The organism is Pseudomonas sp. Mb7, assembly GCF_054790525.1.
The window spans coordinates 740,694-795,747 of sequence record NZ_CP186501.1; the positions used below are offsets into that span (position 1 = coordinate 740,694).

The following is a 55,054-nucleotide window of genomic DNA, read 5'->3' on the forward strand; positions in this document are numbered from 1 at the left end:
ATTCACCAAAACTTTCCGGGCCAGTTCCGTCATGTGGTGCTGGCGGCGATTGACAGGCGTTATGAAGTTTTAGCGATAGGTCGGGATACGGCGCCGGGTATCGCAGGGGTGAAAATATATCGATACCGCGCTGCCAGCCGAGCACCGGGCGGTATTCACCCCTACCTGACCCGTTACGAACAAGCGGTGACTGATGGACAGAAGGTTTTTGAAATTCTGAGCCGGCTGAAACATTCGGGTTATCGGCCGGACGTAATTCTCGCTCATCCCGGATGGGGGGAAACGCTCTTCGTCAAGGATGTCTATCCTGACGCGCCGCTTATTCACTATTGCGAATATTACTATCGGGCGCAGGGCGCAGATTCCGGGTTCGACCCTGAATTCCCGCGAGCAACAAGAGAGTCATCAAGGCTGCGAGTGCTCAATTCGCTGCATCTTTTGAATCTTGAGCAATGTGACATTGCCATTGCGCCCACGCGGTGGCAGCGCAGTCTGTTTCCTGCAGCTTATCAGTCGGCCATTCGGGTTATTCACGAGGGCGTCATTCAAAGTTCTTGCTTGGCGAAAGCGGGGGCCGTCAGGTTGCCCAATGGCGTCGAACTGAGAACCGGGCAGCCGATCGTTACTTATGTCGCGAGGAATCTTGAGCCTTATCGCGGGTTTCACAGTTTTATGCGAGCGATCCCGCATATTCAGGCTGAGTGTCCCGATGCACAGATAATCATAGTAGGCGGTGATGACGTCAGTTACGGGTGTAAGCCGGTTGGCTTTGCAAATTGGCGCAGCAGGATGGAGGCAGAGGTAAGTTTCGATGACTCCAGGGTGCATTTCACAGGGAAGCTTCCTTACCAGACTTACCGGGCAGTTCTGGAATGTTCGAAAGTCCATGTTTATTTGACGTATCCGTTTGTTTTGTCGTGGTCGTTACTGGAGGCGATGGCGTCTGAGTGTGTGGTAGTAGCGTCGGATACGGCTCCGGTAAGGGAGGTGATCGTTGATGGTCACAATGGGTTGCTGGTGGACTTCTTCGATCATCACGCTATTGCCAAACGTATTGCCAGGGTTCTTGAATCCGCTGGTGAGTACGACCGCCTTCGCAGCGCTGCGAAGTTGACGGCGAGCAGATTTAATGTGGAGTACGGCACGAAACAATACTTTGAGGTGTTTGAGAACGCGACATCCGGGTATCTCAAGAAACAGCCTGCTCCTCAGTTTGGCAGGGAGGTTTGAAATGCTCCGGATGTCGTATAAGCAATTGATTAAATGGTTTAAGAAGTTGTTGAAGTACGGCTTGTTTATTTATGCCTGTTATTGCGTGGTGGATTTTTATATCCGTGAAGAAGAAGTCGCCGCGGCGATGGCAATCTATTACGCGGATCAGGAGGCCTGCCAAAAGAAGCTGGCGAGCATGAAGCAGGTGCCCATACTGGGCGGTAGCTATGTGGATAAGACTCTGGTCCCGGAGTTTTATGTGGGCATGCCTGAACTGGCGAATAAGAAAGCCTGCCTTGCCAATACGCTCAAGGGACATTTCTGGTGGACCGGGACGGAGATACGGTCGTACCACGATCAGAGTGTAAAGCCGATTCCTGAAAGTTGGCGTCTTTATAAACTGAACGCTGGGCTTTATACAAAAAAAGAAAACAATGAACCCCATGAGCGGGGCTATCGGCACGTCAACTGGCCGGATGAGTTGATTGTAAAGCTAAAAAATTATCCGGGACTGGAGCTTTGGCTTAATGCACCTCCGCCGCATTTCAAGAATGAGGCTTCCGTTCGAAAGTTTGTCATTGCTGACTGGCCGCGGCGTGATGGCACTCCTCGATTGATAAGCTGTAACGGCTTGATTCGCCCCGCTGCTGAGGAAGAACTGACTGACGAGAAATTGGCAAAGCTCAGCAGGGCCGAATTGGAAAACCTGGATTTTGGAAGTTTGAATTTTTTTTGCACCGTGGAATTACACAGCTTTGACTTTACCGGAGGGCACGGTCGGGTAAGTCTCGGTCTATCGTCATTACGCGAATCACCTGAAATGCTTAAGTTTCTCAGTAGCTATCTTTCACGCTCTGTTATTACAAGGAAGTAACGATGAGTTATGTTTTTAATGATCTGGAAAAGTCAGAAATTTTAAATGCAGCAAATATTTGTAAGGGGCTGATGTTCGATTCTGAAGATATCGAATATCTTGCGCTGAAATTAACAGGGGCTAGCTGCGCTCCCCTGTATCAAAAACTATTCGATATTATTGGCGGAAGAGTTTCTGAGGTTATCGTTGTCGATAATGAAGCGGGAGAAATTCTGAAAAGCGCCAGGCTCTGGCTTGCCGTGGCCATTGATGCCAACGGTGGAAACGGTGGAAACGGTGCCTACTCCGCCCTGATTCGCGGCTACACCTCGCGGCAAGGTGAACTGAGATTGAATAAAATTTTCAGTGAAAACCTGATGCAGCTGTCATCGAATCAGGTCGCCGCCAATTTCATCAATACCTTGATCGACGGATCCCTCGCGGGTCGGCTGGCACCCTGGACGGTTCCATCCATCAGCCAGATTGCAGAGATTGATGCCAGTGCGATCGGCAAGGCACTGTTTAGTGAGGCTTGCGGAGAGAAGGATACAGCCGTGAGCCATAACGCCGGTTGGTCCGGGACCGTCGGATTCAGCCTGTTGGGTGGAGCGCCGCCCTATGAAACCTGGAGATTGATCTCTGCTGGTGATTCGCAAGGGGAAGATGGCGGCCCGCCGACTCAAACAACGAAGGAACAGCGACTCAAGACTACAGCGCGATGCAGATTGCTGAACGTCTGCACCCTCTTCCGCCATTGAGGGATGTCGAAGACATTCTGATAAAGGGCGACGAAGAAGCGCAGCGGGCGATGACGGAGATCATTCAGTTTTACGAGCTGAATGTCTGAGCCCTATGGCGACCGATTGAGCCAGCTCGCGATCGGAATCCAGTCGTCATCGCGTCAGTTCAATACTGCGTCAAATCCGCCAACGGATGCCGCCCCTCCCAGACCTTGTGAAAGTGCGCCTCGACCACCGCATCCGGCACATTGTTGATATCCGGCCAATGCCAGTGCGGCTTCTGATCCTTATCGATCAACCGCGCGCGAACCCCTTCGCTGAACTCCGGATGCCGGCAGCAATTGAGGCTCAGGGTGTATTCCATCTGAAAGACCTCGGCCAGCGACATATGGCGGGCACGGATGATCTGTTCCCAGACCAGATGCGCGGTCAGTGGCGAGCCTTCGCTCATGGTTTTCGCCGCCCGCGCGATCAACGGATCTCTGCTGTCGCGCTGCAGGCTGATGGCTTTCCACGCACAGGTAACGTCGCTGACGTCGAGCAGTTCGTCGATCTGCTGACGACGTGGCAGCCACTGCGCCTCGGGCATCTGCGCCACGGCTTCCTGCTGCAACGCCTTGAGCAGGCTGTTGAGTTGCACGTCGGTCTGTTCCTGCCAATTGAGCTGCAACAGGCCTTCGATCAGTTGCGGCTGCTGTTCGTCGAGCAGGAAGCGGTCGGCCAGGTCCAGATCGATCGCATCACGACCGTTCATGTGCGCACCGGTCAGGCCAAGAAACAAGCCGAGTTTGCCCGGCAGCCGCGCGAGAAACCAACTGGCGCCGACGTCGGGATACAGACCAATGGTGATTTCCGGCATGGCCAAACGGCTGCTCGGTGTGACGATCCGTGTACTCGCGCCTTGCAACAGGCCCATACCGCCGCCGAGCACGTAGCCATGGCCCCAGCAGATCAGCGGTTTTGGATAGGTGTGCAGGCTGTAATCCAGGCGGTATTCCGCGCCGAAAAACTGCGCGGCCAGCGGCGGGACTTCGCCGGGATGGGCGCGACAGGCCTCGACCAGGCTGCGCACCTCGCCGCCGGCGCAGAAGGCCTTGGCGCCGTTACCGCGCAGCAGCACACAGACGATTTGTGGATCCTTGGCCCAGGCGTTCAACTTGTCGCTGAGGGCATTGATCATCGGCAGGGACAGCGCATTCAGCGACTTTTCAGCATCCAGGCTGGCGATACCGATGCGGGCGCCGTCGGTGCCGGTGAGTTCTTCGAAGTGCAGATTCATCGTGACCTCGATCGGGAATTTGAACGATCAGTATGATCGTTGTGTGGGAAAGTGCCGGATCTGCATCAGATCAATTGACAAGCGTGGTCGGCTTTCCTAGGGTTCGCCCCATTGTTTTTGCCGGGTATGACCATGACTGCTGACGACCGTATCAAACTCGAACCGAGCTGGAAGGAGGCACTGCGTGCTGAGTTCGACCAGCCTTACATGGCAGAGTTGCGCCAGTTTCTGCAGCAGGAGCGGGCGGCAGGCAAGGAAATCTATCCGCCGGGACCGATGATTTTCAACGCGCTGAACTCGACGCCGCTGGATAAAGTGAAGGTGGTGATCCTCGGCCAGGACCCGTATCACGGCCCGGGCCAGGCCCACGGTTTGTGCTTCTCGGTGCAACCAGGCGTGCCGGCGCCGCCGTCGCTGGTCAACATCTATAAAGAGTTGAAGCGCGACCTGAACATCGATATTCCCAATCACGGCTACCTGCAGAGCTGGGCCGATCAGGGCGTGTTGATGATCAACACCACCATGACCGTCGAGCGCGCCAACGCCAATGCGCATAAAGACAAGGGCTGGCAGTTCTTCACTGATCGGATCATTGAGGTGGTCAGCGAGCGCCAGCCGCATCTGGTGTTCATGCTCTGGGGCGCGCACGCGCAGAGCAAGCAGAAGCTGATCGACGCGACCAAGCATCTGGTGCTGACGTCGGTGCATCCGTCGCCGCTGTCGGCTTATCGCGGGTTTTTGGGGTGTGGGCATTTCAGCCGGACCAACAAGTTTCTCGAGCAGAATGGCGAAACACCGATCGAGTGGCGGCTTCCTCCGATCTGATGACGGTCTGAAGGGCCCCATCGCTGGCAAGCCAGCTCCCACAGGTTTTTGGGGGGTGCCCATAGTCTGTGGCAGCCACAAGAACCTGTGGGAGCTGGCTTGCCAGCGATGAAGTCGACTCGGTGCTACTCGGGATTACGATTCCAGTACTTGAACAACGGCTCCGCCAGAAACAGCACAAACAACAACCGCATCACCTGCATCGCCGTCACCAACGGCACCGACAATTGCAGCGTCTCTGCCGTCAGACTCATCTCGGCAATTCCGCCGGGCATCATGCCCAGCGTCAGCGAACGCAGATCCAGATGGGTCAAAGCGCTCAACCCTAACGCCGCCAGTGTCGCAATCAACATGGTCAACGCCGTGCCGATCAATGTCCGCCCCATAAACGAAGGCGCACGGCGGAAAAACTGCCGATTGAAGTGACAACCCAGACCGCTGCCAATCAGCCATTGGCCAATCTGACTGCCGCCATTGGGCAAACCAATGTGCAAATCCCAGCCAATGCTCACCGCCGCACTCACCAGCAACGGCCCGAACAGCCACGGATTGGGTTGGCGCAAACGCTGCCAGAGCCACGCAAGCAAACCGCCCGCCGGAAACAGAATCGCCAGCCAGCGCCAATCGACGCTGCCAGCATGAGAAATCGGGTTGCCATCGCCGAGCAGATATTTGAACGCCGCCGGCACACACAAGACCACCACCAACACCCGTAAACTCTGCCCCGCCGCGACGTGGCTGAGCATCGCACCATTACGGGCGCCGAGGTTGACCATCTCCCCGGAACCGCCGGGCATGCTCGAGAAAAACGCTGTGGCGCGATCTTCACCGGTACGGCGCATCAACCACACGCCGACCACCGCCGAGACACTGGTGACCAGCGCACCGAAGAAGATCAAACCGAAATGACTGAGCACCTGCTCCATCACCACCGGAGTGAAGTGCAGGCCAATCCCGATGCCGACAATCCACTGGCCGCACTTGCGGCCGCCAGGGATTTCCGTGAGTTGCCACGGGGTCAGGCAGCGCACGAGGATGATCGCCAGCAACGAGCCGACCATCCACGGCAGTGGCCAGCCGATCTGGCTGGCGAGGTAGCCGCCAAGCAGACCGACCAGCGGGGTTCCCCACCAGGATTTCAGTGAGGCGCGATCAAACATCGGCAATGGCGCGACGCGCGACCGAACGTTTGCGCCAGATGCGCAGCAGCGGCATCAGCAGCATGATCGCGGTCAGCACCCAGACACCGAAGGTGATAGGGCTCGACCAGAGAATTTCCAGCGCGCCGTTGGAAATCGACAGCGCCCGACGCAGGTTTTGCTCCATCAGACCACCGAGGATGAAGCCCAGCAGCACTGGCGACAACGGGAAGTCGAGCTTGCGCAGGATGTAGCCGAAGATGCCGATGCCGACCATCAGGAACAGGTCGAACGTGGTGGCGTGCACCGCGTAGACGCCAATCCCGGTGATGATCGCGATCACCGGCACCAGTGCCCAGTTCGGCACGGCGAGGATGCGGGTGAAGATGCGGATCATCGGGATGTTGAGGATCACCAGCATGATGTTGGCGATGAACAACGAGGCGATCAGGCCCCAGACGATGTCCGGTTGTTGCTGGAACAGCAGTGGGCCCGGGGTGATGTTGTACAGCGACAGAGCGCCGATCATCACCGCGGTCGTGCCCGAACCTGGAACGCCGAGGGTCAGCATTGGCACCAGTGCGCCACAAGCCGAAGCACCGATGGCAGTTTCTGGCGCGGCGAGACCACGGGCATCACCCTGACCGAATTTGCCACTGGCACCGGCGATGCGTTTTTCGGTCATGTAGGCCACGGCGCTGGCCAGCGTCGCGCCGGCACCCGGCAGCACGCCCATGATGAAACCGAGCAGGCCGCAACGGATGTTCACCACGAACACCGACGACGCTTCCTTGAAGTTGAACATCATCCGCCCGGTGGCTTTCACCGCTTCCTGACCGCGATGGGTTTTCTCCAGCAGCAACAGAATCTCACTGACCGAGAACAGACCGAGCACCAGCACAACGAATTGAATGCCGTCAGTCAGGTGGATGTTGTCACCGGTGAAGCGGTAAACGCCGCTGTTGGCGTCGATGCCGACGCTCGACAGGAACAGGCCGATCAACGCCGCGATGAAGGTCTTCAACGGTCGATCACCGGCCATACCGCCGAGACAGACAATCGCAAACACCATCAACACGAAGTATTCCGCCGGGCCGAAGGCTATCGCCCATTTCGCCAGCAACGGCGCAAACAGCACCATGCCGCAGGTGGCGATAAACGCGCCGATAAACGAACTCCACGCCGACAGCGACAGCGCGACACCAGCGAGGCCTTTGCGGGCCATCGGGTAGCCGTCGAGGGTGGTCATCACGGTCGATGCTTCGCCCGGAATGTTCAGCAGGATCGAGCTGATCCGTCCGCCGTATTCACAGCCCAGGTACACCGCTGCCAACAGAATCAACGCCGACTCCGGCGGCAGGCCGAGAGCAAAAGCAATCGGAATCAGCAAGGCCACGCCATTGATCGGGCCGAGGCCTGGCAGCAAGCCTACGACAGTGCCGATCAGCGTGCCGGTCAGGGCCGTGACCAGGTTGTACGGGCTCAGCGCAACGCCGAAGCCTTGACCCAAATAACCGAGGGTATCCATATCAGTTCTCCAGCACGTCGAGCAGGCCAAGGGGCAGCGGAACGTCCATCACACGGTCGAACAGCAGGTACAGACCGATGGCCATCAGCGTGGTCACCACGATGCTCGGCATCCAGCGACCGCCATACAGGCGCGCCATTGGAATACCGATAAGGATGCTGCTGAGGATGAAACCCAGCGGTTCGAAGAGACCGGCGAACACCAGCAGCAGTGCGACGCAAATGGCGATCTTGGTCAGGGTTTCGCGATCCAGTGGCGGCTCGTCTTCACTGTGTTTGATCGGCGCCGGGCGAAATACCATGTACAGCAGCGCCGCGCCCATCAGGCCGAGCATCAACAGAGGGAAGGCGCGCGGGCCCACCGGTTCGTAGGAAAAAGCCGCTTGGTACGGCCACGCCATCAGTGCCAGGCCGGCGCAAACCAGCAACAGCACGGAGGCGAAAATGCGTTGAATAAGCATGGGAGCTCCTGTGCCGCGTCCCCGCAACCGGGAACGCAGCGGCTAGACAGAGGCGATCACTGAATCAGGCCGAACTCTTTGGCCAGCACTTTGTAGTCCGCCACCTGCTTCTTCACGTAGGTGTCGAGTTCCGGGCCGGTCATGGCGAACGGGAACAGTTCACGCTGGTCGCGCAGCTTGGCGAATTCGTCGGAGGCCAGCAGTTTGTCGAACGAGTCTTTCCACCAGGCGTAGTCTTCATCGCTGACTTTTGGCCCCAGGTAGAAGCCGCGCACCACTGGCCAGACGATGTCGTAGCCTTGTTCGCGAGCGGTCGGAATGTCTTTCATTTCCGGCTCGTCGAGACGCTTGTCGGCGAACACCGCGAGCAGGCGCATGTCACCGCTCTGGATGTGCGGCATGGAGTCGGAGATGTCGGTACTGCCGACCTGGATGTGACCACCGAGCAGGGCCGTGGCGATTTCGCCGCCACCTTCAAGCGCGACGTAACGCAGGTCGCGCGGGTTGATCCCGGCAGCCTTGGCGATCAGTGCGGTTTGCATCCAGTCCTGGCTGCCGACGGTGCCGCCGGAGCCGATCACCACTGAGCTTGGATCTTTCTTCAGAGCCTGAACGAGATCGTCGAGGGTCTTGTAGGGCGAATCGCTTTTCACCGCAATGGCACCGTAGCTGGTGCCGACCGCTGCCAGCCAACGCACGTTGGTCTCATCGAAACGACCGAACTTGCCCTGGGCCAGGTTCAACAGCGAACCGCTCGACCACGCGACCAGCGTGCCGGCATCGGCCGGACGTTGCGCGACCACGGCGTTGTAGGCCACCGCGCCGACACCGCCGGGCATGTAGGTCACACGCATCGGTTTGCTCAGCAGTTTCTGGTTGACCAGTGCGCTCTGCACCAGTTTGCAGGTCAGGTCGAAACCACCGCCGGGGGAGGCCGGGGCGATACATTCCGGACGTTTCGGTTCGGCCATCAGTTGGCCGGCAAACAGGATGCAACTGGCGGCCAGTGCAACTTTACGCAGTGACAGGTTCATTCGATTCTCCACGGGCATTGTTGTTATTCGACGTGTTTTTCACTTACGGGCATTTACCAAAGGGCAACGCTGTAGCTCACCAGCAAACGCACTTCGTCAGCATCGCGAGCCGAGTAATTGGAGCGGTAAGTGGCATTACGCAAACGCACGGCGACATCCTTCAAGGCGCCGCTTTGTACTACATATTTGATCTCGGTGTTGCGTTCCCATTCTTTGCCTTCCTCGCCGTTCTTGAGCTTGATGTTGTCACCGCTCAAGTAGCGACTCATGAAGCTAAGACCGGGGATGCCGAGTTTGGCGAAGTCGAAGTCGTAGCGCGCCTGCCAGGAGCGCTCTTCAGCGCCGGCGAAATCGTTGATCTGCACGAAGTTGACCAGGTACGGGTCGCTGCCATCGACATAAGGGAAGGCACTGTCGCCAGACATGTGCTGGTAACCGGCGCTGAACTTGTGGCCGCTCAGCGCGTAGCTGACCAGACCGTTGAGCGAGCGGTTGTCGATCTCGCCGCCACGGGCTGCGCCCTGATCATCACTGACGGCGAAACGCAGGTCGGTGGCAAACGTACCGGGTCCCATAGGTCGCGAGGCAACGAGGCCGAAGAAGTGCTGGTTGTAGACTTCGTCGAGTTGGGCGAAGTGGTAACTGCCGGTGATCTTGTCGGTGAACTTGTAGTCCACGCCGCCAAAATCGAAGTGCTTGCCAGCGGCGGTGCCGGCAAAACGGCTGTTCTTGTTGTTGAGGGCGATGTCCTCGAAATCGGTGCTGTCGCGATCCTTGGCTTTCTCCAGACGGCCGCCGGTGAAGGTCAGGTTCTTGATCTCTTTGGAGGTCAGCAAGCCGCCTTCAAAGGTCTGCGGCAGGATGCGCCCGTCGTTGGGCTTGAGGATCGGCAGTTCAGGAATCAGGCTGCCGATTTTCAGCTCGGTGGCGGAAATTTTCACTTTGCCGGTCAGGCCGACTTTGGAGTATTCATCCGCCGCGCGCCCGTCATCATGGGTCGGCAGCAGGCCGGTACCGGTGCGGTCCGGGCTTGAATCAAGTTTGACCCCGAGCATGCCCAGCGCATCGACACCGAACCCCACGGTGCCGTCGGTGTAACCCGATTGCAGATTAAGCATGAACCCTTGAGCCCATTCGTCACGCTTGGATTGCTGGGCGCTGGTGCCATCGCGAAAGTCGCGGTTGAAATACATGTTGCGGGTTTCGAAGGTGGCGCTGCTGTCTTCGATGAAGTCGGCAAAACTCAACGGCGAAAAACCGGCAAGGGCGGCGGCACTGGCGAGGGCGGTGTGGCTGAAACGGGAAGGGCGGACAGGCGTGGAGGCCTGAGGCTGCATGGACGGCATGCGGGTTTACTCCGTTTATTGTTCTTATTGGTCGAAAACGCTTCGAGGCGTTTTTCTTTACGCTGTGTGGCATCAGCGACGGCAGTCGGAACTGTCCGTGGGCCGACTGTAACGAGCTAACCTTTCGCTAACCTTTCAGCTGACTTTCAAGGTTTTCGGGCTTCACAGCGGCGGTTGCGGCTGTAAACTCCGCGGCAAAGCGTGGCGTTGGCCATTCCTGAACGAGGTAAAAATCCATGCGTGTTCTGCTCGTCGAAGACCATCTGCAATTGGCTGAAAGCGTTGCGCAGGCGCTCAAGAGCACCGGTCTGACCGTGGATGTGTTGCACGATGGTGTGGCCGCCGATCTGGCGCTGGGCAGTGAGGAATACGCCGTGGCGATCCTCGATGTCGGCCTGCCGCGCATGGACGGTTTCGAGGTGCTCGCGCGTTTGCGCGCACGCGGCAAAAATCTGCCGGTGTTGATGCTAACGGCGCGCAGCGATGTGAAGGATCGCGTCCATGGCCTCAATCTGGGCGCCGACGATTACCTCGCCAAGCCTTTCGAGCTGACTGAGCTGGAAGCACGGGTCAAAGCCTTGCTGCGCCGCAGTGTGCTCGGTGGTGAACGCCAGCAGCGCTGCGGTGTGCTGGCCTACGACCTCGACACCCGGCGCTTCACCCTCGGTGAAGAGTTGCTGACGCTGACGTCCCGCGAACAAGCGGTGCTGGAAGCGCTGATCGCCCGGCCGGGACGGGTGATGAGCAAGGAGCAACTGGCGTCCCAGGTGTTCGGTCTCGACGAAGAGGCCAGCCCCGATGCCATCGAAATCTACGTGCACCGCTTGCGCAAGAAACTCGACGGCCAACCAGTGGCGATCGTGACGTTCCGTGGTCTGGGTTATCTGCTGGAAAGCCGCGATGCATAAGCCCAGCAGCCTGCGCTGGCGCTTGCTGTGGAACCTTGCATTGCTGCTGGTGGTACTGATGCTCGCCAGCGGTTTGAGCGCATACTGGAATGGTCGCGAAGCCGCCGACACCGCGTATGACCGCACGTTGCTGGCCTCGGCGCGGACCATCGCCGCGGGCCTGTCGCAGCGTGACGGCACACTGAGCGCCGATGTGCCCTACGTCGCACTCGATACCTTCGCTTACGACAGCGCCGGGCGGATTTACTATCAGGTCAACGATATCCATCAGAAGCTGATTTCCGGCTACGAAAACCTCCCCGGCCCGCCACCAGGGACGCCGCGAACGGACAGTTATCCCGCGTTGGCGCGCTTCTACAACGCCACTTACAACGGTCAGAACGTGCGCGTGGTCAGTCTGCTGAAAGCGGTGAGCGAGCCGAACATGAACGGCATGGCGGAAATCCGCGTGGCCGAAACCGACGAAGCGCGGGTGAGCATGGCGCGTAGTCTGGCCGCCGATACCTTGCTGCGTTTGGGTATGTTGGCGATTGGCGCGTTGTTGCTGGTCTGGTTCGCGGTCAGTGCGGCACTGCGCCCATTGGAGCGCTTGCGCACGGCGGTGGAAGAGCGTCAGCCCGACGACTTGCGCCCGCTGCCATTGGTTGAAGTGCAGCATGAACTGTGGCCGCTGGTGCGCGGGCTCAATCATTTCACCGAGCGTCTGCGCGGGCAGTTTGAGCGGCAGGCGCAGTTCATTGCCGATGCCGCCCATGAGTTGCGTACGCCTTTGGCAGCGCTGAAGGCGCGGCTTGAGCTGGGCCTGCGTTCCAATGATGCCGAGGTCTGGCGTTCGACGCTGGAGTCCTCGGCACAAAGCACTGATCGCCTGACACATCTGGCCAATCAGTTGCTGTCGTTGGCGCGGGTCGAAAACGGCGCCCGGGCGATTGCCGAGGGCGGCGCGCAGTTGCTCGATCTGAGTCAGTTGGCCCGAGAGCTGGGCATGGCCATGGCGCCACTGGCGCACAAGCGCGGGGTGGCCCTGGCGCTAGAGGCGGACGAACCGGTGTGGCTGCGCGGTGAACCGACGTTGCTCAATGAGTTGCTGAGCAATCTGGTGGACAACGCCTTGGCGCACACGCCATCGGGCGGCAACGTGATTTTGCGGGTGACGGCGCCGGCGGTGCTTGAAGTGGAAGATGACGGCCCGGGGATTCCGCTGGAAGAGCGCGATCGGGTGTTCGAGCGTTTCTATCGGCGTAATCAGCAGGTGGCGGGTTCAGGATTGGGGCTGGCGATTGTTGGCGAGATCTGCCGGGCGCATCTGGCGCAGATTAGTTTGCATGACGGTGAGCAGGCGGGGTTGAAGGTGCGGGTCAGTTTTATTGCCGGCTGATTGTGGTGGTTTTGCTGGCCCCTTCGCGAGCAGGCTCGCTCCCACTCTGGAATGCATTTTCCTGTGGGAGCGAGCCTGCTCGCGAATGTGGCGGCGCGGTCTCGGATCAGTAAAACATCGTCCGCGACTCTTCCAGATCTTCACACAACGCTTTGTTCTCCGGATCAATCCCAAGCTTCCTGAACGCCGGCACGCTCAGTGGATCAATCCGCGCAAACGGGTGGTCAGTGCCCTTGTGGCAATACAGGCTCGCCACCTGCACCAGATCGACGTAATCAATGGCCGTCGAGTCGCGCTTGAAGTCCTGATAGCGCCCCGGCAACTCCACCAATCGTTCCGGAAACTCCCACACGCGCAGCAACTTGTCGCCGAGCAACGGGTGAATATGGTCGATCACATGGTTGAGGCTGACCGGATCCGACAGCAGCTCATAGTGATCTTCGGCGTAAGTCAGAATCGGCAGTACCCCGATCTGATGCACCAGCCCGCCAAGGGCTGCTTGATCGGGCTTGAGTTGCGTGTAGCGGCGGCACAACGCGTAACTGACCCCGGCAATTTCCAGGCTCTTGCGCCAGACTTCGCGCATCTTCTGCTCGACCACTTCGGAGCGGGCGTGGAAGATCTGCTCCATCACCAGGCCGATGGCCAGGTTGCTGCTGTAGTTGATGCCCAGCCGGGTGATGGCTGTGTGCAGGTCGGTGACTTCCTGCGCGGCGCGCAGCAGCGGGCTGTTGACCACTTTGATCAGGCGCGCCGACAGTGCCGTGTCACGGCCGATCACTTTGCTCAGATCGCTGACGCTGATTTCCGGGTCTTCAGCAGCCTTGCGAATCTGCAGGGCCACTTCCGGCAACGTGGGCAGAACCAGGTCATCGTTATCGATGGCCGCAACCAAATCCTGTTGGACTTTTTCCGCCAGTTCGCTCATTTAAACTCTCTAGGGTGTTGCAACAAATGCTGCGATCAGCGCTGGATTTCGCGGTCGCGATCCAGTTCGTAAGGCAGGTCGAGCAGATGCAGCGCGGGACCTTCGAGGGTGCCCAGACGCAAATCACCGGCTTCGGCAGCTTCGGCCTGCAGCACCGCCAGGAGTTCAATGTTTTGCCCGGCCTTGGCGGCCAGCACCACTTCGCCGATGGCGCTGTTGTGGCTTGGCGCGAACAGTTGTGTACCAGGCTCCGGCAAGTCAGCAGCGTCCAGGCTCAATCGATACAGACGACGCTTGAGTTTGCCCAGGTACTGCATGCGCGCAACGATTTCCTGGCCGGTGTAGCAACCTTTCTTGAAACTCACGCCGCCGACGGCTTGCAGGTTGAGCATCTGCGGGATGAACAGCTCGCGAGTGCTTGGCATGACCTGACCGATACCGGCGCGGATCTGGCCCAGCAGCCATTGATTCAGCTCGGCTTCAGGCAGGGCTTCGGACAATTTGGCTTTGATCGCGTCAGCCTGATCGACCGGTGCCCAGAGTTCGGCGCGATCCGGCGAGACGCGAATCGCGATCAGGCTTTCATTGCGCACGAGGCTGTCAGTTTCTGCCGGCAGATCCAGACCGAGGCTGGTCAAGGCGTTGTCGCCATGGGCCAGGCCGAAGCGTACCCAAGCGGCGCTTTCGTCGGTCAGTTTTGATTTGGAGAACACCGCGTACTTTTTCAGGTCCGCCAGTTGCGGCTCCAGCAGCTCGCTGGCCATCGCCAGGACCACGCCATCGCCTTCAAGCAGAATGCGGAAGCTCGACTGCATCCGGCCTTTCTGTGTGCAACGAGCACCGAGGCTGGCGCGGCTGTCGCTCAGGTAATTGAGATTGCAGGTCAACTGGCCTTGCAGGAATTTTCCGGCATCCGCGCCGCGAACCGCGAGAACGCCTTCATGAGACAGGGTGCAGAAAAAAGCAGAATCGGCCATGGGTCTTCGCAGGGTAAATAGACTGGGGCACATCATAAGGGCGCGTTGGTGAAATGGGTAGTTGATAAAGGATCGGTGGTGCCCGACCAAAGCCGACTGTGCGACCCGCCTCGGCGCTGTATACTTGCCGCCAAATTTGAGGAGGGCTCCATGGTCGAACAAGTTGAACTGAATCGCCTCTTTTGGCACAGCCGTCGCGGCATGCTTGAGCTTGACGTGTTGCTGGTGCCGTTCGTGAAAGAGGTTTATGCCGATCTGAACGAGGTGGATCGTGCGTTGTATGTTCGCCTGTTGGAGTGCGAGGATCAGGACATGTTCGGCTGGTTCATGGAGCGCAGCGAGTCTGAAGATCCGGAGCTGCAGCGTATGGTTCGCATGATCCTGGACCGTGTCCAGCCCAAGTAACACGTTCGAATGCCGCTGGCATGCCTCACGGCAGTTGCTGGCGGCGTATCTGCTGGCCCAGGCGTTCGCACTGGGTTCGGTGTTCCTGCTTTCTATTCCACTCTGGGCAAGTTTGCTCGGGGCTTTTGGCTGTCTGCTTCACGGATATTGGGTGTTGCCTCGGCAGATTCTGCTAAATCACCCTCAGGCGTTTCGCGGATTGCGCCGGGACGCCGATGGCTGGCAGTTGTGGAATCAGGCGGATGGCTGGCAAGCCGTGCAGTTGAGGCCGGACAGCCTGGCGCTGCCGTTGATCGTGGTTTTGCGTTTTCGTCTGCGCGGGGAATGGCGGGTCAGATCAATCTGTGTACCACGGGACTCGCAGGCGGCGGATCTGCACCGGCGCCTGCGAGTACGGCTCAAGTTCAGCCGGCGTAGGTGGGCGGCACCAGAATAGTGTCGAGCGCCTCAGGCAACAGGTCGGGATAGTCGAGGGTGTAATGCAGGCCGCGACTTTCCTTGCGCTCCATGGCTGAGCAAATCATCAGTTCGGCGACTTGTGCCAGGTTGCGCAGTTCGATCAGATCGCGACTGACCTTATAGTTGCTGTAGAACTCGTCGATCTCGTCCAGCAGTAGGCGCACGCGGTGTTGCGCCCGTTGCAGGCGCTTATTGGTGCGCACGATGCCGACGTAGTCCCACATGAACCGTCGCAGTTCATCCCAGTTGTGCGCGATGATCACGTCTTCGTCGGAGTCGGTGACCTGGCTGGCGTCCCAGACGGGCAGGGCGCTTGGCGCGGCGACATCGTCCAGTTGCGCGAGGATGTCCGCCGCCGCCGAACGGGCATAGACGAAACATTCCAGCAGCGAATTACTGGCCATGCGGTTGGCGCCATGCAGGCCGGTGAAGCTGGTTTCGCCGATGGCATACAGGCCCGGCACATCGGTGCGACCGTTCTGATCGACCATCACGCCGCCACAGGTGTAATGCGCGGCCGGGACGACCGGGATCGGCTGTTTGGTGATGTCGATGCCGAATCCCAGGCAGCGCTCATAAACAGTCGGGAAGTGACTTTTAATGAACGCTTCGGGTTTGTGGCTGATGTCGAGATACACGCAGTCAACGCCCAAGCGCTTCATTTCATGGTCGATGGCCCGGGCGACGATGTCACGCGGTGCCAGTTCGGCGCGCTTGTCGAAGCGGGACATGAAGCGTTCGCCATTGGGCAGCTTCAAATGGGCGCCTTCGCCGCGCAGGGCTTCGGTGATCAGAAAACTCTTGGCCTGTGGGTGATACAGGCAGGTCGGGTGGAACTGGTTGAACTCCAGGTTCGCCACCCGGCAACCCGAACGCCAGGCCATGGCGATGCCGTCACCGCAGGCGCCGTCGGGGTTACTGGTATAGAGATAGACCTTGGCGGCACCGCCCGAGGCCAGAATCACGAAGCGTGCGCCGTAGGTGTCGACTTCGCCAGTCTTGCGGTTGAGTACGTAGGCGCCGAGGCATCGTTCGCCTTGCATGCCTAAGCGTCGTTCGGTGATCAGGTCGACGGCGACCCGCTGCTCCAGCAGTTCGATATTCGAACGCTCTTTGGCCTGGGCCAGCAGGGTTTTGAAGATGGCAGCGCCGGTGGCATCGGCCGCATGGATGATGCGGCGGTGACTGTGGCCACCTTCGCGGGTCAGGTGGAATTCGAATCCGCCGTCTTCAGTGCCGGACTGATCGTCGCGGGTGAAAGGCACGCCTTGGTCGATCAGCCACTGGATGGCCTCGCGGCTGTGCTCGACGGTGAAACGCACTGCGTCTTCGTGGCATAGACCGCCGCCGGCGTTCAGGGTGTCGTCGACGTGGGATTCGACAGTGTCGGTGTCATCCAGCACAGCTGCGACGCCGCCCTGGGCCCAATAGGTGGATCCGTTGGCGAGATCGCCTTTGCTCAATACGGCAATGCGCAAATGACCCGGCAGGGTCAGCGCGAGACTTAAACCGGCAGCACCGCTGCCAATGACCAGAACATCATGTTGGAATTGTTGGCTCATTACAGGATTCCGCTCAAAGCGACCCGGGTCGGGGGTGGTGCAGGACTGCCGGATCGGCGAGTCAAGGCAGCCACACAGCCCACTAGTATATAGAGGGGGGGATCGGCACAATAGCCGGGCCGACATGGCATTGTGAAACTACTGTGACCGAAAAAACCGTGTGCTTCGTCGGAAGTTTTTCTCACCCATTTGGGGAAAAGACGACTGTATCGGTGCTGAAACAGACTTTTTCTGCACAGGGTCGCCCAATGTCAGGTGGTGACGGCTATAAATAATTGGAACTTTTGCCAAAGGCCCAAGATCAATAGTCGGTGCCAGAGATAAGGGACAGTGTCGGCTTCAGTGCGGAATCTGCGGTTGGATTCCTGCCGGCGAAACCGATGACAAGATTATTCGCGCAGCCGGTTTATCCCGAGCTGCGCTTTTCGTGCGTGCCAAATCAGAGCCCGCAGGAAACTTGCCTGGAGGGGGAGAACTTTTGCGAAAAGCCCGAGTCTATGTTTGCAAGTCTGGTCGTTTAGTTATGCAAGTCTCCTTCGGGCTTATCGAGGAGTGTTCATGCTAACCCAGGAAGAGGATCAGCAGCTGGTCGAGCGCGTTCAACGCGGCGACAAGCGAGCTTTCGATCTGTTGGTGCTGAAGTATCAGCACAAGATTCTCGGGTTGATCGTGCGTTTCGTGCACGACACCCATGAAGCCCAGGACGTGGCTCAGGAAGCCTTTATCAAGGCATATCGAGCGCTTGGAAACTTTCGCGGCGACAGTGCGTTTTATACGTGGCTGTACCGTATTGCCATTAACACGGCAAAGAATTACCTGGTTTCACGCGGCCGCCGGCCGCCGGATAGCGATGTAAGTTCCGAAGATGCAGAGTTCTACGATGGCGATCATGGCCTCAAGGATCTCGAGTCACCAGAACGTGCACTGCTGCGGGATGAGATCGAAGGCACTGTCCATCGAACCATTCAGCAACTGCCAGAGGATTTGCGTACGGCGTTAACTTTACGTGAATTCGATGGTCTGAGTTACGAGGACATTGCGAGCGTCATGCAATGTCCGGTGGGTACCGTGCGCTCCCGGATTTTCCGCGCCCGGGAGGCCATCGATAAAGCCCTGCAGCCGTTGTTGCAGGAAAACTGAGACAGCGGCGACAGCCAAGAGAGGAACGCCATGAGTCGTGAAGCCCTGCAGGAATCGCTGTCCGCAGTGATGGATAACGAAGCGGACGAACTGGAATTGCGTCGAGTGCTCAATGCACTGGATGATGTTGATACCCGTGAGACCTGGGCTCGTTACCAGATCGCTCGGGCAGCCATGCACAAGGATCTGCTGCTGCCACGTCTGGATATCGCTGCGGCAGTGTCTGCTGCACTGGAAGACGAAACGGCTCCGGCCAAAGTATCTCGCAGCCCATGGCGCAATCTCGGCCGTCTGGCTGTTGCAGCCTCGGTGACTGTTGCCGTTCTCGCCGGTGTTCGCCTGTACAACCAGGACGAAATCGCTGGTGTTGAGCTGGCTCAGCAATCCAATCAGCCAACCTTGGCCACCCCACAGGTCAAAGGTCCGGCTGTTCTGGCAGGCTATAGTGAAAGTTCGGAAGCCACTGGCCCTATGGCCAACGGCGTACTGCAAGGTCAGCCAGGCTGGCATGATCAGCGTCTGCCAGGCTACCTGCGTCAGCACGCACAACAGGCCGCACTGAAAGGCACTGAAAGCGCGTTGCCATACGCACGTGCAGCAAGTCTGGAAAACCGTTAAGGAGGATCATGCGCGCCATACCTCTACTTTCGCTTCTGCTCAGTGGCTGGTTCATAGTTCCAGCCCACGCTGATGAGGCCCAGGACTGGTTGACCCGTCTGGGCCAGGCCGAGCAGCAGCAAAGCTTTCACGGCACTTTCGTATACGAGCGTAACGGTAGCTTTTCTACCCATAACATCTGGCATCGCGTCCAGAATGGCCAGGTTCGCGAGCGTTTACTCCAGCTCGACGGTTCGGCGCAGGAAGTCGTGCGCATTGATGGACACACTCAATGCGTCAGCGGCACCCTGATTGCCGGTCTGGGGGATTCCCCCAACTCAGCCGCTCGTCCTCTCGATCCGCAAAAGCTGAAAAACTGGTATGACCTTGCCGTCATCGGCAAATCGCGCGTGGCTGGGCGAGACGCAGTGATTGTATCGCTGACGCCTCGCGATCAGCATCGTTACGGTTTTGAATTGCATCTGGACAAGAAAACGGGTTTGCCGCTGAAGTCGTTGCTGCTGAACGACAAGGGGCAGTTGCTCGAACGCTTCCAGTTCACCAGTCTCGATACTGACGAAGTCCCGTCGGACAAAGATTTGCAGGCTGATGCCGACTGTAAAGCGATAACGCTCGACAGCGACAAGGCTTCCGCGGTCAAGACCGCTCAGGTCTGGCATTCGGACTGGCTGCCGCCGGGTTTTGAACTGACCAGCAGCACCTCGCACAAGGACCCGGAAACCAAGACTCAGGTCAACAGTTTGCTGTACGACGACGGCTTGGCACGCTTTTCGGTTTTCCTTGAGCCTTTGAACGGCGCAACCGTCACTGACACCCGCACGCAACTGGGTCCAACCGTTGCCGTTTCCCGTCGCCTGACAACGCCTGAAGGCGAGATGATGGTCACTGTGGTTGGTGAGATTCCAATTGGCACTGCCGAACGAATTGCTCTGTCGATGCGAAATACCGATGGCACTGCAACCAGTAAGCAGTGAGCTGATTTCAGTCATTACCACGTCTTCATCGAGACGTAGATGAAATGTTTGCTGAGCATTTTCATTTGCAAATACCCCGAAAATTTTTTATAGGTCAGAGCCTCACGGCTCTGGCCTTGTTTGTTGTTCCCGGAACAAAAATGCCGGTCGGTGGTTTCCGGCGTTCCTTGCTCCATATCGCTTAACCCTGCTCGTCGTAACGGGAGCTGTATGTCGATACCAAGTTTGAAATCCTATCTCTCCATTTTCGCCACTGTGCTGTTGCTCGGTCAGGCGGTGCCTGCGGCGCAAGCGGCCGATCTGCCTGACTTCACCCAATTGGTCGAACAAGCTTCGCCAGCCGTGGTGAACATCAGTACCACGCAGAAACTGCCGGATCGCAAAGTGAACCAGCAGATGCCTGATCTGGAAGGCCTACCGCCGATGCTGCGCGAATTCTTCGAGCGCGGCATGCCGCCTCAGCAGCGTTCGCCGGGCGGTGGTGGTCGTCAGCGTGAAGCGCAGTCGCTGGGTTCGGGCTTCATTATCTCCCCGGATGGCTACATCCTGACCAATAACCACGTAATCGCCGATGCCGACGAGATCCTCGTCCGCCTCGCCGACCGCAGTGAAATGAAAGCCAAGCTGATCGGCACCGATCCACGCTCCGACGTGGCCTTGCTGAAAATCGAAGGCAAGGATCTGCCGGTGCTCAAACTCGGCAAATCCCAGGACTTGAAAGCCGGTCAGTGGGTCGTGGCAATCGGTTCGCCGTTTGGCTTCGACCATACCGTGACTCAAGGCATCGTCAGTGCCGTGGGTCGTAGCCTGCCGAACGAAAACTATGTGCCGTTCATTCAGACCGACGTGCCGATCAACCCAGGCAACTCCGGTGGTCCGCTGTTCAACCTGAACGGTGAAGTGGTCGGCATCAACTCGCAGATCTACACCCGTTCGGGTGGTTTCATGGGCGTGTCGTTCGCGATCCCGATCGACGTGGCGATGGATGTGTCCAATCAGCTGAAGAGCGGTGGCAAAGTCAGCCGCGGCTGGCTGGGCGTGGTCATCCAGGAAGTGAATAAGGATCTGGCCGAGTCGTTCGGCCTGGATAAACCGGCCGGCGCGCTGGTTGCCCAGATTCAGGATGACGGCCCGGCAGCCAAAGGTGGCCTGCAAGTTGGCGACGTGATCCTGAGCATGAATGGTCAGCCGATCGTCATGTCAGCTGATCTGCCGCATCTGGTCGGCGCACTGAAAGCTGGCGCCAAAGCCAATCTGGAAGTGATTCGTGAAGGCAAGCGCAAGAATGTCGAGCTGACGGTTGGCGCGATCCCTGATGAAGACAAAGAGCTGGATGCGCTACCGAAGTCCGGTACTGAAAGCACCAGCAACCGCCTCGGTGTGTCGGTGGGCGAGCTGACCGCCGAGCAGAAGAAAACCTACGACCTCAAAGGTGGTGTGGTGATCAAGGAAGTGCAGGACGGTCCTGCGGCGCTGATTGGTCTGCAGCCAGGTGACGTGATTACGCACCTGAACAACCAGGCCATCGGCTCCACCAAGGAGTTCGGCGAGATCGCCAAGGCACTGCCGAAGAACCGTTCGGTGTCGATGCGCGTTCTGCGTCAAGGTCGTGCAAGCTTCATCACCTTCAAACTGGCTGAATAATCCAGCGCTAAGGTAAAAAAGAAACCGCCTCGAAAGAGGCGGTTTTTTTATGCCTGAAGCTTTTGTCTGGACGGCAGGAGGCTTAGCCCATCATGTCCTTGACCATCCGCTCTTGTTCCATCAGCTCACGCTGGCGGGCATCGATGCGTGAAGACAGCGGGAAGTTACTGCCAGCCTTGCGCTTGGCAAAATCGAGTTGCTGGATCGCCTGGCGATAATCGCCAACCAGCGCGAAATACTCGGCCCGCGCCTGGTGCAGGCCAATGATGTTCCCCGACAAGCCACGGGTTTCGGCGACCTGATACCAGACATCCGGATCATCCGGGCGGGATTTGAGTAATGCTTCCAGCGCCTTCTCGGCATCCGGCGCGCGATTCTGTTTCAGCAGCAGATCCACTCGAACCTGATTCAGCGGATAGTTGCCCGGATATTGTGTAAGCATCCGGTCCACACGGGACTGTGCATCCGGCAAACGATTATTGGTGATGTCCAGATCGACTTGGGCAAGGTTGTAGATGATTTCGTTCGGCGACGTCGCCAGCAATTGCTTGAGATTCTCGCGCGCTTCATTCAACTGGCCACCCTTGATCTGCGCAATCGCCAGACCGTAGCGCGCCACATCGTTCTTCGGGTTTTCATCCAGCTGCGCACGGAAACGCTTGGCGCCCAGACCCGGGGTTTCTTCGTAGATCAACTGCACGCGCGCGCGGATCAATTGATAGCGCTTGGAGTCTTCAATGCCGCCCGGTTTGGCTTGTTCGGCGCGGTTGCGGGTGTCGGCAATACGCGATTCGGTCACCGGGTGAGTCAGCAGGAATTCCGGTGGCTTGGCGTCGAAACGGTATTGACGCATCAGGCGTTCGAACATGGTCGGCATCGAACGCGGGTCATACCCGGCCTTTTCCAGATTGAGGATGCCGATGCGGTCGGCTTCCTGTTCGTTCTGCCGGGAGAAGGTGCGTTGCGACTGAATCGCCGCTGCCTGCGTACCGGCGATGGTCGCAATACCGGCGTCACCGCCACCGGCTGCGGCAATGACGATCCCGGCCAGCAGCGCGGCCATCATCGGTACCTGCATTCGTTGCGATGCCTCGACGCCGCGCGCGAAGTGGCGTTGTGACAAGTGCGCCAGTTCGTGCGCCAGTACCGATGCGTATTCACCCTCGGTCTGCGCATTGAGGAACAAGCCACCATTGACCCCGACCACGCCACCCGGCGCCGCGAAGGCGTTGAGCTGCGGGCTGTTGATCAGAATGAATTCAAGGCGTCGGTCAGTGACTTGACTGGTCTCCACCAGCTTATAGACGCTGGATTCGACGTAGTCCTTGAGCTGCGGATCGTTGAGCTGTGAAACCTGGCTGCGCAACATCGCCAGCCAGGCGCGGCCAAGCTGGTATTCCTGTTGCGGCGAGACAATGGCAGAACTGGCGTCGCCAAGTGACGGCAGATCGTCGGCAAAGCCTGGTGAGGCGAGCAGGCAAGCGAGCGTCAGCAGGGTAGGGCGCAGAAAAGTCATGCACAAAGCCTTAGAAGACAAAGACCTTACTGTAGCCGGACACCGATGCTGCGACCAGATATTCTAGGCTGCTCGAAGACCTGAACCGGAGTGACGCAATGACTGACGCTGTAGCCCATGACGTGGAACTGGACGCCAGTGGCCTGAATTGTCCGTTGCCGTTGCTCAAGGCGAAAATGGAGCTGAACAAGCTTCAGAGTGGCGCCGTCCTCAAGGTGATCGCCACTGATGCGGGCTCGCAACGCGACTTTCGCACCTTTGCCAAATTGGCCGGTCATACGCTGCTGCGCGAAGAAGACGAAGCAGGTGTCTACCGTTACTGGTTGAAAAAGGCCTGAAATCGACAGCGTTACAATCTAAGGATTATTGATGTTCAAAGTGTTACGCGACTGGATTCAGCGCTATTTCTCCGATGAGGAAGCGGTGGTGCTGGCGGTGCTGCTGTTTCTCGCCTTCACGGCCGTGCTCACCCTCGGCGGCATGCTTGCGCCGGTATTGGCGGGGATGGTGCTGGCGTATCTCATGCAGGGCCTGGTGGTCACGCTCGAGCGTCTGCGCGTGCCGGGTGGTGTGGCGGTAGGATTGGTGTTCGCGCTGTTCATGGGCGTGCTGATGCTGTTTATCCTCGTGGTGTTGCCGCTGCTCTGGCATCAGTTGATCACCCTGTTCAATGAGTTGCCGGGCATGCTCGCCAAATGGCAGTCGCTGCTGTTGCTGCTGCCGGAACGCTATCCGCACCTGGTGTCCGATGAGCAAGTGTTGCAGGCGATCGAGGCGGCGCGTGGCGAGATCGGCAAGTTCGGCCAGTGGGCTCTGACATTCTCTCTGTCGAGTTTGCCGCTGCTGGTGAACATCATGATCTATCTGGTACTGGTGCCGATTCTGGTGTTCTTCTTCCTCAAGGACCGGGCCATGATCGGCGAATGGGTGCGTGGCTACTTGCCGCGTGAGCGCGCGCTGATCACTCGGGTTGCGCAGGAGATGAACCGGCAGATTGCCAACTACATTCGCGGCAAGGTCATCGAAATCGTGATTTGTGGCGGCGTGACCTACATCGCGTTTGCCGCCCTCGGACTCAACTATGCGGCGCTGCTGGCGTTGCTGGTCGGTGTGTCGGTGGTGGTGCCGTATGTCGGTGCCGTGGTGGTGACCGTGCCGGTGCTGCTGATTGCGCTGTTCCAGTGGGGCTGGAGCGATCAGTTCATTTATCTGATGGCGGTCTACGGGATCATTCAGACACTGGATGGCAATGTGCTGGTGCCGCTGCTGTTCTCGGAGGCGGTCAATTTGCACCCGGTGGCAATCATCTGTGCAGTGCTGTTGTTTGGCGGGTTGTGGGGATTCTGGGGGGTGTTCTTTGCGATCCCGCTGGCGACCCTATTCAAGGCAGTGCTGGATGCGTGGCCGCGCAAGGAGCCGGTGGTGGCGCCGCTGCTGTAGCGATTGATCCAGATTGTTCGGTGCGGCTTAAGGCCTCATCGCCGGCAAGCCAGCTCCCACAGGGTTTTCGGTGCACACAAAACCTGTGGGAGCTGGCTTGCCAGCGATGGCGTCAGAGAAGACGCCAGAGAAGACGCCAGAGAAACATCAGGCCTTGTTCAAATTCTGCGCAGCAGCCAAAACAGCATCCACATGCCCCGGCACTTTCACACCACGCCATTCCTGACGCAGCACACCGTCCTTATCAATAAGGAACGTGCTGCGATCAACGCCCAGGTATTCCTTGCCGTACAGCTTCTTCAGCTTGATCACGTCGAACAATTGGCAGACGGCTTCGTCCTTGTCGCTGATCAGCTCAAAGGGAAACTCCTGCTTGCACTTGAAGTTCTCGTGGGACTTCAGGCTGTCACGGGAGATACCGAAAATCTCGGTATTGGCGGCCTTGAAGGCGGCGTACTGATCACGAAAGCCCTGGCCTTCTGTGGTGCAACCCGGGGTGCTGTCCTTCGGATAGAAATAGATCACCACTTGTTTGCCCTTTAGGGCAGACAGGCTGACAGTCTGCCCGCTGGTGGCAGGTGCTTCGAAATCGGCAACCGGTTGGTCGATGACAACAGCCATGAAAGCTTCCTTACATTGGGTTCTGTGGGCGCCAAGGCTCGATCAGTGCGTCCAGGTTCATCGCGTCGGAGAAGTCGAGAAACTGGTCGCGCAGCCAGCTGATCTGGGTGCCGGCGGGCAGGGTCACGGTAAATGTGGCGTTGAGCATGGTGCCGCCGGTCTGCGGCGCCTGATACGTGTCGCAGGTCAGGTTTTCCAGTTCGACGTTGTGATCCATGAAGAACTGGCACAGCTCATTGATGATGTCCGGGCGATATGCCGAGCTGACATACGCCACATACGGCAGGGCCTGCGGACGATTTTCCAGCGGCGCGCTGCGCACCACGTTGGCGGTAAAGGCGTGTTTCTTGGCCAGACCCGGCAAGCTGCCTTCCAGGCGGGCGAGGGCATCCCAACTGCCGGAGACCTCGAGGACCAAAGCGCTGCACTCGCCGTGGCGAGTCAGGCGTGAAGTAACCACGGCGCAGCGATTTTCATGGCTGGCGCGGCACAGGACGTTAGTCAGCTCCATGGGGTTGGCGCCGAGGGCACTGATGACAAGGAATTGTTCGCGAACTGTGGGGGTGGACATGCAGCATTCCTAAAGCGATGAGCGGTCGGTAGGTTTACGGGCGTTGGCCACCGGGGAGTGCCTGTTCTGGCTGTCCGTACAAAGAGGCCCGGCAAGCGCTCGCGGCTCGCTCCACTATAGCGGGAGCGCGTCGATGCGACGCAGGAACGGGGTCTGGGAGGCCGTAAAGGGAGGCTGGAACCCGGCGTACAAGCTGATCAGTACCGATCAAAGTCTGAAGGGTAGCGAAAAGCGGCGCCAAGGGGAATGGCGGCAGCGCAGTACTTCGCTTGTGCAAGCATCTTGGCGCCAGTACCATTACCGCTCTCTTTTTCCGGCAGGAGCGGTTTCATGATTGCGGGCAGTATGGTGGCACTGGTCACTCCCATGGATGCACAAGGGCGTCTTGACTGGGACAGCCTCAGCAAACTCGTGGACTTCCATCTCAAGAACGGCACCCATGCCATTGTCGCGGTCGGTACTACCGGCGAGTCGGCAACCCTTGATGTAGAAGAACACATCGCCGTCATCAAAGCCGTGGTCAAACAGGTTGCCGGGCGCATTCCGGTCATCGCCGGCACTGGCGCCAACTCGACCCGCGAAGCTGTCGAGCTGACCCGCAACGCCAAGGAAGCCGGGGCCGATGCCTGCCTGCTGGTGGTTCCGTACTACAACAAGCCGACTCAGGAAGGTCTGTACCAGCACTTCAAGCACATCGCTGAAGCGGTCGACATTCCGCAGATTCTCTACAACGTTCCTGGCCGCACGTCTTGCGACATGCAAGCCGAGACCGTGATTCGCCTGTCCACCGTGCCGAACATCATCGGTATCAAGGAAGCCACTGGCGACCTGAAACGCGCCAAAGCGATTATCGATGGTGTGAACAAGGATTTCATCGTGCTGTCCGGCGATGATCCGACCGCCGTTGAGCTGATCCTGCTGGGTGGCAAAGGCAACATCTCTGTAACCGCCAACGTCGCGCCACGCGAAATGGCCGATCTGTGCGAGGCCGCGCTCAAGGGCGACGCCGACACCGCACGGGCGATCAACGAAAAACTGATGCCACTGCACAAAGACCTGTTCATCGAAGCCAACCCGATTCCGGTGAAGTGGGCTTTGGTGGAAATGGGCCTGATGCATCAAGGCATCCGCCTGCCACTGACCTGGCTGAGCACACCTTGTCACGAAACGCTCCGCTCGGCCCTGCGCCAGTGCAGCGTCCTGGTTTAATTGAGGAAATACAACGCATGAAGCGAATGGCCGGACTTTCCGCACTTGCCTTGATTATCTCCAGCACCAGCGGCTGCGGATGGGTCTGGGGGCCGGAAGGTTATTTCCGCGACCGTGGTAGCGATTACCTGCAAGCGCAACAGACTGCACCAATGCAACTGCCACCGGAAGTCAGCACTTCCAAGCGTCTGGATCCGCTGTTGCCGATCCCGCGTAACGTTGCTGATGACACCGAGAAGGGCGAATACATTGTGCCGCGTCCTCAGCCGCTGTCGGCCGTTGCCGATGCCAGCGATTACTCGCTGCAGAAGAGCGGTGACTCCCGCTGGGTCGTGGCCCAGCACCCACCGGCCGAAGTCTGGCCAGTGGCGGTGCAGTTCTTCCAGGACAACGGTTTCCGTCTGGATGAACAGCGCCCGCAGACCGGCGAGTTCACCACCACCTGGCAGCATTCCGACGAACTGTCCGCGGCCATGGCCAAGCGCCTGAGCGCAGCCGGCATCGCCAGCGACAGCGAAACCCGCGTGCGTGTGCGGATCGAGCCGGGCGTGCAGCGCAACACCAGTGAAATCTACGTGGTCAGCGCCGAGCGTCCAGCCGGCAGCACGGCCGATGTGGCCTTCACCAACCGTTCGGTCAACACTGGCCTGGACGCAGCGCTGGTCGACGACATGCTCGCGAGCATGAGCCGGATCTCCGAGAAGGGCGGCTCGGTGTCGATGCTGGCCTCGCGTGATTTCGATACGCCAAGCCGTGTCAGCCTCAGCGAAGACGGCAGCGGCAACCCGGTGTTGAACGTCGGTAACGATCTGGACCGTGCCTGGTCGAGCGTTGGCCGTGCACTGGAACAAGGCGAATGGCGCGTTGAAGACATCAACCGTAGCCTGGGCCTGTACTACATCAACCTGGCCGAAAAAGCCGAGAAGAAAGACGACAAGCCTGGTTTCTTCAGCAGCCTGTTCGGCAGTGCGCCGAGCAAGGAAGAAGTTGAAGCCCGTGCCGAGCGTTATCAGGTTCGCCTGAGCAAGGTTGGCGAGAACATTCAGGTGACCGTCGAGAAAAACATCAACACCGTCGCGCCGGCTGAAGTGGCACGCAAAGTGTTGAGCGTGATTCAGGACAACCTGGGCTGATCAACCATGCGTTTTGCCGTTCTCGGCAGCGGTAGCCAAGGGAACGGCACGCTGATCGCCAGTGCTGATACGTATGTGCTGGTGGATTGTGGTTTTTCCCTGCGGGAAACCGAAAAACGCCTGTTGCGCCTGGGTGTGACCCCGGCGCAACTGAGCGCGATACTCGTAACCCACGAACATGCCGACCACGTGCATGGCGTGGGTTTACTGTCTCGGCGCTACAATCTACCGGTCTACCTCAGTCGCGGCACACTGCGCGGGATGCGCAAACCGATTGAACCCGCAGGCTTTCTGGCCGGCGGCGAGCAACTGCAGATCGGTGCACTGAGCATCGGGGTCATTGCCGTGGCCCATGATGCGCAGGAACCGACCCAGTACGTCTTCAGTGATCACCAGCAGCGGCGCTTCGGCCTGCTGACCGACCTGGGTTCCTACTGCGAGCGGGTGCTGGATGGTTATCGGGACCTCGATGCGTTGATGATCGAGTCCAACCACTGTCGCGATATGCTGGCCCGTGGTCATTACCCGTACTTTCTCAAGCAGCGGGTGGGCGGCGAGCTGGGACATTTGAACAACCATCAGGCGGCATTCCTGGTGTCCGAGTTGGGCTGGCAGGGCTTGCAACACCTGGTCCTGGCCCATCTGAGCAGCAAGAACAACCTGCCGCAGTTGGCCCGGCAATGTTTTGTCGACACCCTCGGGTGCGACCCGGACTGGCTGCAACTGGCCGATCAAGATTCAGGGCTCGACTGGCGCCACATCGCCTAGCCCACCTACTTAGCAAGCGGAGCCCATCATGGAAAAACGTGAAGAACTCTACCGCGGCAAAGCCAAATCGGTTTACAAGACCGACGACGCTGACCGCTTGATCCTGCTGTTTCGCAACGACACCTCGGCGTTCGACGGCAAGCGTATCGAGCAGCTCGACCGCAAAGGCATGGTCAACAACAAGTTCAATGCCTTCATCATGCAGAAACTCGAAGCGGCCGGCGTACCGACCCAATTCGACAAACTGCTGGCCGACAATGAAGTCCTGGTGAAGAAACTCGACATGATCCCGGTCGAGTGCGTCGTGCGTAACTACGCTGCCGGTAGTCTGGTCAAGCGTCTGGGCGTCGAAGAGGGCCTGAAGCTCAATCCTTACACCTTCGAACTGTTCCTGAAGGACGACGCCAAGGGCGACCCGTTCATCAACGAATCCCACGTCGTGGCATTCGGTTGGGGCACCGCCGAGCAACTGGTGCGCATGAAAGAACTGTCGCTCAAGGTCAACGAAGTCCTGACCAAGCTGTTCGACGACGCTGGCCTGCTGCTGGTCGACTTCAAGCTTGAGTTCGGCGTGTTCAGCGACGGCTCCATCGTCCTCGGTGACGAGTTCAGCCCGGACGGCTGCCGTCTGTGGGACAAGGACACCAAGAAGAAGATGGACAAAGACCGCTTCCGTCAGGGCCTCGGTGACGTTATCGAAGCCTACGAAGAAGTCGCCAATCGTCTGGGTGTACCGCTTTAATCGACGCAAGCATCTGATAGCACGAAGAAAATTTCGAAAGAGGGTTTGCTTTCGGTAAAAGTGTTGTTATGATGCGCGCCGTTGGAGAGATGCCAGAGTGGCCGAATGGGACGGATTCGAAATCCGTTGTACCTTCACCGGTACCTAGGGTTCGAATCCCTATCTCTCCGCCATTACATAGAAAAAGCCCCGTAGATGAAAATCTACGGGGCTTTTTTGTTTCTGCGAATTCAGCATTCGTTGCGATAGCGCTGAAGCGCGTCGTGCATGGTGAGGGCCTCGGCAGAGAGGCAATTTAAGTAAACACAGCCTCTGCCGACATTAGAGACACAACGCTCACAGGACTCACCGACCCATTTAGAGCCGCGCTCGCAGAGTAGGGGCTGTCATTATTGGCCAGCGATCGGCCGCCAAATCACACCTGTCGTCGTTTATCCTCTGTCCAGTCATGAGGCCAGCGCTCTCACTAAAGTGGATACTTGCTCACCTCGGCCGTGAAAGGCGCATCCAGCGAGTTCCAGCCACGCTCCCTATTTGAATTGGTTTGAATATGAAAATTCCACCATCAGCCCAAGGTGCTCACCGCGTTTCTGAACGTCAGTCCGTCAGGTCAGGCAGCAGCGCCGCACCCCACGTCGAAGACTGCGAAGTGCTGGTTGCGCAGCCGCCAGCGTTCGAGGATGGCGAGCCGCCAGTCGGCGTGGTTATCCATGCGTATTACCCCGAGGTGCTGAAAGATATCCTGCGCCGTTTGATTAAACTGACTGAACGCCTGCACCTCTACGTAACCTGCGTAGCCGGTCGTGAAGATGAGATCTGTGCTCAGCTGACGGCCAGCACATTGAGTTTTTCGCTATACCGGGTGCCGAATCACGGCAGGGATGTTTTGCCGTTTCTGCGGGTGCTGCCGTTCTTGCGTGCCGACAATATCCGCACGCTGGTCAAGCTGCACACCAAGCGTTCGCTGCACTTGGGCGGGGCGATCGATTGGGGCGTTGAACTATTCGATGATCTGCTGGGCCCGGTACGATTCAGTCGAGCGCTGGAACACCTTGCCGACCCGGTGCATGTGCCGATGCTGGGTCCTCAGCGATACCTGGTGCCAGTCACCCGATTCCTCAGCGAAAGCAACCGCGCCTTGCTTGTCACCTTGGCCGAGCGTGGCGGTATTGAGGCGCAGGGCATCAACGAAGCGGATTATTTTGCCGGCACCATGTTCTTTGCGCGCATTGAAGTGTTTGCGCCTTTGGAGCGGATTCAACTGACGGGCAGCGATTTCGAAGTTGAAAGTGGCCAGCTCGACGGTACCCTGGCACACACGTTAGAGCGGTTTTTCGGCGTTCTGGCGAATGTTGGCCGGCAGCAGCGCAATATCGACCTTTATCAGCGCTGGCTGGCGAGTCGGCAACTGGCCGCCGTCGAGGTCGAAGGTTTGCCCGCGCGACTGGCGAGCTGGCCGCGGCAACCGGACGTGTTGTTGGTGTTGACCGACACTACGGGTGATATCGGACTGTTGCGTTCCAGCTTGGAAAGCATTGACCGCCAGCTTTATCGGGCGGCGGCCATCGTGGTGCTCTCCAATGCCGAACCTGTAGGCGTGACGCCGGCCGATAATCTGGTCTGGCTGCCGTTGGCCGAATCCTGGCCGAGCCAGCTCAATGAACTGTTGCAGGAGATCGACGTTGACTGGTGGTACCTTTTGCGTGGCGGAGACGAACTGGATCCCCACGCGCTGCTTTTGCTCGCCGAAGGCATCGCGCTCAATCCCGGTGTCAGCGCATGCTACAGCGATGAAGACTCACTGACCGCTGAAGGCTGCCAGAGTCCGGTATTCAAGCCGGATTTGAATCTGGATATGTTGCGCAGTTATCCCTATGTCGGCCGCGCACTGGCTTTCAGTCGCGAGGCCGCGCTGTCTGCCGACGGCTTTGATCCCGCCTTCAGCGAACTGGCGCCCCATGATTTGCTTTTTCGGCTGATTGAAACTCACGGTCTGGGCACTGTCGGGCACCTCGCGGATGTGCTGGTGCATCAGGCCATCAATTTCCCTCAGTGGCTCGGTGAACCGCAAGTCATCGTGAACTCGGCAGCCATCGTCGGGGCGCACTTGCAGCGCCTGGGCGTGGCGCATGAGCTGCTGGCCGGACCTTTGCCAATGGCTAATCGTGTGGTCTACCAACATGCGGAACAGCCGCTGGTGTCGATCCTCATTCCCACCAAGGACTGCCTGCCGATGCTGCTGCGCTGCATCGAAAGCATCATGGAGAAAACCAGCTACACGAATTACGAACTGATCATCGTCGACAACAACAGCGAAACAGCCGAGGCCCGGGACTGGTTCAACGGTATGGAGCTGTTGAACAATCCCAAGGTGCGCATCCTGCGTTATCCGCACCCGTTCAACTATTCGGCGATCAATAATTTTGCTGCTAGTCATGCCCGCGGCGATTACCTGGTGCTGCTCAACAATGACACGGCGATCATTGATGGCGACTGGCTTGGTGCACTGCTCCATCACGCCCAGCGGCCAGAAGTGGGGATAGTGGGCGCCAAACTGTTATTCCTCGACGGGACTGTTCAGCATGCAGGTGTGGTTCTCGGGTTGCGTGGTGTTGCAGACCACCCGTTTATCGGCGATTCAATGCAGTCCAACGGCTACCTTCACCGCTTGCATCTTGATCAGAACTACAGCGCGGTCACCGCCGCCTGCCTGATGATCAGCACCGAGCTGTACCAGCAAGTGGGGGGGATGGACGAGGTCGGCCTGGCCGTTTCCTTTAACGATGTGGATCTGTGCCTGAAAGTCGGCCAGGCTGGACGGCTGATTGTCTGGACGCCTTATGCGCTGCTCGTTCACGAAGCCAGTGTGAGCCAGAACAACGTCGACACGACCAAGGAGGAAGCCAAGCGCAAACGATTCAAGGGCGAACAGTCGGTGATGTACCAACGTTGGCTTGCGCAAATCGCCAACGATCCGGCCTACAACCGCAACCTGACCCTGGAGGGTAGTGGCTTCTCCTCCAAATACCGCACCGACACTGATTGGCACCCGTTTGCCAGTCGTGAATTGCCTCACGTGCTGTGCCACCCTCTCGACTCTTTCGGCAGCGGACACTACCGCGTGCGTCAGCCTTTCGCTGCCCTGAAAGCCGCGCAGCTGATCGGCGGAACGGTGAGCAACGAGGGACTGCAACCGACAGAACTGGAGCGCATTGCGCCGGACACGATCATTTTCCAGGGACAGCACACAACGCCTCATCTGGAGTACATGCAGGACACCAAGGCATTCTCCAGGGCGTTCAAGATTTACGAGCTGGATGACTATATTCTTGACGTGCCCGCTGGCAACTTGAACCACGAATTGCTGCCCAAAGACATCACCAAACGCTTGAAGAAAGCCGTAGGGCTGTGCGATCGGTTGGTGGTGTCTACCGAGCCGCTGGCCAATGCGCTGAAGGGGTTCAATGCCGACATCCGGGTGATGGAAAACCGTCTGCCGAGCCATTGGTGGAGCGACCTGACCAGCCAGCGCCAACAAGGCCGCAAGCCTCGGGTTGGCTGGGCCGGCGGCTCGAGTCACTGCGCCGATCTGCAAGTCCTTGCCGAAGTGGTTCGTGCGCTGGAAGGAGAAGTTGAATGGGTGTTCATGGGGATGTGCCCACCAGCACTGCGTCCCTATGTCCATGAGTTCCATAGGGGGGTGAGTATCGAAAAATACCCGCAAAGACTGGCTGAGCTGAACCTCGACCTGGCTTTGGCACCTCTGAAAGACAACTTTTTCAACGCCTGCAAAAGCAATTTGCGCTTGTTGGAATATGGCGCCTGTGGTTTCCCCGTGATCTGCTCGGACATCCCTTGTTATCGTGGTGATTTCCCGGTGACGAGGGTCAGGAACCGTTCGCAAGACTGGATTGCCGCTATTCGCGAACATCTGGCTGAACCCGATGCCAGCGCCAAGGCTGGAGACGCCCTGCGCAGCGTTGTACTCAATCAGTGGATGCTCAAGGACGAACATCTGTTGGCGTGGCGAAACGCCTGGCTGGCGGACTGAAGATGAAGCCTGGGTTGCGCTGACTGCATTCAGGTCTTTTGCTACCGGCTCGGAAAAAAGCCTCACAGCCTTAAAACTGTGGGGCTTTTTCATATCTGCTGGACCGTGCAGAGCGGCTAGATCTCCTTGACCGGCGTCTCCCCCTGCACAGCCTTGATCAACCCGATCACGTGCATGCAATCCGCCTTGTTCACATACGACTCGCCACTGGCGATGGTCTCGTGGTTACCCGCCCGCAATCTCCAGCGCCATTGTCCTTTGCCGGTGCTCGGGGTGCCTCTGGATTGCCTGTAAATCTCGAAATACATTCAGTTCGCTCCATGCGATTCATTGTGCGACAGCCGGTGTGGCGCATGCTCGCAAGCCTAGCGCAGACGGTTTTTTTGGCTATCGGACATTTGTTTCCAATCGTTCGCGGATGTTTCTGAAGGACGCGGGCTAGAGCGCAGCAATAGGCCTGTGGATTGGCCAAAATGACGCCGTCTGATCCTTGCAACACCGTCGACGCTGCTGCTTAATACGGGACGGCTCATGGCGTCGAATATTGTTCGGTGACCGACAAACACTATAAGAAGAGCACTCCTTTGATTGAGCACGGAAAGCAACAGGCCGGGCTGGTGACGTTATCGCTGGTGGTCCCCGTTTTTAACGAAGAGGACAGCCTCGACACGTTTCTGCGGCGAATCAATCAAGTCTTTCAGACGCAGGCGTTGATCGACCTTGAACTGGTGTTCGTCAACGACGGCAGTACCGATGCCACGCTTGAGCGCCTGCTTGAACATCAGCGGGACGATGCGCGTCTGCGTATCGTCGATTTGAGCCGCAACTTCGGCAAAGAAGCAGCGTTGTCCGCCGGTTTGCAGATCGCGACCGGGCAGATCGTGGTGCCGATCGACGCTGATCTGCAAGACCCGCCCGAGGTCATTGTGCAGATGATCGAGCGCTGGCGAGAAGGCTTTGAAGTGGTGCTCGGTCATCGCATCAGCCGTCGCAGCGACACCTGGGCCAAGCAGACATCAGCGCACTGGTTCTACCGCCTGCACAACAAGATCGCCGAACAGCCTTTGCCCGAGAATGTCGGCGATTTTCGTCTGATGGATCGCTGCGTGGTCGATGCCTTGCTGACCCTGCCGGAATCCCGGCGCTTCATGAAAGGCCTGTTCGCCTGGGTCGGCTTTCGCACCACCCACGTCGATTACGAGCGCCCGGAGCGCGTGGCGGGGCAGAGCAAGTTCAATGGCTGGCGCCTGTGGAACTTTGCGCTGGAAGGCATCACCAGTTTCAGCACTGAACCGTTGCGGATCTGGACGTATGTCGGCGCATTGGTGTCGCTGGTGTCTTTTGCCTTCGCCATGTTCATTGTCGTGCGCACGCTGATTCACGGTGTCGACCTGCCCGGTTATGCCTCGCTGATGGTGGCCGTGACCTTTCTCGGTGGACTGCAATTGATCGGCATCGGTGTGCTCGGTGAGTACCTGGGCCGCACGTATATCGAATCCAAACGCCGGCCGGTTTTTCTGGTGCGTCGCGTCTATGACCCCAAGGACTGACACATGGATCTCAAGGAAACCGACATCCTCGGCGACGCCATCAACGAGCACTGGTATTACTGCTCGAAAGCCGCCGCCACCCGGCGTTTGCTGAGAGATGCACCCATCAGCCGAATCCTCGATGTCGGTGCCGGCTCGGGATTTTTCTCCCACCATTTGCTGACGCACACCGATGCACGCGAAGCATGGTGCGTGGATATCAGCTACCCCGCCGACTCCAGCGCGACCACCGCCGGTAAACCGGTGCACTACCGTCGCGGGATCGAAACCATCGAGGCCGATCTGGTGTTGTTGATGGACGTGCTGGAGCACGTCGATGATGACCTCGGTCTGCTCAAGATGTACGTCGACAAAGTGCCATCGGGCAGCAGGTTTCTGATGACGGTACCGGCATTCCAGTTCTTGTGGAGTGGCCACGATGACTTTCTCGAGCACAAGCGCCGCTACACCCTGGCGCAGTTCGAAACCTTGGCGCGTGATGCCGGTTTGACGGTGCAGCGCGGTGCCTATTATTTCGGTGCGGTGTTTCCGATCGCTGCGGCGTTGCGCTTGCTGCCGCAAGGCGCACAAGCCCAAACGCCGCGTTCACAGCTCAAGCGTCATCATCCGCTGGTGAACGGTGTTCTCAAGACGCTATGCAGTCTTGAACTGCCGTTGATGGGCATCAACCGTCTGGCCGGGTTGAGTGTGTTCGTGCTGGCGCGCAAACCGTGACCTCGGCGCAAAAAACAGCATTGATTCAGCGAGGTTTGCGCTTTGCCGTGACCGGGCTGTTTGTCACTGCGCTGCATGCGCTGGTGGCGGTGCTGTTCATCAACTTCATTACTGCGCAACCGCCGCTGGCCAATGGCGTGGCGTTTGCCGTGGCGACGGTGGTTTCCTACGTGATTAACACCACCTGGAGTTTTTCTGCCCGCTTGCGCGGACGAACGCTGCTGCGTTTTCTGCTGGTGTCCGTGGGCGGCTTTTTCCTCGCGATGTTCGTTGCCTGGGCCGCGCAGGTTGCCGGGCTGCACTATCTGCTGGGCATTGTTGCGGTGGCGCTGACGATTCCGGCGTTCACCTTTGTCTTGCACAATTTCTGGACCTATCGATGAAGGCGTCACCAAACCATCCGGCGCTGGGCGTGTTGCCTTTACTGCTTGGCGTTCTGGCATTTTTCTGCGTGATCGGACCGCAAGCGCTGGATCCGCAAAACATTGCCTGGCTGGAGCAGGGCGATCCGGCGACGCATTATCTGGGCTGGGAATATTTTCGTCATTCACCCTGGATCTTTCCGCTCGGACTCAACCCTTCCTATGGTCTGGAGCTGGGCAGTTCGATCATCTTTTCCGACTCCAATCCGCTGCTGGCGTTGCTGTTCAAACCGTTCAATGCGTGGTTGCCGGCGACCTTCCAGTATTTCGGTCTGTGGCTGCTGGCGTGTTTCGTGCTGCAAGCCTGGTTCGCCTGGAAACTGCTGGGGCTGATGACCGGCAATCCGCTGATTCGTTTGCTGGGTACCGGTTTGCTGGTGGTTTCACCGCCGATGTTTCTGCGCATGGGCGGACACCTTTCCCTGTCCGGGCATTTTCTGATTCTGGCGGCGCTGTACCTGGCGTTGTTGCCGAACTTGTCTCGACGACGCCTGGCCTGGGGCGCGTTACTGGCGGTGACGGCGATGGTGCATGCGTACCTGCTGGCGATGGTGGCGCTGATCTGGGTAGCAGATCTGCTCGGCAAAACTTTCAGCCAACAACTGACTCGGCGTCAGGGGCTGCTTGAAAGCGTTTCGCTGTTTGCCGTGGTGAGTGTGTGTTGCTGGCAGGCCGGTTACTTTGCCATTGCCGACGGCGGGCAATCCGGCGGTTTCGGGTTGTACCGGATGAACCTGTTGTCGCCACTCGATCCAGCGGGCTGGTCGTTCATCTTGCCGGATCTGCCAAAAGCCAGCGGCGATTACGAAGGCTTTAATTATCCGGGGTTGGGTGTGCTGTTGCTGGTGCCGTTGGCGCTGATTGCCTTGCTTAGAAATCGCCAGCCGCTGAAGGATGAGCTTCGCGTTCGCCCTTGGCTGTTGCTGGCGTTGATCGGTTTATCGTTGTTTGCGCTATCGAACCAGATCGGTGTCGGCGCGCACACGTTCAGCTATCCGCTGCCGAAAATCGCCCTCAAACTGGCCAATATTTTTCGCGCGTCGGGGCGGATGTTCTGGCCCGTGTTGTACGCGCTCATCCTGATGGTGATGTTCCTGCTGGTGCGCGGTTACCGGCCACGTATCGTCGTCGCGTTGTTGGCGCTGGCATTGACGATACAGATTGTCGACATACGCAACGGCTGGATGGGCTTGCGCAACAGCAAAATGATGACGCCCTCCGCACAATGGCCAACGCTGATGCGTGATCCATTCTGGGCGAGTGCGGCGGCGCATTACTCGAAGGTGCGCAGTCTGATGCCACAGAATCAGTCCGAACGCTGGCAAGTGATTGCCGATTTCGCTGCGACCCATGGTCTGAAAACCGACGCTGTTTATCTGGGACGCATGAGTTCCACAGCGCTGGATCAGGCTCGGCAGAAAACGCAGCACATGCTCGAATCAGGGCAATACGATGCCGACTCGTTGTACATCCTCGACGACTCCGTGCTGGCCGATGCCGCCAAAAGCGTCAACTGTGAAACGGATCTGCTGACCCGAGTGGATGGTCTGGTGGTGCTGGCGCCGGGCTGGAAGCGTTGCTCGCAGTGCCTGAGCGTGCCTGATGAAGGACGCCGAATGTCATTGCTGGCACTGATGCGTCCCGGTCAGGCGCTGATCTTCAACTACTCCGCCCGGCAGTTGACCAGCGGTTGGTCGACCCCGGAAAACTGGGGTACATGGTCGGCGGGACAGCAGGCGCAGGTCGACTTGCGGGTGTCACCCGAGGCGCGCTCGATTGCGCTGGAGGTCATGGCATTCGTTTTGCCGCAACACCCGGCGCAGCGAGTGATTGTCAGTTTGAATGGCGAGCAGGTACTGAGCACGCGGCTGGTGCAACATCAGGATAATCATCTGGAGATCCCGATCAGTCCTGCGATCCGTCAGCATCTGGCAGACAACGATCGCCTGACGATCGAGCTGCAATTGCCCGACGCCATCAGCCCGGAACAATTGGGCATCAATGATGATTCACGGATCATGGCGCTGGGCTTGAAACGCCTGACGGTGAACTGACGCTGCGTGGCGATGGACGGCGGGGCCCTGCGCTTTCTACACTGCCGGTATTCCGGGGGGCAGGGGGCAATGGATGAACCGCAATGAACTACGCAAGGCTGACATCAACCTGATGGTGGTGTTCGAGACCTTGATGCTCGAACGCAACGTGACCCGGGCGGCCGAGAAGCTGTTTCTCGGCCAGCCGACCATCAGCTCGGCGCTCAATCGCTTGCGCACCATGCTCAATGATCCGCTGTTCATCCGTGTCGGCCACCGCATGGAGCCGACAGCGCGTGCCGAAGATATTTTCCGCCATCTCAAGCCCGCGCTTGACTCATTGTCGGTCGCGCTGAGTCTGACCCGCGATTTCGATCCGGCCGTGAGCACCATGACCTTTCGCATCGGTCTGTCCGATGACGTCGAGTTCGGCCTGTTGCCGCCGCTGTTGCGTGCGTTGCGCCAGGAAGCGCCGAACGTGGTGTTCGTGGTGCAACACGTCGATTACTGGCGCATCCCCGATCTGCTCGCAGCGGGTGATATCACGGTCGGTATCAGCCAGACCCGGGGCTTGCCGGCCAATGCCAAGCGCAAATTGCTGCGGCACATCCAGCCGAGCATCCTGCGCGCCGACGCCAGCGATACACCGCTGACGCTGGATGAATATTGCGCGCGCCCCCATGTACTGGTTTCGCACACGGCCAACGTCAGTGGTTTTGCCGATGAGTGGCTGGCCGAACTCGGTCGTACTCGCCAAGTGGTGCTGTCGGTACCGCAATACAGCGCGTTGCCGGCGCTACTGGCCGGCACCGACCTGATCGCCAGTCTGCCTGATTACACGGCGGCAGCCATGGCCACTTCCGGATTGCTGTTTAAGGAGCCGTTTCCGTTTAAAACACCGACGCTGGATTTGTCGATGGTCTGGCTCAGCCACGTCGACAGCGACCCGGCCGAGCGCTGGTTGCGCTCAAGGCTGGAGCAGTTCATGAGCGAACGGCCACTGACGCCATCCTGAGCTATAACACTCCCCCTGTAGGAGCTGCGGCACGCTGCGATCTTTTGATCTTCAAATTTCAAGATCAAAAGATCGCAGCCTCGTTTCACTCGACAGCTCCTACAGGGGTTAGTGTGAACCGCATGTGCTATATGTACGACCTTTCTGCCAACTGACTGGGGACCTGCAATGCCACACCTGCACATGGAATACACCGCCAACCTGCCGCAGTTGAACGCCGATGTAGCGTTGATGCGGCTCAACAACACCCTGGTGGGCTCTGGTCAGTTCGCGGCGGAGTTCGATATCAAGAGCCGTGCGGTGAAAGTCGAGACCTTCAAGGTCGGAACCGCCATGGCCGAGCGCGCCTTCGTCTATGTGAAGCTGGCGCTGCTCAGCGGGCGTTCGCCGCAGATCAAGAAGCAGTTGTCAGAGAGCCTGTTGGCAGTCTTGCAGGACCTGTGCGAATGGCCGGCCGGTGTCGAGGTGCAGTTGTGTGTCGAACTGGTCGACATGGATCGCGAGTCCTACAGCAAAACCGCTATTGGCGTGTAGGACTCAGGCCGCTTCGAGTTCGCTGCACACCTTGACCACCTGCTCGCGCAACCACAGATTGGCGCTGTCCTGATCAACGCTCTGGCTCCATTGCATGTCGAGGGTAAAGCCCGGCAAGCCATTTGGCGCCTCGCAGTGATTGAACACCGCCTCGTTGGTCAGTAAACGCTGGATACGGCGGGGCAGGGTGAGGATGAAGTCGGTCCCCGTGATCATTTTCAATGCCGCGCTGTAGCTGTTCGAGCGCGCGACGATCTGACGCTTCTGCGCCTGCCGCGCCAGCCAGCCATCGACCATGTTGGTAGTCGACGTCCATGGCGTCGGGAACACGTGCCGGCGTTCGGTAAAAGCCTGCAGGCTCAGGCGCGGCTCCAGTGGCGTGGCGCGTTTGTCGAAGACGCAGACCAGATCGTCCTCCAGCAGCATTTGTGATTTCAGGTCAGCGTGATGACGGTGGAAGTTGGGGCCGAAGCTGATGACAAGATCGAGGCTGCCGTCGCGCAGCTCATCCGCCGGGACATCGGTCTCGAACTTGTGCATGTTGACCATCACCGGCAAATCGTCGAAGTCGAAACGCTTCAACAGACGCGGCAGGATCAGTTGCTCGAAGTATTCCGGGGCGCAGATATTGAAGGTGACGGCTTGTCGGGTCGGGTCGAACGTGGGGGCACCGGCGTGGCACAGGTTGATGCTTTCGAGGATTTTCTGCACATGGCCATACATGGTGCTGGCCTTGTAGGTCGGACGCATGCCGGTGCGGGTGTTGATAAACAGTTCGTCTTCGAAACTGGTGCGCAGTTTTTTCAAACAATAACTGACCGTGGACTGGCTGACGAACAGGGTTTCTGACACATCAGTGACGCTGCTCTGCTCATAAACAGCGATGAACACCATGAGATCCTGCATGTCGAGCTTTCTAAGCAAGTTACTGTTCAGCATCCGTTCCGTCTCGCTGTGCTCCTTGCGCTGAATCCGCGCAAACGTGTGCGAATGATCCTAACGGAACGATGGTGCCAGGACAAAGCCCTGTAGGACGTTTCACAGTCAGTTGTGGGACAGAAAGTTTTAGTAACACGACGTCACGGGGCAAACCGCAGAAAGATGGCCAGAGGCCTTAGCCCGATCAGGAAAAGTGCCTCGCGTAATGCCGGGGATCGAAGCGCCACACCATCAACAGCATCACCACCATTACCGCTGTCAACGACCACCACGCCCACTCGAAGCTGCCCAGTTGATCGCGGATCATTCCAGCCATCAGCGGCGAGAGACCAGCAATCAGATAGCCAATGCCTTGCACAAATGCAGTCAGGCCACCGGCACGTTGCGGGTTGTCGAGGTGATCAAGCGAGACAATCAGGCTCATCGGGAACAACCCGCCAATGCCCAGCCCCAACAGGCATGGCCATAGCAGGCTGAATTGTTGCGGTCTGAGGATCAGGCCGCAAAATCCGCCGATGATCAGTGCCAGTAGTGTCATCAGAATCACACGCCGATCCCGGCTGCGATTGGCGATAGCCGGAACCACTAGACCGGAAATCACCTCCATGGCCGTCAGCAAACCCAACAGCAATCCGGCGTTCTGTTCGCTCCAGCCGTTTTCCACGTAGTACGGCGCGAGCCAGGCCAGCACGCAGGTATAGGACGCTGTCCCCAGACCAAAGAAGAGGGCCAGCAACCAGGCACGGGAATACTTGAAGAACGAATCCTTGCCGGCTGTCGCCGTTACGGTGGAGGACAGCTGGTTGCGTTGCGACCACCAGAACAGCAGCGCGATGAATGCCAGGATCGCCCAGATCGCCAAACCGCCGCGCCAGCTCCCGGTTTGCAACATCACCAACGGTGCGAACGAGGCCGCAATGGCCGCTCCACCCATGATCGACGTGACATACAGACCCATGCACAGCGCGACATTGTCGGCGAAGCGCGATTTGATCAGCGTCGGCATCAATGCCTGAATCAGTGCAATCCCGAGGCCGGCCAGCACCGCGCTGACGATCATTTCGGCGGCCGATTCGATGAACAGCCGCGACAGCGTCGCCAGGCCAATGATCAGCAGTGACAGGAAAACCGTCCGTTGCTCGCCCAGCCGCTGACCGATGCCAATGCCGAAAAACATCGCCAGCCCCATTGCCATCACCGGCAGCATGGTCAGCAGCGACGCGACGCTGAAGTTCAGCGGGATGTCAGCGCGAATGGCTGACAGTAATGGGCCGATTGCCGCCATCGACGGACGCAGATTGAGGGCTACGAGAATGATGGCGAGCATCAACCAGGCAGCGGGGCGAGCGGTAGCGCGGACGTTTTCCATCATCAGACCTTTGGGCGGGGCAGATGATTAAGCGCGGAGCGGTCTGGTTCGGGCAAACCAGAAAATCCACAGCAGTATTTAAAAAGTCGATATCCCCACTCTCTGTGGGAGCGAGCCTGCTCGCGAAAGCGGATTGTCTGTCAGCAAAAATATTGAATGTGCCGGCCTCTTCGCGAGCAGGCTCGCTCCCACAATGGACAACCGTGCTGTTTTTCTGAATAAAACCTGAACCATTCTCAAATACTTCACACTTTCATCGCATGGCCAACAGCCAACTAATCGTTGGCGTCTTTTTCACAAAAAATTGATGGTTGCCTGCTTAAAGTTTCTCGTGCCTTAGTTAATGAAATTTTCACAATTGAAATTTCTTTCATGGACCGAGGCTCTTCTTTTCAGGAATCGCCCTTTCTATGTTGAAGTTAAAAGCCGTGCGCCCGGAATGGGTGACGTTAATTGCCAGTGCCTTTCTTTTAATCGGCTGCAATTTTGTCCTCTGGCAACACCTGTTCGAGATCACCGCCGCCGATGGTAAGGGCATCGCCATGTGTGTGGCGTTCGGGGTGATGATTCTCGCGGCATTCAATATCGTGCTGACGGTCCTCGCCTTCCGTCCGCTGCTCAAGCCGCTGTTGACCGTGATATTTCTGATCAGCGCCGGCGTGGCTTACTTCATGAGTCAATATGGCGTCATGATCGATGCCGGCATGTTGCGCAACTTTGCCGAAACCAATGCAACGGAAGTGCGTGATCTGCTCTCGTTGAAGTTGTTTGCTTATATTCTACTGCTCGGTGTATTACCGTCCTGGTTGTTGTGGAAAGTTCCAGTCAACTATCGTCGTTGGCATCGTGAGTTAATCAGCAAAGTTATTGTCGGTGTTGCTTCTGTGGCGGTGATTGGTGGGGTGGCGCTGGCCAACTATCAGGGCTTGTCATCGCTGTTTCGCAATCACCACGAAATTCGCCTGATGCTGGTGCCCAGTAATTACATCGGTGCTTCGGCGGGTTATCTGCGTGAGCAAGTAGTCTCGGCGCGGCAGCCATTCATCAAGATCGGCGAGGACGCCGAGCGCAATCCGGATGTGAAGCTTCAACCGCGTAAATCCCTGACCGTGCTGGTGGTGGGTGAAAGTGCCCGGGCGGAGAACTTCGGCATCCTCGGCTATGACCGTGACACCACGCCGACACTCGATAAGGAAGCCGGGCTGATCGCCTTCACTGACGTGCATTCCTGTGGAACGGAAACGGCTGTTTCGGTGCCGTGCATGTTCTCCAACATGGGCCGCAAGGATTATGACGCCAGCAAGGCGAAGAATGAGGAAGGCCTGCTCGATGTGCTCAAACGTGCCGGTATCGATGTGATCTGGCGTGACAACCAGTCCGGTTGCAAAGGCACTTGCGACCGGGTCACCCTGCAAGATGTCAGCAACCTGAAAGACCCGGCGCTGTGTGCCAACAGCGAGTGCCGCGACGAAATCCTCCTGCAAGGTCTGCAAAGTTTTATCGACCATCTGGACAAGGACACCGTGCTGGTTTTGCACCAGATGGGCAGTCACGGCCCGGAATACTTCAAGCGTTATCCCAAGGAATACGAGCACTTCACCCCGGTGTGTGAAAGTAACGCGCTGAACAATTGCAGCCGCGAAAGTATCGTCAACGGTTACGACAACACGTTGGTGTATACCGACCATGTGTTGTCGAGCCTGATCGATGTATTGCGCAGCAATCAGGACAAAGTCGATACCGCGATGTTGTACCTGTCGGACCACGGTGAGTCGCTGGGCGAGTACAACTTGTTCCTGCACGGTACGCCTTACATGTTGGCGCCAGAGCAACAAAAGCATGTAGCGATGCTGGCGTGGTTCTCCGATAACTATCAGAAGGCCTATTCGGTCGACACGCATTGCTTGCAAATGAGCCGTGACAAACCGCTGAGCCAGGACAACCTGTTCCACTCGATGCTTGGCCTGCTCGAGGTCAGGAGCAAGGTCTATCAGCCGGGTCTGGACATGTTTGCCGGTTGCCGAGGTGCGGTGATCGACGGCGTACTCGCCAAGGACTGAGGCCAATCGGCTCCGTCGTTCTGATACGACGGGGCTTTCTGCTTCTTTTGTCAGACTATTCTTGCTCTCTGGAAGGACATTTCGTTACAGCTCTTGCCCTTCACAGGCGCGTAAATCGCCAGTGGCGATATATACTGCGCGCCATTCTTCAAGGGAGAGCCGTGTGGCCATCGATATTCACTGGATTCGCGACAACGAAAGCCTCGCGCAGTTTTGCGCCGAGTGGCAGCAGCTGCCGTTCGTTGCCCTCGACACCGAATTCATGCGGGTCGACACCTTCTACCCGATTGCCGGCCTGTTGCAGGTGGGCGACGGCAAACGCGCCTACCTGATCGATCCGCTGACCATCAATGCCTGGCAACCGCTGGCTGCGTTGCTGGAGAACCCGGCGGTACTCAAAGTCCTGCACGCCTGCAGCGAAGACCTCGAAGTGCTGTTGCGCCTGACCGGCAGCCTGCCGGCCCCGATGTTCGACACGCAACTGGCCGCCGCTTACCTGAACCTCGGTTTCTCGATGGGCTATTCGCGACTGGTGCAAGAAGTGCTCGGCATTGAACTGCCAAAGGGCGAGACCCGTTCCGACTGGTTGCAGCGTCCGCTGTCCGAGACGCAAATCAGCTACGCCGCCGAAGATGCCGTGCATCTGGCGGAGGTTTTCGTACAGCTGCGGCCGAAACTGTCTGACGACAAATTCGCCTGGGTGCTGGAGGACGGCGCTGAACTGGTCGCCAACCTGCGCCGTGAAACCGACCCGTACGAGGTCTATCGCGAGGCCAAACTGGCGTGGAAACTCTCCCGTGCGCAACTGGCGGTTCTGCGTGAACTGTGCGCCTGGCGGGAAAAGGAAGCCCGCGCCCGCGATCTGCCGCGCAACCGCATCGTCCGCGAGCATTCGCTGTGGCCACTGGCCCGCACGCAACCGGACAACCTCGCGGCGCTGGGCAAAATCGAAGACATGCACCCGCGTACCGTGCGTCAGGACGGCCAATTTCTGCTTGATCTGATCAAGCGCTCTGGCAGTGTGGGGCCTGATCAATGGCCGCCCGCCGTAGCGGAGCCCTTGCCGATCGAAGCCGCCGCGTTGATCAAACAATTGCGCGCATTGGGCCAGGCTGAGGCCGAGCGTCTGGGCATTGCCCCGGAACTGATGCTGCGCAAGAAAACCCTCGAAGCCCTGGTCAAAAGTGGCTACCCCGAGGGTCCTTACCAATTGCCTGAGTCGTTGCGTGGCTGGCGCCGCGAACTCATGGGCCAGAAGCTGCTCGACAGCCTGGCCACCGCCGGAGAACAGCCTTGAAACGTATTTGCTCTATTTACCAAAGCTCGAAGCGCAAGGGCATGTATCTCTATGTGCTCAAGAGCGATGAGCTGGAACGCGTGCCCGAGGCCCTGATGGCGGCTTTCGGCAAAGCCATATTTGCCTTCAGTCTGGTGTTGACGCCTGAGCGCAAACTGGCCAGCGAGGACATCGTCGTGGTCCTGGAAAACCTCGACAAGCAGGGCTACCACCTGCAAATGCCGCCGGCCGAGGACGAGTACATCGAGCACTTGCCCGAAGAGTTGCTGCGACGCAACGACCCGGTCTGATCTGCGCGGCTCTGTTCTGAGTCTCGGTTTACCCTGGAACTGTTTTTACCGCGATGGCCGGCTTAATCCGGCGGCCATCTGCACGGTTTGCGAAAGGTTTGAAGATGCGCGTTCTGATTGCTGAACACGACCACGCGATATACGCCCGGCTGCTGCGTCAGGCAGCGCCCGAGCTTGAAATACTGACCAGCGGCGACTCCGCCGAGCTGGCCCGGCAGGCCGCCGATTGCCCGGTGTGGCTGGGCCAACCGGATTTGCTCGCGACTCTGTTGCGCCAGGGGCACCAGCCACAATGGCTGCAATCGACCTGGGCCGGTATCACACCATTGCTCGCTGACGGCTTGCGCCGCGATTACCGTTTGACCCGTGCAGTGGGGATTTTCGGTCAGGTGATGGCCGAGTATGTGCTGACCTACATCCTTGGCCATGAGCGCGAAGTGCTGGCGCGACTGGTCAGCCAGGTCGAGCGTAAATGGGACAACCGCAGCGGCCAGAGCCTGGTCGGGCGCAAAGTGCTGATCGTCGGCACCGGGGATATAGGCCAGAGTGTCGCGCAGTTCCTGCTGCCGTTCGGCATTGAGCTGTACGGGATTGCCAGCAGCGCCCGTGAGCAGGCGCCGTTTGTCGAGGTCGGTTCGATGGCGGATCTGCCGCGACTGGTGGGTGAAGTGGATTACGTGGTCAATCTGCTGCCGAACACCGAACACACCCACGATATCTACGACGCGGCGCTGTTCAAGCAATTCAAGCCAACCGGGTTGTTCATCAACGCCGGGCGCGGTGTTGCGGTGGTCGATGCCGATCTGGTGGACGCGTTGAAGGAAGGCCATCTGGCGGGGGCGGTGATCGACGTTTGCCGTCAGGAACCACTGCCGCAACGCCATCCATTCTGGACCGCTTGGGGCTTGCTGCTGACCGGGCACAGTTCGGCGCCGACGTCACCGGCGTTGATGGTGCAGCTGTTTGTCGAGAACCTGAAGGCGTATCAGGCGGGTGAAGCGTTGCGCGGGGAAGTGGATTTCAACCGCGGATATTGATCTCCTTGCTTCAGATCGTTCCCACGCTCCGCGTGGGAATGCAGCCGGGGACGCTCTGCGTCCCATTGGAACGCGGAGCGTCCCTTGAGTCATTCCCACGCGGAGCGTGGGAACGATCATTTGCGGTGTGGCTTAGAGGGTGAAGTCGCCTTCAGCCGCCAGTTCGCTCAGCGGACGGCGCGGGCTCGGCTCTTCGCGAGCCTGCAGGTATTCAGCCAACGTTGCCTTGTCACCGAGTTTGCCAACGGCAACGGCCGCATGCAGCGCATAACCTTCAGGAATGTTCAGCTCTTTGCGCGTCAGTTCCTGATCGAACCCGGCCATGCCGTGGGTGTGCCAGCCACTGATGCTTGCTTGCAGCGCCAGATGGCCCCACGCCGAGCCGGTGTCGAAGGTATGCCACAGCGCCGGGGTTTCTTCAGTGGCGCCTGGTGCAGTGAAGGTGGTTTTCGAAATCACGATTACCAGCGCCGAGGCATGCTGCGCCCAGCTACGGTTGAATTCGTTGAGCAGACCCAGATAACGCTCCCAGTTTGGCGTATCGCGACGCGCATAGAGGAAACGCCAAGGCTGCGAGTTGTACGCCGAGGGCGCCCAGCGTGCGGCTTCGAAGAAACTCAGCAGGGTTTCTTCCGGGATCGCTTCGCCGGTGAAGGCGCGCGGCGACCAGCGGTCGGTGAATTGCGGGTGAATGGCGTAATCGGCAACGCGAGGGTTGGCACTCATCGAGAGATTCCTTGCTACGGTTGAGTCAGGGATTTGAATGAAAACCCGGCGGGATCAGTTGCGCTGAACGATGGGGTTTTCCGAGCCTGAGGGTTCACCACAATGCAACGCGGTCGCGCGTTAATGGCTTGCGGGCAAGGCTCCTTGCGACTGGCAAAGCTACGCGCCGCCACAAAAACTGACAAGCCCCGCGCAACCGGCAGTCGCCGACGCTTGGCCCGCAAGGCCTTGGGCACTAGACTGGCGGCCTTTTCACCACCTGATGTTGATGCTTGAGCCATGGCCGCCAAAGTCGAACCGTTCTGGAAACGCAAAACCCTCGATCAACTCGATCACCAGGAATGGGAATCGCTGTGCGACGGCTGTGGTCTGTGCTGCCTGCAAAAGCTTGAGGATGAGGAAGACAACAGCGTTTATTACACGCGCATCGCCTGCAAACTGCTGGACCTGAAAACCTGCCAGTGCAGCGATTATCCGAACCGCATCAAGTTTGTCCCGGACTGCATCCAGCTCACCCCGGGGCAGGCCGAAGAGTTCAAGTGGCTGCCGCCGACCTGCGGTTATCGGCTGGTCAGCGAAGGCAAGGATCTGCCGTTGTGGCATCACCTGGTCTGCGGCGATCGCGATGCGGTGCACCACGAGCGGATTTCCCAGTCCGGGCGCATGCTCGCCGAAGGCAGCGTGCCGGAGGATGACTGGGAAGATCACCTGATTTTCCGCGCGGGCTGATACCTGCTGATTCAAGCTTTACCAAGGAGTGCGTATGGCTGTCGGATTGCAGCGAGCGTTGATGATTGCGCTGCTGGCGCTGAGCGCCCCGGTGTGGGCGGCGAAGAAAGTCGATCTGGATTATCACGTGCGCCTGTTGCCGCAAAGCGATCAGGCCGAGGTGCGCCTGACCCTGGGCAAAGGCGAGGCGGTGCGCAGTCTCGATTTCGACCTTGGCGACGGTAGCCATTACAGCGATTTCAAGGCTGACGGCCATTGGCTGCTGACCCCGGGCAAAAACGCCCGGGGCGTCTGGCGCCCGACCAGTGACAAGGCCAGCCTGACTTACCGCGTGCGCATCAGCCACGGGCGCAAGAACGGCAGTTTCGACACCCGCATGACCCCGAACTGGGCGTTGATGCGTGGCGATGAACTGGTGCCGCCAGCCAAACTCGATCAGCAGGACGGCACCGAACTGATCGCGCGTCTGCAATTCGAATTGCCCGATGGCTGGAAAAGTATCGAAACCGCTTGGCCGCGCATCGGCAAGAACAAATTCCGCATCGACAACCCGTCACGCCTGTTTGATCGTCCGACTGGCTGGATGCTCGCCGGCCATCTCGGCAGCCGCCGTACGCGCCTGGGCGAAACCGAAGTCACCGTGGCCTCGCCGCAAGGGCAGGGCATGCGCCGGATGGACGTGCTGACCCTGCTTACGTTCGTCTGGCCGCAGGTGCAGGCGGTTTATCCACGCCATCCGGCGAAACTGTTGATCGTCGGTGCTAATGACCCGATGTGGCGCGGCAGCCTTGGCGCGCATGAATCCATCTACGTGAACACACGATTGCCGTTGGTCAGCGAAAGCGGCAGCAGTGCGCTGGTGCGCGAGCTGGCGCAGGTGTTCGGGCGGATTAACGACGAGCAGCGCAGCGACTGGATCAGCGAGGGTTTTGCCGAGTATTACGCCATTGAACTGGTGCGCCGTGCCGGCGGTATGAGCGATGAGCGTTATCAGGCACTACAGACGAAACTGGCCAGGGACGGCCAGAAAGTCACCACGTTGCGCGGCGAGCAGATCAGCCCGGCGCAGGTGGCGAAAGCGGTGTTGCTGTTGCAGGAACTGGATCGCGAAATTCGCTTGAAGACGCGCAACAAGCGTTCGCTGGATGACGTGTTGCGTGGGGCGATGCATCTGGGGACGGTGAGTACCAAAGAGTTTGTGCAACTGGCCGAGAGCGTGCTCGACGAGTCCTCCAAGGTCCTCGATACCGCATTACTGCAGTAATACCGCTATCGCTGGCAAGCCAGCTCCCACAGTGCTTTGGGATGGGCACAAAATCAGTGCACAACCCATAAGCCGATTTTGGGCTGGGCAAAAATTCTGTGGTCTCCACAGAACCTGTGGGAGCTGGCTTGCCAGCGATGAGGCCGTCAGCCCCACCGCAATTCTCGGATCAAACCCCGGCTTTCGGCGATTTCACCGAATCATTGCCGGTCACGGTGGCAGTGCTGGTCGCCGCTTCGGCATTGGCTTTCAGCTTGCTCAACTCTTCCCCGGCGCGCTCGATCTTCGCCCGCACGTTGTTCATGTCCTGACGACTTTTCTCAAACAGGCTTTTCACCGAACTGTGCCCGGTAATCCCGCGCGCCATGGCCACGCCGCCAATCGCCACCTGAATCAACCCGAACACGCCGCCACGGCGCAGGCCTTTACCGACCATGATCACGCCGCCCGCGAGTGAGCCGATGCGCTCCCAGCCTTCGACGTTCTGCTCGGAACGGCTCTGGAACGGGGTGGATTCGATACGTTCGACACGTTTGAGCTCGGTCATGATCTTTCTCCAGGCAATGAGTAATGGATAAACAAGCTGACTGCCGGAGCGGTCAGCTCGTTCCATCGGATGTGCGACGCTTTAGCGGAATTTTGGTCCGGAGCGGGTGTTCAAGCCCTTGGCCATGCGGTCGTAGAGCACGACGTTGACCGTGGCGGCGAGGTTCATGCAGCCGGTGGTCGGGATGTACACGACGTCTTCGCACCAGTCGCGGATCTCTTTGTCCAGCGAACCGTCTTCGGGGCCGAAGATATAAAGGGCGCGATCCGGGTGGGTGTATTCCGGCAGCGGGCGGGCGCCTTCGACCAGTTCCACGGCGACGGGCACGCAGTTGAGCGGGAGGATCTTTTTCAGGTCATCGATGCCGATCAGCGGAATGTCGTAGTGCACGCGCTTGGTGTCAGTGACGAAGTCGGCGGCGCGTTCATAACGTTTGCCGGTGTAGAACACCGAGGCCACGCCATAGCAGCCTGCGGCGCGCATCACCGAACCGACGTTTTCCGGTGATTTGGGGTTATACAAACCAATGCAGCTGTACCGTTTGTCTGCCACGAGCGGGGTGCCTTCGGGAAAAAGAGCGCGATTATACGGGGATTGGGAGAGGGCGGCACCGCTCGTTCCCACGCTCTGCGTGGGAACGTCTCTTCGGACGCTCTGCGTTCGGCTTTGCAAGGGACGCGGAGCGTCCCGGGCTGCATTCCCACGCAGAGCGTGGGAACGATCATGACTGGCTTATTCTTCTTTCTTCATCAGCCCGGCCAGCGCGGCAAACGGGTTATGCGTTGCCTTGGCGATCTTCGGCGTGCTCAGCGAGCCTTCGCTGAAATACTGCTGATCGGTATAGCGCGAGTGTTCGTTGTCGTGGCAATACAGGCACAACAATTCCCAGTTCGAGCCGTCCTGCGGGTTGTTGTCGTGGTTGTGGTCGCGGTGGTGCACGGTCAGTTCGCTCAGGCGCTTGCCGGAAAACTCACGGGTGCAGCGGCCGCAGACGTGCGGGTACATCTTCAGGGCCTTGTCGCGGTAGCCCATTTCCTTGTCGCGCTGGTTGTCGGCGAGGATGCGATCCAGCTTCGACGTATTGGTTGGAGTGGACGAACTCATGGGTTCACCTTTGTAAAAGACTAATGACGGTTATGCGCAGAGTTTAGCTCAGCCCTTGAGCTTCTCGGCAATCCAGATCGTGTGGCGCGTGCCCTTGTTGCCGTGGGCGAAAACCTGGACTTCTTCGGCCTTGAAACCGGCCTTCTTCAATTTGTCGGAAAACAGCCGATCGGCGCTGGCCGACCACACCGCCAGCACACCTTTCGGTCGCAATGCTTTGGCGCACGCATTCAGACCAGCGGCGGAGTACAGCCAGCTGTTGGCCTTCTGCGTCAGGCCTTCGGGGCCGTTGTCGACGTCGAGCATAATCGCGTCGAAACCGTTCGGCTCACTTTGCAGCACCTTGGCTACGTCGTCCTGACGGATCACCGTGCGCGGATCGAGCAACGGACGTCCGGACTTTTCGCCGAGCGGGCCACGGTTCCATTCGACCACGCCGGGCACCAGTTCAGCGACCACCACTTCGGCAGTCTTGCCCAGATGCTTGAGCGCGGAGGCGAGGGTGAACCCCATGCCCAGACCGCCGATCAGCACCCGCGAATTCGCCCGGCCAGCGACCTTGCGGCACGGAATTTCGGCCAGCGCATCTTCGGAACCGTGCATGCGCGTGTTCATCAATTGTCCGCCGTCGCCGCCCTGGATCTTGATGACAAAATCCTCGCCATACTCGAACAGGCACAGGGCACCGCCGCTTTCAGGGATCGGGGTGGTGTCGAGCAGAACGAAACGTTTCATGGAAATCTCTACAAGGGGGAAGGCAAGCAGGCCCGTTGGGAGTAGCCTGAGCGCAGACTAAGGCCAAACGGAGCCCTTGATGAAGCGCACCATTCTAACGGTCATTGCCCTGGCCGCGCTCTCGATTACTGCAGTGCAGGCGCAGCAGGTCGTTCCAGTCAGCCCGGCGCCGCAACCCGGCTCGCCCGGCACCGCTACACCGACACCGTATCCGCAGATCACGCCGATCAATATTCCCAAGTCTGGCGCTGGCAGTGGCAGCCCGCCGCTGGTGCCGATTGAAATGCCCAGTCCGCCGAGCAAGGATCAATCGGTGCCGGGCATCGAGCCGAGTGGCACCAAGGCGAAATCCCCCGGCGGTTAAACCTGTTGCGCCGCCAGTTGGCCGTCGGCCATGCGCAGGCGTTTCGACAGAGAGACGGCGAGGGCGCGGATGATTTTCGCGGCGATCTTCGGCGCGTCGTTGAGCATTTTTTCCAGCGAGTCTTTGCCGAGGTTCAATAGCTGACAGTTCGTCGCCGCCACGCACGTTGCCGAGCGCCGTTCGCCATCGAGCACGGCCATCTCGCCGAACGCCCGACCACTGCGCAGGGTAGCCATGGTGATGACCTGGCCATCGGGCCCGGTTTTCTGCACGGCCACCTGGCCGGTGTGGAGGATGCACATGAAACTGCCGGCATCGCCCTCGCGGAAAATCGCTTCGCCTTCAGCCACGGTACTGATGCTGAAGTAGCCGGAAGCGGCCGCAAAGTCGGCCAACTGCAATTGATCGAACAGGCCGCAGTCCATCAGCCAGTCGCGGATTTCGTTGTTCAGGAAGGTTGGTTCTGACATGTCGTCACGGTCTTTTTGTTTTCACTGTTTCAGGCTTCACACGGTCCCCATGTAGGAGCTGCCGAAGGCTGCGATCTTTTGATCTTGCCTTTGAAAAAATCCAAATCAAAAGATCGCAGCCTTCGGCAGCTCCTACAGGGATGTGTGGGGTATCGGCCTCTTGGGTCTGCAATTAAGACCCAAGTGACCAACGGAGTTCCTCAGGCCAGACCCAAAACCTTGAAAACAAATGCGTATTCGAGCGCTACGTCACGTAATCCCTGATAACGCCCGCTCATCCCGCCATGTCCGGCGCCCAATTCAGTCTTGAGCAGCAGCACGTTGTCGTCGGTTTTGGATGCGCGCAGTTTCGCCACCCACTTGGCCGCTTCCCAGTACTGCACGCGGCTGTCGTTGTAACCGGCGATCACCAGCATCGCTGGATAATTCTGTGGGCTGACGTTTTCGTACGGTGCATAAGCCTTGATCCGCTCGTAAACCTCCGGCTCTTCGGGATTGCCCCACTCGTCGTACTCGGTGACGGTCAGCGGCAGATCGGGATCGAGCATGGTGTTGAGCACGTCGACGAACGGCACTTCAGCAATCGCAACGCCGAACAGATCCGGCCGCTGGTTCAACACCGCACCAATCAGCAGACCACCGGCGCTGCCGCCGCTGATCGCCAGTTTATCGGCCGTGGTAATGCCGTTGAGGACCAGAAATTCGGCGCAGGCAATGAAGTCGCTGAAGGTGTTGTGCTTGTGTTCCTGCTTGCCGGCGCGATACCAGGCTTCGCCCAGCTCACCGCCGCCACGCACATGCGCAATGGCGAAGGCCATGCCACGATCCAGAAGGCTCAGGCGGGCGTGGGAGAACCACGGATCAAGGCTCGAACCGTAAGCGCCGTAACCGTAGAGATACAGCGGCACGGCTTTGCCAACCATTTCGCGCTTCATCACCAGGCTGATCGGCACTTGCGTACCGTCCGGCGCAGTCGCCCACAAGCGCTGGCTGACGTAGGCATCGGCGTCGAACGGGCCGAGCACCGGGGTTTCTTTCAACACCGCTTGTTCGCCGCTGGCGAGGATCAGTTGGCGAACTTGCGCCGGACGGTTCAACGCCTCGTAGCGCAGGCGAATGCGGTCGCTCTCGAACTCCAGGCTGTTTTGCACATAGAGACTGTAGGCCGCGTCCGGCAATTGCACGCGATACGGCGCCAGACCGTGTGGGTGAACTTCGATAATCGGCAGTCCGCCCTCGCGCAAGCTCAGGGTCATCGCCTCGGTGTTCAGACTGACGCCATCGAGCATCACCGTATCGCTGTGGGGGATCAGGTTCTGCCAGTCGGCTTCGGTCGGCGCGGTGCCGGTGTCCGGTGCCTGATACAAGGCATAGTTGATGCCGTCACGGTTGGTGCGGATAAACCACGTCCACACGCCATCGAGCAGGCCGTGATCGACATCATATTCATGATCCTCGACCCGCGGCGCCAGGCAAGTGAACGGCAGGTGCGGCTGGTGGGCGTCCAGCGCCCAGACTTCGCTGGTGGTCTTGCTGCCCAGCGACAACAGCAGTTGCTGCTCGGAACTGGAACGGTAGCAGTGCAGGAAGAAACGCCCGTCCGGCTCGTGGAAAACTTCTTCGGCAGCGGTGCCGTCGAGGCGGTAACGGAACAGCTTGTGTGGACGATGGGTGTCGTCGAGTACGCCGAAAAACAGGGTCAGGCTGTCATTAGCCCAGGTCATGCTGCCGTCGCAGTCTTCGAATTCCAGTTCGCTGACTTTGTCGTTGGCCAGTTCCTTGACAAACAACGTGTAAATCTCATCGCCCGAAGCGTCGACGCTGTAGGCCAGACGCTGGTGATCCGGGCTGATGCTGAACGCGCCCAGCGAGAAAAAACCACCGTTGGCCAGTACATTCGGGTCGAGCAGCAGTTGTTCGCGACTTTCATCGAGGGTCAGACTGTCGTCCGCCGGGCGTGGGCAGCGGTAGTGCCGGGCGTACTCGTCGCCCGCCGTGGTGCGCGTGTAATACAGGTACGGACCCCAAGGCGAGGGTAGGGACAGGTCGGTTTCCAGAATCCGACCCTTGATCTCTTCGAACAGGCTTTCACGCAATTCGGCTTGATCGGCGGTTTGCGCTTCCTGGTAGGCGTTTTCGGCTTTGAGGTAATCGAGCACCGCGTCGGTGTCGCGCTCCTGCAGCCAGGCATACGGGTCGGCACCGGGCGCCTTGTGGGCGATCGGGGCACTGATGGCGTTGGCGGATTCGGACATGAAAGGCTCTCGGACAATGTACGGAATAAGGGTTTTCGCAGCGTTTGAAACCGCCGCAGACCCTATAGGAGTGAGCCTGCTCGCGATAAGGCCGGCACATTCAACATCAATGTTGTCAGGCTGTCCGTCATCGCGAGCAG

The 55,054-nt window shown here is 58.8% G+C and carries 54 protein-coding genes and 1 tRNA gene (1 of these 55 running past the window's edge); 33 read left to right on the forward strand and 22 right to left on the reverse strand.

Annotated features, from left to right (window positions below; genetic code table 11):
• The 3 genes in view from ACOYXH_RS03400 to ACOYXH_RS03410 are tightly spaced (at most 2 nt apart) and all read left to right on the forward strand, a layout consistent with a single transcriptional unit that may run on beyond the window.
• A protein-coding gene (locus tag ACOYXH_RS03400; protein ID WP_095125586.1) for a glycosyltransferase family 4 protein crosses the window boundary here: on the forward strand, positions 1-1,230 show its 3' portion. 15 nt of this gene lie to the left of the window's left edge; 1,230 of the gene's 1,245 nt are visible here — the last part of the coding sequence; its start codon lies beyond the left edge, outside the window; the stop codon is at positions 1,228-1,230.
• A 1-nt stretch (position 1,231) separates the two neighbouring features.
• A complete protein-coding gene (locus ACOYXH_RS03405) occupies positions 1,232-2,086 on the forward strand; it encodes a hypothetical protein (RefSeq protein ID WP_460410263.1) in 855 nt (284 codons plus the stop codon).
• A gap of 2 nt (positions 2,087-2,088) precedes the next feature.
• A complete protein-coding gene (locus ACOYXH_RS03410) occupies positions 2,089-2,823 on the forward strand; it encodes a hypothetical protein (protein WP_460410264.1) in 735 nt (244 codons plus the stop codon).
• 148 nt (positions 2,824-2,971) lie between these two features.
• Here the strand turns inward: ACOYXH_RS03410 and ACOYXH_RS03415 are convergent, their stop codons facing one another.
• On the reverse strand, positions 2,972-4,084 hold the full coding sequence (locus ACOYXH_RS03415) for an enoyl-CoA hydratase/isomerase family protein (protein ID WP_220558268.1): 1,113 nt from the start codon (positions 4,082-4,084) through the stop codon (positions 2,972-2,974).
• Between the two features lie 132 nt (positions 4,085-4,216).
• Here ACOYXH_RS03415 and ung point away from each other — a divergent pair, with 132 nt between their 5' ends.
• On the forward strand, positions 4,217-4,909 hold the full coding sequence (gene ung, locus ACOYXH_RS03420) for a uracil-DNA glycosylase (protein ID WP_108225992.1): 693 nt from the start codon (positions 4,217-4,219) through the stop codon (positions 4,907-4,909).
• A 125-nt stretch (positions 4,910-5,034) separates the two neighbouring features.
• Here the strand turns inward: ung and ACOYXH_RS03425 are convergent, their stop codons facing one another.
• From ACOYXH_RS03425 to ACOYXH_RS03445, 5 genes are read right to left on the reverse strand one after another with little or no spacing between them, the layout of a single operon-like run.
• Positions 5,035-6,069, reverse strand: a complete 1,035-nt coding sequence (locus tag ACOYXH_RS03425; protein ID WP_095119120.1) for an AbrB family transcriptional regulator — start codon at positions 6,067-6,069, stop codon at positions 5,035-5,037.
• Positions 6,062-7,576 carry a tripartite tricarboxylate transporter permease gene (locus tag ACOYXH_RS03430; RefSeq protein WP_007911435.1) on the reverse strand — a complete coding sequence of 505 codons (1,515 nt, stop codon included), beginning with the start codon at positions 7,574-7,576 and terminating at the stop codon, positions 6,062-6,064. Before ACOYXH_RS03430 ends, ACOYXH_RS03425 begins: the two co-directional genes overlap by 8 nt.
• Position 7,577: 1 nt before the next feature.
• Positions 7,578-8,036, reverse strand: a complete 459-nt coding sequence (locus ACOYXH_RS03435; protein ID WP_007911434.1) for a tripartite tricarboxylate transporter TctB family protein — start codon at positions 8,034-8,036, stop codon at positions 7,578-7,580.
• Between the two features lie 56 nt (positions 8,037-8,092).
• Positions 8,093-9,070, reverse strand: coding sequence for a Bug family tripartite tricarboxylate transporter substrate binding protein (locus tag ACOYXH_RS03440; protein ID WP_034153137.1), 978 nt, complete (start codon positions 9,068-9,070; stop codon positions 8,093-8,095).
• Between the two features lie 53 nt (positions 9,071-9,123).
• Positions 9,124-10,416, reverse strand: coding sequence for an OprD family porin (locus tag ACOYXH_RS03445; protein ID WP_038358338.1), 1,293 nt, complete (start codon positions 10,414-10,416; stop codon positions 9,124-9,126).
• 236 nt (positions 10,417-10,652) lie between these two features.
• Between ACOYXH_RS03445 and ACOYXH_RS03450 the strand changes: the two genes are divergently transcribed.
• The gene (locus ACOYXH_RS03450; protein ID WP_007911422.1) at positions 10,653-11,324 is read left to right on the forward strand and encodes a response regulator; all 672 of its coding nucleotides are present in this window, start codon (positions 10,653-10,655) and stop codon (positions 11,322-11,324) included.
• Complete coding sequence (locus tag ACOYXH_RS03455; protein WP_095049214.1) at positions 11,317-12,702, forward strand: sensor histidine kinase; 1,386 nt, start codon at positions 11,317-11,319, stop codon at positions 12,700-12,702. The genes ACOYXH_RS03450 and ACOYXH_RS03455 overlap by 8 nt, the downstream gene beginning before the upstream one ends.
• A gap of 106 nt (positions 12,703-12,808) precedes the next feature.
• Here ACOYXH_RS03455 and ACOYXH_RS03460 read toward each other — a convergent pair whose 3' ends face one another.
• Both ACOYXH_RS03460 and ygfZ read right to left on the reverse strand, forming a co-directional pair.
• Positions 12,809-13,630: an HDOD domain-containing protein gene (locus ACOYXH_RS03460; RefSeq protein ID WP_093438380.1), complete on the reverse strand. Its 822-nt coding sequence runs from the start codon at positions 13,628-13,630 to the stop codon at positions 12,809-12,811.
• 35 nt (positions 13,631-13,665) lie between these two features.
• The gene (gene ygfZ, locus ACOYXH_RS03465; RefSeq protein ID WP_095049215.1) at positions 13,666-14,607 is read right to left on the reverse strand and encodes a CAF17-like 4Fe-4S cluster assembly/insertion protein YgfZ; all 942 of its coding nucleotides are present in this window, start codon (positions 14,605-14,607) and stop codon (positions 13,666-13,668) included.
• 150 nt (positions 14,608-14,757) lie between these two features.
• Between ygfZ and ACOYXH_RS03470 the strand changes: the two genes are divergently transcribed.
• Positions 14,758-15,012, forward strand: a complete 255-nt coding sequence (locus ACOYXH_RS03470) for an FAD assembly factor SdhE (RefSeq protein ID WP_095049216.1) — start codon at positions 14,758-14,760, stop codon at positions 15,010-15,012.
• The gene (locus ACOYXH_RS03475; protein WP_095049217.1) at positions 14,996-15,448 is read left to right on the forward strand and encodes a protein YgfX; all 453 of its coding nucleotides are present in this window, start codon (positions 14,996-14,998) and stop codon (positions 15,446-15,448) included. Before ACOYXH_RS03470 ends, ACOYXH_RS03475 begins: the two co-directional genes overlap by 17 nt.
• Here the strand turns inward: ACOYXH_RS03475 and nadB are convergent.
• Positions 15,417-17,033 carry an L-aspartate oxidase gene (gene nadB, locus ACOYXH_RS03480; protein WP_095049218.1) on the reverse strand — a complete coding sequence of 539 codons (1,617 nt, stop codon included), beginning with the start codon at positions 17,031-17,033 and terminating at the stop codon, positions 15,417-15,419. The genes ACOYXH_RS03475 and nadB overlap by 32 nt on opposite strands.
• Positions 17,034-17,591: 558 nt before the next feature.
• On the opposite strand from nadB, the gene rpoE reads away from it, so the two are divergent.
• The 4 genes from rpoE (at position 17,592) to ACOYXH_RS03500 (ending at position 21,409) form a co-directional block, all read left to right on the forward strand.
• Positions 17,592-18,173: an RNA polymerase sigma factor RpoE gene (gene rpoE / locus ACOYXH_RS03485; RefSeq protein ID WP_003172477.1), complete on the forward strand. Its 582-nt coding sequence runs from the start codon at positions 17,592-17,594 to the stop codon at positions 18,171-18,173.
• 30 nt (positions 18,174-18,203) lie between these two features.
• Positions 18,204-18,791, forward strand: a complete 588-nt coding sequence (locus ACOYXH_RS03490; protein ID WP_034153146.1) for a sigma-E factor negative regulatory protein — start codon at positions 18,204-18,206, stop codon at positions 18,789-18,791.
• Between the two features lie 8 nt (positions 18,792-18,799).
• Positions 18,800-19,765 carry a MucB/RseB C-terminal domain-containing protein gene (locus ACOYXH_RS03495; RefSeq protein ID WP_093438329.1) on the forward strand — a complete coding sequence of 322 codons (966 nt, stop codon included), beginning with the start codon at positions 18,800-18,802 and terminating at the stop codon, positions 19,763-19,765.
• 210 nt (positions 19,766-19,975) lie between these two features.
• A complete protein-coding gene (locus ACOYXH_RS03500) occupies positions 19,976-21,409 on the forward strand; it encodes a DegQ family serine endoprotease (protein WP_034153148.1) in 1,434 nt (477 codons plus the stop codon).
• Positions 21,410-21,491: 82 nt separating this feature from the next.
• Here the strand turns inward: ACOYXH_RS03500 and ACOYXH_RS03505 are convergent, their stop codons facing one another.
• Positions 21,492-22,925 carry a M48 family metalloprotease gene (locus tag ACOYXH_RS03505; protein WP_034153149.1) on the reverse strand — a complete coding sequence of 478 codons (1,434 nt, stop codon included), beginning with the start codon at positions 22,923-22,925 and terminating at the stop codon, positions 21,492-21,494.
• A 98-nt stretch (positions 22,926-23,023) separates the two neighbouring features.
• Between ACOYXH_RS03505 and ACOYXH_RS03510 the strand changes: the two genes are divergently transcribed.
• Positions 23,024-23,263, forward strand: a complete 240-nt coding sequence (locus ACOYXH_RS03510; protein ID WP_007911399.1) for a sulfurtransferase TusA family protein — start codon at positions 23,024-23,026, stop codon at positions 23,261-23,263.
• Between the two features lie 31 nt (positions 23,264-23,294).
• Positions 23,295-24,365, forward strand: coding sequence for an AI-2E family transporter (locus ACOYXH_RS03515; protein ID WP_095049219.1), 1,071 nt, complete (start codon positions 23,295-23,297; stop codon positions 24,363-24,365).
• A 147-nt stretch (positions 24,366-24,512) separates the two neighbouring features.
• Here the strand turns inward: ACOYXH_RS03515 and ACOYXH_RS03520 are convergent, their stop codons facing one another.
• Both ACOYXH_RS03520 and ACOYXH_RS03525 read right to left on the reverse strand, forming a co-directional pair.
• A complete protein-coding gene (locus tag ACOYXH_RS03520; protein WP_038358361.1) occupies positions 24,513-24,986 on the reverse strand; it encodes a peroxiredoxin in 474 nt (157 codons plus the stop codon).
• A gap of 10 nt (positions 24,987-24,996) precedes the next feature.
• The gene (locus ACOYXH_RS03525; RefSeq protein ID WP_034153153.1) at positions 24,997-25,557 is read right to left on the reverse strand and encodes a glycine cleavage system transcriptional repressor; all 561 of its coding nucleotides are present in this window, start codon (positions 25,555-25,557) and stop codon (positions 24,997-24,999) included.
• A 330-nt stretch (positions 25,558-25,887) separates the two neighbouring features.
• Between ACOYXH_RS03525 and dapA the strand changes: the two genes are divergently transcribed.
• The 6 genes from dapA (at position 25,888) to ACOYXH_RS03555 (ending at position 33,460) form a co-directional block, all read left to right on the forward strand.
• On the forward strand, positions 25,888-26,766 hold the full coding sequence (gene dapA, locus ACOYXH_RS03530) for a 4-hydroxy-tetrahydrodipicolinate synthase (protein WP_220558271.1): 879 nt from the start codon (positions 25,888-25,890) through the stop codon (positions 26,764-26,766).
• A 17-nt stretch (positions 26,767-26,783) separates the two neighbouring features.
• Positions 26,784-27,899 carry an outer membrane protein assembly factor BamC gene (gene bamC, locus ACOYXH_RS03535; RefSeq protein WP_093438304.1) on the forward strand — a complete coding sequence of 372 codons (1,116 nt, stop codon included), beginning with the start codon at positions 26,784-26,786 and terminating at the stop codon, positions 27,897-27,899.
• Between the two features lie 6 nt (positions 27,900-27,905).
• On the forward strand, positions 27,906-28,667 hold the full coding sequence (locus ACOYXH_RS03540; protein WP_095049221.1) for an MBL fold metallo-hydrolase: 762 nt from the start codon (positions 27,906-27,908) through the stop codon (positions 28,665-28,667).
• Positions 28,668-28,695: 28 nt separating this feature from the next.
• Complete coding sequence (gene purC / locus ACOYXH_RS03545) at positions 28,696-29,409, forward strand: phosphoribosylaminoimidazolesuccinocarboxamide synthase (RefSeq protein WP_007911389.1); 714 nt, start codon at positions 28,696-28,698, stop codon at positions 29,407-29,409.
• Positions 29,410-29,492: 83 nt separating this feature from the next.
• A tRNA-Ser gene (locus ACOYXH_RS03550) sits at positions 29,493-29,582 on the forward strand.
• Positions 29,583-29,959: 377 nt separating this feature from the next.
• A complete protein-coding gene (locus tag ACOYXH_RS03555; protein WP_460410265.1) occupies positions 29,960-33,460 on the forward strand; it encodes a glycosyltransferase in 3,501 nt (1,166 codons plus the stop codon).
• A gap of 116 nt (positions 33,461-33,576) precedes the next feature.
• Here the strand turns inward: ACOYXH_RS03555 and ACOYXH_RS03560 are convergent, their stop codons facing one another.
• Positions 33,577-33,768, reverse strand: coding sequence for a YegP family protein (locus ACOYXH_RS03560; RefSeq protein WP_095125580.1), 192 nt, complete (start codon positions 33,766-33,768; stop codon positions 33,577-33,579).
• Positions 33,769-34,044: 276 nt separating this feature from the next.
• On the opposite strand from ACOYXH_RS03560, the gene ACOYXH_RS03565 reads away from it, so the two are divergent.
• The 6 genes from ACOYXH_RS03565 (at position 34,045) to ACOYXH_RS03590 (ending at position 39,728) form a co-directional block, all read left to right on the forward strand.
• Positions 34,045-35,010, forward strand: a complete 966-nt coding sequence (locus tag ACOYXH_RS03565; RefSeq protein ID WP_095125579.1) for a glycosyltransferase family 2 protein — start codon at positions 34,045-34,047, stop codon at positions 35,008-35,010.
• A gap of 3 nt (positions 35,011-35,013) precedes the next feature.
• Complete coding sequence (locus ACOYXH_RS03570; RefSeq protein WP_258709397.1) at positions 35,014-35,724, forward strand: class I SAM-dependent methyltransferase; 711 nt, start codon at positions 35,014-35,016, stop codon at positions 35,722-35,724.
• Positions 35,721-36,107: a GtrA family protein gene (locus ACOYXH_RS03575; protein WP_258709398.1), complete on the forward strand. Its 387-nt coding sequence runs from the start codon at positions 35,721-35,723 to the stop codon at positions 36,105-36,107. Before ACOYXH_RS03570 ends, ACOYXH_RS03575 begins: the two co-directional genes overlap by 4 nt.
• The gene (locus ACOYXH_RS03580; protein WP_460410266.1) at positions 36,104-38,200 is read left to right on the forward strand and encodes a DUF6311 domain-containing protein; all 2,097 of its coding nucleotides are present in this window, start codon (positions 36,104-36,106) and stop codon (positions 38,198-38,200) included. Before ACOYXH_RS03575 ends, ACOYXH_RS03580 begins: the two co-directional genes overlap by 4 nt.
• A gap of 73 nt (positions 38,201-38,273) precedes the next feature.
• The gene (locus ACOYXH_RS03585) at positions 38,274-39,194 is read left to right on the forward strand and encodes a LysR substrate-binding domain-containing protein (RefSeq protein WP_007911372.1); all 921 of its coding nucleotides are present in this window, start codon (positions 38,274-38,276) and stop codon (positions 39,192-39,194) included.
• 168 nt (positions 39,195-39,362) lie between these two features.
• Positions 39,363-39,728, forward strand: a complete 366-nt coding sequence (locus ACOYXH_RS03590) for a 5-carboxymethyl-2-hydroxymuconate Delta-isomerase (protein ID WP_093438263.1) — start codon at positions 39,363-39,365, stop codon at positions 39,726-39,728.
• A gap of 3 nt (positions 39,729-39,731) precedes the next feature.
• Here ACOYXH_RS03590 and ACOYXH_RS03595 read toward each other — a convergent pair whose 3' ends face one another.
• Entirely contained in the window at positions 39,732-40,667 is a 936-nt protein-coding gene (locus ACOYXH_RS03595; protein ID WP_095049246.1) for a LysR family transcriptional regulator, read from the reverse strand.
• Between the two features lie 184 nt (positions 40,668-40,851).
• Positions 40,852-42,036 (reverse strand): cyanate transporter, encoded by a 1,185-nt coding sequence (locus ACOYXH_RS03600; RefSeq protein ID WP_460410267.1) that lies wholly within the window; start codon positions 42,034-42,036, stop codon positions 40,852-40,854.
• Between the two features lie 410 nt (positions 42,037-42,446).
• Between ACOYXH_RS03600 and ACOYXH_RS03605 the strand changes: the two genes are divergently transcribed.
• From ACOYXH_RS03605 to ACOYXH_RS03620, 4 genes are all read left to right on the forward strand, one after another.
• Entirely contained in the window at positions 42,447-44,096 is a 1,650-nt protein-coding gene (locus ACOYXH_RS03605; protein ID WP_095125575.1) for a phosphoethanolamine transferase, read from the forward strand.
• 163 nt (positions 44,097-44,259) lie between these two features.
• Positions 44,260-45,393, forward strand: a complete 1,134-nt coding sequence (gene rnd, locus ACOYXH_RS03610) for a ribonuclease D (protein WP_093438244.1) — start codon at positions 44,260-44,262, stop codon at positions 45,391-45,393.
• A complete protein-coding gene (locus ACOYXH_RS03615) occupies positions 45,390-45,683 on the forward strand; it encodes a YcgL domain-containing protein (RefSeq protein ID WP_093438239.1) in 294 nt (97 codons plus the stop codon). Before rnd ends, ACOYXH_RS03615 begins: the two co-directional genes overlap by 4 nt.
• A gap of 104 nt (positions 45,684-45,787) precedes the next feature.
• Complete coding sequence (locus ACOYXH_RS03620; RefSeq protein ID WP_095049250.1) at positions 45,788-46,720, forward strand: D-2-hydroxyacid dehydrogenase; 933 nt, start codon at positions 45,788-45,790, stop codon at positions 46,718-46,720.
• A gap of 132 nt (positions 46,721-46,852) precedes the next feature.
• On the opposite strand, the gene ACOYXH_RS03625 is transcribed toward ACOYXH_RS03620, so the two are convergent.
• The gene (locus ACOYXH_RS03625; RefSeq protein ID WP_258709401.1) at positions 46,853-47,446 is read right to left on the reverse strand and encodes a nitroreductase family protein; all 594 of its coding nucleotides are present in this window, start codon (positions 47,444-47,446) and stop codon (positions 46,853-46,855) included.
• Between the two features lie 279 nt (positions 47,447-47,725).
• Here ACOYXH_RS03625 and ACOYXH_RS03630 point away from each other — a divergent pair, with 279 nt between their 5' ends.
• Together ACOYXH_RS03630 and ACOYXH_RS03635 are read left to right on the forward strand one after the other, a co-directional pair.
• Positions 47,726-48,175 carry a YcgN family cysteine cluster protein gene (locus tag ACOYXH_RS03630; protein WP_093438229.1) on the forward strand — a complete coding sequence of 150 codons (450 nt, stop codon included), beginning with the start codon at positions 47,726-47,728 and terminating at the stop codon, positions 48,173-48,175.
• 34 nt (positions 48,176-48,209) lie between these two features.
• A complete protein-coding gene (locus tag ACOYXH_RS03635; RefSeq protein WP_095049252.1) occupies positions 48,210-49,439 on the forward strand; it encodes a hypothetical protein in 1,230 nt (409 codons plus the stop codon).
• A 169-nt stretch (positions 49,440-49,608) separates the two neighbouring features.
• On the opposite strand, the gene ACOYXH_RS03640 is transcribed toward ACOYXH_RS03635, so the two are convergent.
• The 4 genes from ACOYXH_RS03640 to ACOYXH_RS03655 all read right to left on the reverse strand — a co-directional run bounded on the left by ACOYXH_RS03640 (position 49,609) and on the right by ACOYXH_RS03655 (position 51,825).
• Complete coding sequence (locus tag ACOYXH_RS03640) at positions 49,609-49,986, reverse strand: YgaP family membrane protein (protein ID WP_095049253.1); 378 nt, start codon at positions 49,984-49,986, stop codon at positions 49,609-49,611.
• An 81-nt stretch (positions 49,987-50,067) separates the two neighbouring features.
• On the reverse strand, positions 50,068-50,538 hold the full coding sequence (locus tag ACOYXH_RS03645) for an RNA methyltransferase (RefSeq protein WP_007911337.1): 471 nt from the start codon (positions 50,536-50,538) through the stop codon (positions 50,068-50,070).
• Positions 50,539-50,718: 180 nt separating this feature from the next.
• Positions 50,719-51,090, reverse strand: coding sequence for a YajD family HNH nuclease (locus ACOYXH_RS03650; RefSeq protein ID WP_095049254.1), 372 nt, complete (start codon positions 51,088-51,090; stop codon positions 50,719-50,721).
• 48 nt (positions 51,091-51,138) lie between these two features.
• On the reverse strand, positions 51,139-51,825 hold the full coding sequence (locus ACOYXH_RS03655) for a spermidine synthase (protein ID WP_095049255.1): 687 nt from the start codon (positions 51,823-51,825) through the stop codon (positions 51,139-51,141).
• A gap of 79 nt (positions 51,826-51,904) precedes the next feature.
• On the opposite strand from ACOYXH_RS03655, the gene ACOYXH_RS03660 reads away from it, so the two are divergent.
• On the forward strand, positions 51,905-52,189 hold the full coding sequence (locus ACOYXH_RS03660) for a hypothetical protein (protein ID WP_095049256.1): 285 nt from the start codon (positions 51,905-51,907) through the stop codon (positions 52,187-52,189).
• Here ACOYXH_RS03660 and ACOYXH_RS03665 read toward each other — a convergent pair.
• Positions 52,186-52,659, reverse strand: coding sequence for a cyclic nucleotide-binding domain-containing protein (locus ACOYXH_RS03665; protein WP_034153174.1), 474 nt, complete (start codon positions 52,657-52,659; stop codon positions 52,186-52,188). The two genes, ACOYXH_RS03660 and ACOYXH_RS03665, sit on opposite strands and share 4 nt — an antisense overlap.
• Before the next feature lie 200 nt (positions 52,660-52,859).
• Positions 52,860-54,914, reverse strand: a complete 2,055-nt coding sequence (locus ACOYXH_RS03670) for a S9 family peptidase (RefSeq protein ID WP_095125572.1) — start codon at positions 54,912-54,914, stop codon at positions 52,860-52,862.
• Between the last annotated feature and the right edge of the window lie 140 nt (positions 54,915-55,054).

What these genes read in the sequence shown, in the direction of transcription:
- ACOYXH_RS03405 (WP_460410263.1), top strand. Translation starts at nt 1,232, where the DNA reads ATGCTCCGGATGTCGTATAAGCAATTGATTAAATGGTTTAAGAAGTTG.
- ACOYXH_RS03410 (WP_460410264.1), top strand. Translation starts at nt 2,089, where the DNA reads ATGAGTTATGTTTTTAATGATCTGGAAAAGTCAGAAATTTTAAATGCA.
- ACOYXH_RS03415 (WP_220558268.1), bottom strand. Translation starts at nt 4,084, where the DNA reads ATGAATCTGCACTTCGAAGAACTCACCGGCACCGACGGCGCCCGCATC.
- ung (WP_108225992.1), top strand. Translation starts at nt 4,217, where the DNA reads ATGACTGCTGACGACCGTATCAAACTCGAACCGAGCTGGAAGGAGGCA.
- ACOYXH_RS03425 (WP_095119120.1), bottom strand. Translation starts at nt 6,069, where the DNA reads ATGTTTGATCGCGCCTCACTGAAATCCTGGTGGGGAACCCCGCTGGTC.
- ACOYXH_RS03430 (WP_007911435.1), bottom strand. Translation starts at nt 7,576, where the DNA reads ATGGATACCCTCGGTTATTTGGGTCAAGGCTTCGGCGTTGCGCTGAGC.
- ACOYXH_RS03435 (WP_007911434.1), bottom strand. Translation starts at nt 8,036, where the DNA reads ATGCTTATTCAACGCATTTTCGCCTCCGTGCTGTTGCTGGTTTGCGCC.
- ACOYXH_RS03440 (WP_034153137.1), bottom strand. Translation starts at nt 9,070, where the DNA reads ATGAACCTGTCACTGCGTAAAGTTGCACTGGCCGCCAGTTGCATCCTG.
- ACOYXH_RS03445 (WP_038358338.1), bottom strand. Translation starts at nt 10,416, where the DNA reads ATGCCGTCCATGCAGCCTCAGGCCTCCACGCCTGTCCGCCCTTCCCGT.
- ACOYXH_RS03450 (WP_007911422.1), top strand. Translation starts at nt 10,653, where the DNA reads ATGCGTGTTCTGCTCGTCGAAGACCATCTGCAATTGGCTGAAAGCGTT.
- ACOYXH_RS03455 (WP_095049214.1), top strand. Translation starts at nt 11,317, where the DNA reads ATGCATAAGCCCAGCAGCCTGCGCTGGCGCTTGCTGTGGAACCTTGCA.
- ACOYXH_RS03460 (WP_093438380.1), bottom strand. Translation starts at nt 13,630, where the DNA reads ATGAGCGAACTGGCGGAAAAAGTCCAACAGGATTTGGTTGCGGCCATC.
- ygfZ (WP_095049215.1), bottom strand. Translation starts at nt 14,607, where the DNA reads ATGGCCGATTCTGCTTTTTTCTGCACCCTGTCTCATGAAGGCGTTCTC.
- ACOYXH_RS03470 (WP_095049216.1), top strand. Translation starts at nt 14,758, where the DNA reads ATGGTCGAACAAGTTGAACTGAATCGCCTCTTTTGGCACAGCCGTCGC.
- nadB (WP_095049218.1), bottom strand. Translation starts at nt 17,033, where the DNA reads ATGAGCCAACAATTCCAACATGATGTTCTGGTCATTGGCAGCGGTGCT.
- rpoE (WP_003172477.1), top strand. Translation starts at nt 17,592, where the DNA reads ATGCTAACCCAGGAAGAGGATCAGCAGCTGGTCGAGCGCGTTCAACGC.
- ACOYXH_RS03490 (WP_034153146.1), top strand. Translation starts at nt 18,204, where the DNA reads ATGAGTCGTGAAGCCCTGCAGGAATCGCTGTCCGCAGTGATGGATAAC.
- ACOYXH_RS03495 (WP_093438329.1), top strand. Translation starts at nt 18,800, where the DNA reads ATGCGCGCCATACCTCTACTTTCGCTTCTGCTCAGTGGCTGGTTCATA.
- ACOYXH_RS03500 (WP_034153148.1), top strand. Translation starts at nt 19,976, where the DNA reads ATGTCGATACCAAGTTTGAAATCCTATCTCTCCATTTTCGCCACTGTG.
- ACOYXH_RS03505 (WP_034153149.1), bottom strand. Translation starts at nt 22,925, where the DNA reads ATGACTTTTCTGCGCCCTACCCTGCTGACGCTCGCTTGCCTGCTCGCC.
- ACOYXH_RS03510 (WP_007911399.1), top strand. Translation starts at nt 23,024, where the DNA reads ATGACTGACGCTGTAGCCCATGACGTGGAACTGGACGCCAGTGGCCTG.
- ACOYXH_RS03515 (WP_095049219.1), top strand. Translation starts at nt 23,295, where the DNA reads ATGTTCAAAGTGTTACGCGACTGGATTCAGCGCTATTTCTCCGATGAG.
- ACOYXH_RS03520 (WP_038358361.1), bottom strand. Translation starts at nt 24,986, where the DNA reads ATGGCTGTTGTCATCGACCAACCGGTTGCCGATTTCGAAGCACCTGCC.
- ACOYXH_RS03525 (WP_034153153.1), bottom strand. Translation starts at nt 25,557, where the DNA reads ATGTCCACCCCCACAGTTCGCGAACAATTCCTTGTCATCAGTGCCCTC.
- dapA (WP_220558271.1), top strand. Translation starts at nt 25,888, where the DNA reads ATGATTGCGGGCAGTATGGTGGCACTGGTCACTCCCATGGATGCACAA.
- bamC (WP_093438304.1), top strand. Translation starts at nt 26,784, where the DNA reads ATGAAGCGAATGGCCGGACTTTCCGCACTTGCCTTGATTATCTCCAGC.
- ACOYXH_RS03540 (WP_095049221.1), top strand. Translation starts at nt 27,906, where the DNA reads ATGCGTTTTGCCGTTCTCGGCAGCGGTAGCCAAGGGAACGGCACGCTG.
- purC (WP_007911389.1), top strand. Translation starts at nt 28,696, where the DNA reads ATGGAAAAACGTGAAGAACTCTACCGCGGCAAAGCCAAATCGGTTTAC.
- ACOYXH_RS03555 (WP_460410265.1), top strand. Translation starts at nt 29,960, where the DNA reads ATGAAAATTCCACCATCAGCCCAAGGTGCTCACCGCGTTTCTGAACGT.
- ACOYXH_RS03560 (WP_095125580.1), bottom strand. Translation starts at nt 33,768, where the DNA reads ATGTATTTCGAGATTTACAGGCAATCCAGAGGCACCCCGAGCACCGGC.
- ACOYXH_RS03570 (WP_258709397.1), top strand. Translation starts at nt 35,014, where the DNA reads ATGGATCTCAAGGAAACCGACATCCTCGGCGACGCCATCAACGAGCAC.
- ACOYXH_RS03580 (WP_460410266.1), top strand. Translation starts at nt 36,104, where the DNA reads ATGAAGGCGTCACCAAACCATCCGGCGCTGGGCGTGTTGCCTTTACTG.
- ACOYXH_RS03585 (WP_007911372.1), top strand. Translation starts at nt 38,274, where the DNA reads ATGAACCGCAATGAACTACGCAAGGCTGACATCAACCTGATGGTGGTG.
- ACOYXH_RS03590 (WP_093438263.1), top strand. Translation starts at nt 39,363, where the DNA reads ATGCCACACCTGCACATGGAATACACCGCCAACCTGCCGCAGTTGAAC.
- ACOYXH_RS03595 (WP_095049246.1), bottom strand. Translation starts at nt 40,667, where the DNA reads ATGCTGAACAGTAACTTGCTTAGAAAGCTCGACATGCAGGATCTCATG.
- ACOYXH_RS03600 (WP_460410267.1), bottom strand. Translation starts at nt 42,036, where the DNA reads ATGGAAAACGTCCGCGCTACCGCTCGCCCCGCTGCCTGGTTGATGCTC.
- ACOYXH_RS03605 (WP_095125575.1), top strand. Translation starts at nt 42,447, where the DNA reads ATGTTGAAGTTAAAAGCCGTGCGCCCGGAATGGGTGACGTTAATTGCC.
- ACOYXH_RS03620 (WP_095049250.1), top strand. Translation starts at nt 45,788, where the DNA reads ATGCGCGTTCTGATTGCTGAACACGACCACGCGATATACGCCCGGCTG.
- ACOYXH_RS03625 (WP_258709401.1), bottom strand. Translation starts at nt 47,446, where the DNA reads ATGAGTGCCAACCCTCGCGTTGCCGATTACGCCATTCACCCGCAATTC.
- ACOYXH_RS03630 (WP_093438229.1), top strand. Translation starts at nt 47,726, where the DNA reads ATGGCCGCCAAAGTCGAACCGTTCTGGAAACGCAAAACCCTCGATCAA.
- ACOYXH_RS03635 (WP_095049252.1), top strand. Translation starts at nt 48,210, where the DNA reads ATGGCTGTCGGATTGCAGCGAGCGTTGATGATTGCGCTGCTGGCGCTG.
- ACOYXH_RS03640 (WP_095049253.1), bottom strand. Translation starts at nt 49,986, where the DNA reads ATGACCGAGCTCAAACGTGTCGAACGTATCGAATCCACCCCGTTCCAG.
- ACOYXH_RS03650 (WP_095049254.1), bottom strand. Translation starts at nt 51,090, where the DNA reads ATGAGTTCGTCCACTCCAACCAATACGTCGAAGCTGGATCGCATCCTC.
- ACOYXH_RS03655 (WP_095049255.1), bottom strand. Translation starts at nt 51,825, where the DNA reads ATGAAACGTTTCGTTCTGCTCGACACCACCCCGATCCCTGAAAGCGGC.
- ACOYXH_RS03660 (WP_095049256.1), top strand. Translation starts at nt 51,905, where the DNA reads ATGAAGCGCACCATTCTAACGGTCATTGCCCTGGCCGCGCTCTCGATT.
- ACOYXH_RS03665 (WP_034153174.1), bottom strand. Translation starts at nt 52,659, where the DNA reads ATGTCAGAACCAACCTTCCTGAACAACGAAATCCGCGACTGGCTGATG.
- ACOYXH_RS03670 (WP_095125572.1), bottom strand. Translation starts at nt 54,914, where the DNA reads ATGTCCGAATCCGCCAACGCCATCAGTGCCCCGATCGCCCACAAGGCG.